Genomic DNA, 57,425 nt, shown 5'->3' with positions numbered 1-57,425 from the left:
CTGCTCGAAAACTGCCGCTGCAATCCGGGAGAAAAAAAGAACGATCCTACCCTGGCGCGGCAAATGGCGGCCCTGTGTGATGTCTATGTCAATGATGCCTTCGGTACCGCGCATCGCGCTGAAGCCACCACCGAGGGCATTGCCCGCTTCGCCCCGATAGCGTGTGCCGGCCCCTTGCTGGCTGCCGAGCTTGATGCGCTGGGGCGTGCCCTGCAGTCACCCCGCCGTCCGATGGTGGCGATTGTCGGCGGCTCAAAGGTGTCCACCAAGCTGTCCATCCTGCAGGCGCTGGCCGGCAAGGTTGACCAACTGATCGTGGGGGGCGGTATTGCCAACACATTTATGTTGGCTGCCGGCCTGCCGATCGGAAAATCGCTGGCCGAACCCGACCAGATCGATCAGGCCCGTGCGGTGATTCAGGCCATGCAGGCGCGTGGGGTCGAAGTGCCTATCCCTGTGGATGTGGTGGTGGCCGGCCATTTTGCAGCTGACGCCCCCGCTACCGTCAAGGCGGCAACTGATGTCGGGCCCGATGATCTGATTCTGGATATTGGCCCCCAAACCGCAAAGCAACTGGCACAGCAACTGCGCAGCGCCGGCACCATTGTCTGGAATGGCCCTGTGGGCGTGTTTGAGTTCGATGCCTTTTCACATGGCACCGAAACTATTGCTCAGGCAATCGCAGACTCCGACGGATTTTCCATTGCCGGGGGCGGTGACACACTGGCTGCCATTGCCAAATATGGTATTGCACAGCAAGTGGGGTATATCTCCACCGGAGGAGGCGCTTTTCTCGAATTTCTCGAGGGCAAAACTTTGCCAGCGGTTGCTGCCCTGCAAGGCCATAAGGCTTGAGGTCTGTTAGAATCACCAAGGCGGGCCCCTTCGCATGGTTCGGCGGTAAATCTGGTCAGGTCGGGAACGAAGCAGCCACAGCCGTGCAGAACCAGTGCCGAAGTCAGGCTCGCCTTTCCTTTTGTCTTTTCCGGTCAGCGGCCAACTCATGAGCTATCTCGTTCTGGCGCGCAAATGGCGCCCCCGATCTTTCGATACCCTGGTGGGGCAAGATCACGTGGTGCGGGCACTCACTCATGCCCTGTCTTCTGGTCGATTGCATCATGCCTGGCTGTTTACCGGCACGCGTGGCGTGGGCAAGACTACGCTTTCGCGGATCTTGGCCAAGTCACTGAATTGCGCCGATGGCGTCACGGCCACGCCTTGTGGTCATTGTCAGGCCTGCACCGAAATCGATGCCGGTCGTTTTGTTGACTACATCGAGCTCGATGCCGCTTCCAATCGCGGCGTTGATGAAATGACTCAGCTCCTCGAGCAAGCGGTGTATGCACCCTCGTCTGGCCGCTATAAGGTCTACATGATCGACGAAGTGCACATGCTCACCGGTCATGCCTTTAACGCCATGCTCAAGACGCTCGAAGAACCCCCCGAGCATGTCAAGTTCATTTTGGCCACCACTGATCCGCAAAAGATTCCGGTGACGGTGCTGTCGCGTTGCTTGCAGTTCAACCTCAAACAAATGACCGTACCGGCCATTGTTCAGCATTTGCAGCAGATTCTTGCGCAAGAAGACATCCCCGCTGATACGCAAAGTTTGCGTCTGATTGCCCAGGCAGCGGCGGGTTCCATGCGCGATGCGCTGTCTCTAGCCGACCAGGCCATCTCGTTTGCCGCTGGTAATCTCACGGCCCAGGCCGTGGGCGAGATGCTGGGCACCCTGGATCAGCATCATTTGGTGGCCCTGGCCCGCGCACTGGCCGTGGCAGATGCTGCAGCCGTGCTGGCAGTGGCGGATGATCTTGCCTTGCGCGGCCTATCTTTCCGGTCAGCACTGGCCGATCTGGCCATTTTGTTGTCGCGGGTGGCTATTGCACAGCGTTTGGGGCATGCCCCCGAAAACGACCCCCAAGCCGAGGGTATTCAATCGCTGGCGGGCTTGCTAAGCCCCGACGACGTGCAGCTGTTTTATTCTGTGGCCGTGCACAGTCGCCAAGAGCTTGCATTGGCGCCCGATGAATACGCCGGCTTTGTGATGGCTTGCTTACGGATGCTGGCTCTGTTGCCTGCAGATCGTGTGCCGCCGGTGCCGCCGTCTGCACCACCAGTGGCGGTAGAGCCCGCATCGCCTGCGGGCGATGCGGCGGCCTTGCCCGCGTCCGACTCTCACGACACCCCTGCTTGGGAAGCCTCGCCCTCAGAGTTGCAGGCGGCAGCTGTCCAGGCCCAGCCGGAAGCGCTTCAAAGCCCCAGCCAGCAACCGGCCTCCGAAAACCTCGCGGCTTCCGGAGACCCTGTGCTGGATGATCAGGCGGTGCCCGATGGTGCACAAGCGGCGGATGACTGGACGACAGACATTCCCGATGCATCAGACGATGGCTCAGAACCCGGCATGACGGCGTTTAGTGCGGATGACACCCTGGCAGAGCAGTTGGGTGGCCTGTCTGGCGTGCCCGGCGTGTCTGCAACAGCGGCAGCTACCCAGGCAGACCCGGCCAGCCTTACGTCTACTCAGTGGCCCGCACTGGCAGCCAGCCTGCCGGTTACGGGTGCTGCCCGTGCGCTGGCGCTTAACAGCGAGTGGCAATCGGGTGACGAGCACCAGATCCACCTGCGTGTGGCCATTCATACGCTCACAGAAGGTGGGGCGCACGATCGCCTGCGCACGGTGTTGTCCGAGCACTTTGGCCGTGTATTGCAGCTACGGGTGGATTACGGCGATACAGGCGATGACACCGCCTACGCGCTCGATCAGGCGGCCCGGGGTAGGCGTTTGCAGGCGGCAGAGCAGGCCGCCCAACAGGCTCCCCTGGTTCAGGCTCTGGTGCAGCAGTTTGGGGCCCGCATTGTGCCAGGATCCGTACAGCCGCCTGCGGTATAGTCGCTGTTTTGTTCTCCTCTCTTCACCCAATCAGGACATCACCATGATGAAAGGTCAGATTGCCGGCTTGATGCGTCAGGCCCAGCAGATGCAAGAAAACATGAAAAAGGCGCAGGATGCCCTGGCCGACATCGTCGTCGAAGGTGCCTCCGGTGGCGGCCTGGTCAAGGTCTCCATGAGCTGCAAGTTCGATGTGAAACGGGTCACGATCGATCCAACTCTCTATGACGATGATCGCGACATGATCGAAGATCTGGTGGCGGCTGCCTTCAATGATGCCCAGCGCAAGGCCGAGGCCACCGCCCAGGAAAAAATGTCTGCAGTGACCGCCGGGATGTCGTTGCCGCCGGGCATGAAACTGCCGTTCTGAGATGGCAACGGGCCTGCCCGAACCCGAGCCCCTGCGCGCTCTGATCGACGCCTTGCGCAGCCTGCCGGGTGTTGGTGTGCGGACAGCGCGGCGGATGGCGTATCACCTCTTGCAGCATGATCCCGAAGGTGCGCGGCACCTGGCCGATACGCTGCAGGCGGCCGTGGGAGAGCTGCGTCACTGCGAACGCTGCAACTCGTTTTCCCAGACGCCGCTGTGCACCACGTGCCAGGATCCTACCCGGGATCCGGCCGTATTGTGCGTTGTCGAAACCCCTGCTGATCAGAACATGATCGAGTCCAGCCATGGCTACAAGGGCCTGTATTACGTGCTGATGGGGCGTTTGGCACCCCTTGAAGGGGTTGGGCCCGATCAGGTGCGCTTTGCGCAGTTGCTTCAGCGTGCCTCGGATGGCCAGGTAAAAGAAGTGATTTTGGCCACCAACTTTACGGCCGAAGGCGAAACTACAGCATATTATCTGGCTGATATGCTGCGCAACCAGGGGTTGACGGTTACCCGGCTGGCCCGCGGCGTGCCCAGCGGCAGCGAGCTTGAATACGTGGATGCAGGCACGATTGCCTGGGCTTTGGCCGAGCGTCGCTAACACCGCCGGCACGGCTTGCCCGTCGATTAATCCGCGGTATTATGCTTGCGTAATATTTAAAACCAATACGGAGACACACCATGGCCATTTCTCGTCGTGACCTTCTAAAAACCGCTGCTGCGGCGGGTATGCTGGGTGGCTTGCCTGGTCTTGCCCGAGCCCAGGTCGATACACCCGAAAAACCTTCACTGACGATTGCCGTGGGTGGCCAGGCCCTGATTTATTACCTGCCGCTATCGGTTGCGCATCTCAAAGGCTACTTCAAGGAAGAAGGCCTGGATGCCACCATTGCTGATTTTGCCGGGGGTTCCAAGGCCCTGCAGGCAGTGGTAGGCGGTAGTGCCGATGTGGTCTCCGGAGCCTTCGAGCACACCATCAACCTGCAGGCCAAGGGGCAGTTCTATCGCTGCTTTGCCCTGCAAGGTCGTGCGCCGATGATTGTCCTCGGGGTCTCTAAAAAAACCATGCCCGATTACAAAACACCGGCTGATCTCAAAGGTAAAAAAATTGGGGTGACGGCACCAGGCTCGTCCACCAACATGATGGCCAGTTTCTTTTTGGCCCAACACGGTCTCAAACCCTCGGATGTTGCCTATATTGGAGTGGGTGCGGGCGCCGGTGCGGTTACTGCCCTAAGGTCAGGCCAAATTGACGCCATCGCCAACCTTGATCCCGTGATCAGTACCTTGGTCAAAGAAGACGCTATCCAGATCATTGCCGACACCCGCACCTTGCAGGATGCTCACAAGATCTTCGGCGGCAACATGCCTGCCGGCTGCCTGTACGCCTCACAGTCATTCATTGATGCTAATCCCAATACCACCCAGGCCCTGGCCAATGCCATGGTGCGGGCCGATAAATGGATTCAGGCGGCTACCCCGGACGACATCGTCAAGCTGGTGCCCAAGTCCTATCTGCTGGGCGACCCCGATCTCTACAAGTTGGCACTCAAGGGCAATCACGAAGCCCTGTCTCCCGATGGTCTGGTGCCCGAAGACGGTCCGCAAACCGCTCTCAATGCGCTGGCCGAGTTCGTGCCGCACTTTGATCGCACCAAGATAGACATCTCGCGCGTCTGGACTAATCAGTTTGCAATCAAGGCCGGCCAGAAGTATCCGCATGGTTGATTCTGCAATACGTTCTGTCGATGCCAATGCGGGCGAATCGCCCGCATTGTTGCTGGATTCCGTCACCTGCACCTTCACCGACGCCAAGGGGGGGGCTTACACGGCTATGCGCGATGCCACCGTCTCAGTGGCGGCGGGAGAGTTCGTTTCCGTGGTGGGCCCTACCGGCTGCGGCAAATCGACGCTGCTCAATATGGCAGCCGGTTTGCTGCAGCCCTCGGGTGGCCGGGTAACCGTGTTTGGGCAAACCCTTCAAGGCGTTAATCATCGTGCTGGGTATATGTTCCAGGGCGAGGCGTTGATGCCCTGGCGTAATGCCTTGGGCAATGTCACGGCAGGGCTCGAGTTCGCAGGTGTCTCCGTGGCCGAGGCCAAATCCCGTGGGCAAGATTGGCTGCGGCGCGTAGGGCTGGGGGGCTTCGAAGACCGCTACCCTCACCAGATGTCGGGCGGGATGCGCAAGCGTGCCATGCTGGCGCAAACCCTGATTCGCGATCCTGATCTCATCCTCATGGATGAGCCTTTCTCTGCGCTCGATATCCAGACGCGTCAGCTGATGGAAAACGAAGTCCTGGATCTCTGGATGGCGCGCCGCAAGGCGGTGCTGTTCATCACCCACGACCTCGACGAAGCCATCGCCATGAGCGACCGTGTCGTGGTGCTCTCGGCAGGGCCCGATACCCACCCGATCGGCGAATTCGTCATTGACATCCCGCGTCCGCGTGATGTGGCCGAGGTTCGGATGCATCCCCGCTTTATCGAGCTGCATCAAGGGATCTGGGCGGTCTTGCGTGATGAAGTCCTTAAGGGCTATCAGCGTCAGAAACAGGCCTGATGTTTATTTTCCAGCCTGGCCAATGTGTCTGTCGGGCCTGAAACCGAGGTGTCTCCACCATGAAATCCGAACTCTCCCGGCCTGTGCTGCGCACCTTTCAGGTGACCTTGCTGGTAACCATTTTGCTGATCTGGCACTTTGCCGCCCAAAACAAGGATATTGCCTTCTTTTTTGGCCGGCCCCTTGAAGTCGCACAGGTGATCTGGGCCTGGTTTGTGACGGATGCCAGCGTCTATCGGCATCTGTGGATTACGCTCTCAGAAACTGTGCTGGCCTTTTTTATCGGCACGGTGGGTGGCCTCGCCTTTGGCCTGTGGCTGGGTTTGTCGCGTAGCGCCAGTGCCTTGCTTGAGCCCTATGTCACGGCGGCCAATTCCATGCCGCGCGTGATTCTGGCCCCGATCTTTGGCATGTGGTTCGGCCTGGGCATTTGGTCCAAGGTGGCCCTGGCGGTTACCTTGGTGTTTTTCATTGTGTTTTTCAATGTGTATCGCGGCGTGCGCGAGGTATCACCCACATTGCTGGATAACGCCCGCATGCTGGGGGCAAACCAGCGCCAGCTCTTGCGCCATGTGTATATCCCTTCGGCAACCAGCTGGGTGTTTTCCAGCCTGCACACTTCGGTCGGCCTGGCGTTTGTCGGCGCGGTAGTGGGCGAGTACCTGGGCTCTGCCGCGGGGGTGGGCTACCTGATCTTGCAGGCTGAAGGCACGCTGGATGTCAACACGGTGTTTGCCGGTATTGTGGTGCTGACGATTTTTGCCTTGCTGCTGGATGGTGCCGTCTCGCTGGCTGAGCGCCGGTTGCTGGTGTGGCAACCCGAACCCGGGGCAACAACGGGCCAGGCCTGATCCCAAAAAGATGCACCAGAGATCCTCTGGCGCATCGGGTGGGTGCTGATCTTGTGCAATCAGCCCGCAGCGGTCTTGATCTTACGCAGCAGGACAGGCATCAGCAGCACCAGTACCGCGAGGATCAGAAAGGTTAGGGACAAGGGGTTGGTGACAAACACAGAGGGATCCCCATTGTTGATGGCCAGGGCGCGGCGCAGTTGGGTTTCTGCCATCGGCCCCAGGATCAGGCCGATCAGCAAGGGAGCAATCGGGAAATCGTAGACCCGCATGACATACCCTGTGACGCCGATCACGAACATAATGAGCAGATCCACCCAGGACGTCGACAGGCCCCAGACACCAACCATGGTAAAGACCAGGATGCCCGCGTACAGGTAGGGGCGTGGGATGAGCAGTAAACGTACCCAGATCCCAACCAGGGGCAGGTTGAGCACCAGCAGCATGACGTTGCCGATATACAGTGATGCGATGATGGTCCAGACCAGATCGTGGCTGTTGGTGAACAGAAAAGGCCCTGGCTGCAGCCCATAGCTTTGGAAAGCGGCCAGCAGTACGGCGGCTGTGGCCGAGGTGGGCAAGCCCAGCGTAAGCAATGGAACCAAAATGCCGGCTGCCGCCGCGTTGTTGGCGGCCTCGGGGCCTGCGACGCCTTCGATGGCGCCGTGGCCAAATTCATTTGGCTTTTTGCATAACTTGCGCTCTGTCATGTAGGACAGAAATGTTGGTACCTCGGTGCCACCGGTAGGCAGGGCCCCGATGGGGAAGCCAAACAAGGTGCCGCGCAGCCAGGGCTTCCAGGATCGTTGCCAGTCTTCTTTGGTCATCCAGGCCTTGCCGGACAAGGGATTGATCTGTGGTGGCATGCTGCGGTAGCGGCTGGCAACATACATGACCTCGCCAACCGCAAAGAGCGACACCAGAACGACGGTGAGCTCGATGCCGTCAAGGAGTGCAAAAACGCCAAATGTGAGGCGTGCCTGGCCTGTCTGGGCGTCGATGCCGACTACGCCCAGTGCCAACCCGAGCAGCAGGGCGATCAGGCCGCGCACACGGGATGCGCCAAGCACCACTGATACGGACATCAGTGACAGCACCATGAGCGCAAAGTAATCGGCCGCGGTAAAGACAAAGGCCAGTTCGGCCACGAGGGGGGCAAAGAAAGTAATGCCCAGTGTGGCCAAGGTACCGGCAACAAAGGACCCAATGGCTGCAGTGGCCAGAGCGGCCGCGCCCCGTCCGGATTTGGCCATTTTGTTGCCTTCGAGTGCGGTCATCATGGACCCGCTTTCTCCGGGAGTGTTCAGCAGGATGGAGGTGGTGGAGCCTCCGTACATGGCGCCGTACAGGACGCCCGCAAAGATGATGAAAGCGGCGGTGGGTGAGATCTGCACCGTCACCGGCAAGAGCAGGGCAATGGTGAGCGCCGGGCCGATACCGGGCAACACGCCCATGGCCGTACCCAGCATTGAACCCAGGAATGCCCAGAGTAGGTTGATAGGTTCCAGCGCGACGCTGAAACCTGACATCAAGGCAGAAAATGAATCCATGTGTCAGGTGCCCAGAAAGGGGAACGCATTGCCCAGGCTGACGCCCAGTGAGGAAAAGCCATACCAGCAAAGGAGGCCCAGCACCAGACCGATGGCTGCGTCCATCAGGGTGCGACGCGAGCCAAAGGCACGGGTTACCAGGGCAAAGCTGATCATGGCTGTGAGGGGGAAACCCAGCGGCTGCATGGTGAGCAAGGGAGTGGCTGCACCGCCAGTGGCCCAGAGCAAAGCGGGCCAAGAGGCTTTGGCATCGGCCTCGGCGTCTTCGGAGTCTTGCGGTTTAAATGTTTCTCCGCGGGCGATCTGGATCAGCAGGATGATGCCGAAGAACACCAGCAGGCCCCCGATCACGGTAACGAAAAAACCGGGGCCCAGCGCGGCGTAGCCGCCCAACTGCGGCAGACCGCGTCCCTGGAAGAACCACAACAGACCGATGGCGATGATAATCAGCCCCAGCCACCAGGGACGCGAAGTCTTGGGTGCCATGGGCTACTTGATCAGGCCGACGGATTCCAGGACTTTCTGCTGACGGACTTTTTCCTGGTCGAGGAAGGCGGAGAAGTCGTTGCCGGCCAGATAGGCGTCCGTCCAGTTGTGGTCGGCCAGTGCCTTTTGCCACTCGGGTGTGTCGTGCATCTTGGCAAAGCGATCCAGCCACATTTGCCGGCCGTTGTCGGACATGCCTGGTGCGCCCACAATACCGCGCCAGTTGCCGATGACTACGTCCAGGCCTTGTTCCTTGAGTGTGGGGACGTCAAGATTGGGCAGGCGGTTTTCTGAGGTGACAGCAATCAGGCGCAGGCGGCCTTGTTCGGCATAAGGGCCGAGTTCGGACAAGCCGGAAATAGCGACTTTAAGTTGGCCACCGGCCAGCGCGGTGATCATTTCAGCACCGCCATCGTAGGCCACGTAATTGAGCTTTTTTGGATCCAGGGGGATCGTCTGGGCCAGCAGCGCCGCCGTGACGTGGTCGACCCCGCCAATAGAGCCGCCGCCGATCGGGGTGGCGCCAGGATTGGCGGCCAGGGCCTTGGTAACGTCCTGGATTGTCTTGAAGGGTGAGTCGACCGGCACGGCGACCGCGCCGGCGTCGTCTGTCAGGCGAACCAGTGGCGTGACATCGTTGAGGGTGACCGGGGATTTGTTGAGGATGATGGCGCCGACGATGATCGAACCAAGGGACATGATGCCGTTGTCATTGCCCTTGGCGGTGCGTACGAACTCAGCCAGGCCAATGGTGCCACCCGCGCCGCCTTTGTTGGTTACCTGAGAGCCGTCCGTAAAAATGCCGGTTTCCTGCATGACTTGTAGCGGTACGCGCGCTGCTGCGTCGTAGCCGCCGCCTGCGCCGCCAGGTGCCATGACAACTGCCGGGGCGGCCATGGCCATGGACAGCGGCAAGGCCATTACTGCTGTGGCCGCGCAGAATTTTCGTATGAAAGTCATTGATGTCTCCTGGGGTGGTGCACGAGAGGAAATGGTCCGGACTGCGAAGGATCTGATGCTGCTCTAGGATATTGGGCCCCGGCCAAAAATGCATCGGGGATATACCTAGTCATCGGGGGTGATGGTGTGGTGGCCCCAAGCCGGGGGCCACCTGCCAACTGCTTAAAGTGTCGCGGCTGCTGAGACCAGCAGGTTGTCCAGTTTGATCGCGTCGGCGGTAAAGATCCGGATCCCTTCGGCCAATTTTTCAGTGGCCATGGCATCCTGATTAAGTTGCGTGCGAAACGTGACTTCGTTGCTGGCCAGCCACTCGGGGGCGTTTTGTTTGGCGTCGTCTACCGACAAGGCCGCGGGCAATGGCTGGGTATTACCGGCCAGCTCGCCCAGGAGGGTGGGGCTGATGGTAAGCAGATCGCAGCCTGCCAAAGCCTGAATTTGCCCGATATTGCGAAAGCTGGCTCCCATGATCTGGGTAGGGATGTCGTAGGCCTTGAAGTAGCGGTAGATGCGGGTGACAGACTGCACGCCGGGGTCTTGCGCACCAGATTGCGCTGCGTCGTCCCATTGGGCGCCGGCTGTTTTTTTGTGCCAATCGTAGATGCGCCCCACAAATGGCGAGATGAGTGTGACCTTGGCTTGCGCACACGCGATGGCTTGAGCCAGCGAAAACAGCAGGGTGAGGTTGCACTGGATACCGTCGGCCTGCAAGGCACGCGCCGCCTGGATGCCTTCCCAGGTAGAGGCCAGTTTGATCAGCACGCGTTCGCGGGGGATGCCGGCGGCTTCGTAGAGCCCAATGATCTGGCGGGCGCGCTCGATGCTGGCTTGTGTATCAAACGACAGGCGCGCATCTACTTCTGTGGATACCCGTCCGGGCACAATGGCCAGGATTTCGCGGCCAAACGCCACCAGCAGGCGGTCGGTTTGTTCGCTGGGAGAGGCGGAAGGATGGTCTTGCAGTACTTGCTCAAGCAAGGGCCGGTATGTGTCTTGCTGCACCGCCTTGAGAATCAACGAGGGGTTGGTGGTGGCATCCGTGGGCTGGTAGGCCCGCATGGTTTCAAAATCGCCAGTGTCCGCCACGACGGTAGTGAGCGCACGCAGGGCATCGAGTTGGTGAGTCATGAAAACAAACACCTCAGGTGAGACGGTCAAAAACACCTACTTTAGACCATTTGTTGCAAATAGCCATGGGGATGGATGTCAAATCACCTGGTTGTGCCCGCTTGCTAGGGGATGCCCTGATGAAGGAAATAAGCGTGCAATCCGGCAAGAGCCGCCTAGGACAAATGTATAATAGGAAGGTTTATATATCGACTTTACAACCGGGGTACCATTTTGCTGCCGTCAATCTTTTCAGAGGGGCCCGCAGGGCTTGTTCCAGCAATTCTTGCCTTGGCTGACGGTACCGTATTTCGAGGCGTCTCTATTGGCGCCGACGGTTACACCGTGGCCGAGATCGTGTTCAACACGGCCATGACAGGCTATCAGGAAATCCTCACCGACCCCAGCTACAGTGGTCAGATTGTCACGCTCACGTATCCTCATATTGGCAATACTGGCGTCAACGCCGAAGATGTCGAATCCAGCAAGATTCACGCTGCAGGTCTGGTGGTGCGCGATTGCCCGGCTCGGGTATCCAACTTCAGGGCTACCCAGTCTTTGCCGGATTACCTGAAAGCACAGGGCGTGGTGGCCATCTCGGGGATAGATACCCGCAAGCTTACCCGCATCCTGCGCGAGCGGGGCGCTCAGGGCGCCTGCATTATGGTGGGCGATGACGTTGCCCGGGCCGTTGAGCTTGCCCGCGGTTTTGGCGGCATGGAAGGCCAGGATCTGGCCTTGAAAGTAACCACCGAAAAATCTGGTGCCTGGATGCAGGGCACCTGGCAACTGGGCCGCGGGTTTCGCCGTCAGGAAAACACGCAATACCACGTGGTCGCCTACGACTACGGCATCAAAACCAATATTTTGCGTCTGCTTGCTGATCGTGGCTGCCGTATTACCCTGGTACCGGCCACCACGCCGGTGGCCGAGATACTGGCTCAAAACCCCGATGGCGTATTTTTGTCCAACGGCCCCGGAGACCCCGCTGCCTGTCAGTACGCAGTGGATACCTGCCAGGCTGTGCTCCAGCGTGGGATTCCCCTGTTTGGTATCTGCCTGGGCCAGCAAGTTCTGGGGATTACCCTTGGTGGCCGTACCGTCAAGATGAAAACCGGCCACCATGGTGCCAATCACCCGGTGCAAGACCTTGCCACCGGACGGGTGTTCATCACCAGCCAGAATCACGGCTTTACTGTGGATGGCGACAGCCTTCCAGACAATGCCCGCGTCACGCATGTGTCGCTGTTTGATGGCACCTTGCAGGGCTTCGAGCTTACCGACAAGCCGGTGTTCTGCTTTCAGGGCCACCCAGAGGCCAGCCCCGGCCCGCACGACATTCTCGTGTTGTTCGACAAATTCATCGACCTCATGGCGCAATACAAAGCGCAGTCGTCCAAATAACTGACTCCCAGCCTTCTCATGCCCAAGCGTTCAGACATTAAAAGCATTCTCATCATCGGGGCAGGCCCGATCATCATCGGCCAGGCCTGCGAATTCGATTATTCCGGGGCCCAGGCCTGCAAGGCACTCAAGGCAGATGGCTTTCGTACCATTTTGGTCAATAGCAATCCTGCCACCATCATGACCGACCCGGAAACGGCCGACGTCACCTACATCGAGCCCATTACCTGGCAGGCGCTCGAAAAAATCATCGAGATCGAAAAGCCCGACGCAGTATTGCCCACCATGGGCGGACAGACAGCGCTTAACTGCGCACTCGATCTCGACCGCCATGGCGTGCTGGTCAAGCATGGTGTCGAGCTTATCGGCGCCAATGCCGCAGCCATCGAGAAAGCCGAAGACCGCCTCAAGTTCAAGGATGCCATGACATCCATTGGGCTGGATTCTGCAAAATCAGGTATTGCCCACACCATGGACGAAGCCTGGGTCGTGCAAAAGCAGATCGCCGCCGAGGTGGGCACTTCTGGTTTCCCCACCGTGATTCGGCCCAGCTTTACCTTGGGTGGTACAGGCGGGGGCATTGCCTACAATGCCGAAGAATTTGAAATCATCTGCCGTCGGGGCCTCGAAGCCTCGCCGACCCACGAACTCCTCATCGAGGAATCTCTGCTGGGCTGGAAAGAGTTTGAGATGGAAGTCGTGCGCGATCGCGCCGATAATTGCATCATTGTGTGCGCCATCGAAAACCTGGATCCCATGGGTGTGCACACCGGTGATTCGATCACCGTGGCGCCAGCGCAAACACTGACCGACAAAGAATACCAGCTGATGCGCAACGCCTCGTTGGCCGTGCTGCGCGAAATTGGAGTCGAAACCGGTGGCTCCAACGTCCAATTTGCCATCAACCCGGCCAACGGACGCATGATCGTCATCGAGATGAATCCCCGGGTATCGCGATCCTCGGCACTGGCCTCCAAGGCTACCGGGTTTCCCATTGCCAAGGTGGCCGCCCGTCTGGCGGTGGGTTATACGCTTGACGAGCTCAGCAACGAAATCACCGGCGGCGCCACGCCGGCTTCCTTCGAGCCCACCCTTGACTACGTTGTCGTCAAGGTGCCGCGCTTTGCCTTCGAGAAATTCCCCCAGGCTGATTCCCGGTTGACCACCCAGATGAAGGCGGTGGGCGAAGTCATGGCTATTGGCCGTACCTTCCAGGAATCCTTCCAGAAAGCCTTGCGTGGGCTTGAGGTCGGTGTCGACGGCCTGAATCAAAAAACCACTGATCGCGAGCGTTTGCAGATCGAACTCGGCGAGCCGGGCCCCGAGCGCATCTGGTATGTGGGTGATGCCTTTGCCCAGGGTTTCTCGCTTGATGAAGTGCATCAGCTGACAAAGATCGATCCCTGGTTTCTCGCGCAGATCAAGGAAATCGTCGATATTGAGCTTGCCCTCGAACAGCGCACGGTTTCCGAGCTCGACGATGGCACGATGCGCGAACTCAAGCGCCGTGGCTTCTCTGATCGCCGTCTGGCCTTTTTGTTGGATACCACCGAGGCTGAAGTACGCAAGCTGCGCCATCAAATGAATGTGCGTCCGGTGTACAAGCGCGTCGATACCTGCGCCGCCGAGTTCGCCACCACTACGGCGTACATGTATTCCACCTACGAGGAAGAAGACGAATCCGCCCCCACTGACCGCAAGAAAATTGTGGTGCTGGGTGGCGGGCCCAACCGCATCGGTCAGGGGATCGAATTCGACTACTGCTGCGTGCATGCAGCACTGGCACTGCGCGAAGACGGCTTCGAGACCATCATGGTCAATTGCAATCCCGAAACCGTGTCCACCGATTACGACACCTCCGATCGTCTGTACTTCGAGCCCCTGACGCTCGAAGACGTGCTGGAGATTGTCCACAAAGAAAACCCGGTGGGCGTGATTGTGCAGTATGGCGGGCAAACACCGCTTAAGCTGGCGCGTGCCCTCGAGGCCAACGGTGTGCCCATCATCGGTACCAGCCCCGATTCCATCGACATCGCCGAAGACCGCGAGCGCTTTCAAAAATTGCTCACCAAACTAGGCTTGCGTCAGCCGGCCAACCGCACCGCCCGCACCGAAAGCGAGGCGCTTTCTCTGGCCGGCGAAATCGGCTATCCCCTGGTGGTGCGTCCCAGCTATGTGCTGGGTGGGCGCGCCATGGAAATCGTGCACGAACCCCAGGACCTCGAACGCTACATGCGCGAGGCGGTGAAGGTCAGCAATGATTCTCCCGTCTTGCTCGACCACTTCCTCAATAACGCCACCGAGGTGGATGTGGATTGCCTGGCCGATGGCGAGCAGGTGATTATCGGCGGCGTCATGGAGCACATCGAGCAGGCCGGCGTGCACTCGGGCGACTCTGCCTGCAGCTTGCCGCCGTATTCCTTGTCCGACGAGACCGTCGAGGAAATCAAGCGCCAAACGGCCTTGATGGCACGGGCACTCAATGTCAAAGGCTTGATGAACGTTCAGTTTGCCATCCAGGGTGGCGATGTGTACGTGCTTGAGGTCAATCCTCGTGCTTCGCGCACAGTGCCTTATGTCTCCAAGGCTACCGGGCGCCAACTGGCCAAGATTGCCGCCCGGATCATGGCGGGTCGCACCCTGGCCGCTCAGGGCATCAGCAGTGTGCCGGCACCGGTTCATTATTGCGTCAAAGAGGCTGTGTTCCCCTTCGTCAAGTTTCCGGGTGTCGACACCATTTTGGGCCCCGAGATGAAATCCACCGGCGAAGTCATGGGCGTAGGCGAAACCTTTGGCGAGGCTTTCGTCAAATCCCAGATTGCAGCCGGGGTCTGGCTGCCGGAGTCAGGCCGGGTCTTCATCAGTGTGCGCGACCAGGACAAATCCCGTGCCGTCGAAGTGGCCCGTGGCCTGGCCTCGATGGGCTACCAGCTGGTGGCTACACGCGGAACAGCCGCTGTCATCGAAGCCGCCGGCCTCACGGTAGAAATCGTCAATAAGGTTACCGAGGGGCGCCCCAACGTGGTCGACATGATCAAAAATGGCGAGCTCGCCATGGTGATCAACACGGTCGAAGAACGCCGTAACGCCATTGCTGATTCGCGCACTATCCGTACGCAGTCGCTGGCCAACCGGGTCACGTTCTTCACCACCATTGCAGGTGCCCGGGCGGCGGTTGAAGGCATGCAATACCTGCGCCAGGGAGAAGGTCTGAAAGTCTATAGCCTGCAGGCCATGCACGCGGCCTCGCACGCCTGATGGCTACCGGCCAGCGCGTCTTTATCACCGGTGCCAGCAGTGGCATCGGGGCTGCGCTGGCGCGGCAGTATGCGTCTCACGGTGCAGTGCTAGGGCTGGTGGGACGTCGTCAGGATGCCCTGCAGCAGGTGCTGGCCGGTTTGCCAGGGCAGGGACATCAGTTGTATGTGCTGGATGTCCGGGATCGCGATGCCCTGCATAGTGCAGCGCTTGATTTTCTCCAGGCCGGCCCGGTCGACCGCGTACTTGCCTGTGCCGGCATCAGTGTCGGCACACTCACAGATGAATCCGAAGACTTTGCGGTATTTCGAAATGTGATCGACATCAACCTGCTGGCCATGGTTGCCACCTTCGAGCCTTTTCTGGCCTCGATGCGGGCCCGGCGTCAGGGGGTGCTGGTGGGTATCGGCAGTGTGTCCGGCGTGCGCGGGTTGCCGGGAGCCGGTGCCTATAGTGCGTCCAAGGCAGCGGTGCGCGCCTATTGCGAGAGCCTGAGAATTGAGCTGCATGGCTCAGGTGTTCAGGCAGTGACGATTGCGCCTGGGTTCATTGCTACGCCCATGACGGCTCAGAATCCATACCGAATGCCGTTTTTGATGCCTGTGGATCGTTTTGCGCAGCAGGCCATGCGGGCGATTGAGGCGCGTGATCGATACCGGGTGCTTCCCTGGCAGATGGCCTGGGTAAGCCGTTTGCTGCCGCTGGTGCCTGACGCTGTCTACGATGCTGTGGCGGCACGCCGTAAACGCAAGCCCAGGATGTCTTCCGGCCCGCGTTGATGTGTGCGGTTGATATTGCCGGACAGATATATCCCGCCTTACACTTGCGACAAATTTTTCAATCTTTCCTTTCCCTTTCCTGGACGGCTCCGCGCCGCGCATCCATGACAACATCCTATTTTCCCTGCTGGCGGCGCGTATCGGGCACAGCAGACGGTGCCGTTGTGCAACCCGATGAAACCATGCCCTTGCCGCAAACGGTAGCCATGGGTGCCCAGCACGTGGTGGCCATGTTTGGTTCCACGATCCTGGCACCTCTGATCATGGGCTTTGATCCCAACCTGGCGATTCTGATGTCGGGTGTGGGCACTCTGATATTTTTTCTGTTCGTGGGTGGGCGGGTGCCCAGTTATCTGGGCTCAAGCTTCGCCTTTATTGGCGGGGTGGTGGCCATCACCGGATATTCGGGCAGTGGGCCAAACCTCAATATCGGAGTCGCCCTGGGGGCCATCATCACCTGTGGCCTGATCTATGCCTGCATTGGCTTGCTCACCATGTGGATCAATGCCCGTCAGGGCGGTGCCGCCGACTGGATCGACCGTTGGATGCCTCCTGTGGTGACAGGCGCAGTGGTGGCCGTCATTGGCTTGAACCTGGCGCCACTGGCGGCCAAGGGTGCTATGGGTGGTTCTTTGTTTGATGCCTCAATGGCAATGCTGACGATTTTATGCGTGGGCGGGGTCGCGGTGTACACCCGTGGGCTGGTGCAGCGCCTGTTGATCCTGGTGGGTCTGTTTTTAGCGTGTGTGTTGTATGGCGTGCTGACCAACGGGTTCGGACTGGGCACCCCCATCGATTTCTCCGCTATCGTGGCGGCACCGTGGCTGGGTTTGCCCAAATTTACCGCGCCGGTGTTTGAAGGGCATGCCATCAGCGTCATCGCCCCGGTTGCCATCATTCTGGTGGCGGAAAACCTGGGCCACATCAAGGCGGTTAGCGCCATGACGGGCCAGAATCTGGACCGCTACCTGGGCCGGGCGTTTCTAGGAGACGGCGTGGCCACTATGATTTCCGGTGCGGTGGGCGGCACAGGGGTCACAACCTATGCCGAGAATATCGGCGTGATGACCGTGACCAAAATTTATTCGACGCTGGTGTTTGTGGTGGCGGCCCTGGTGGCGCTGCTGCTGGGCTTCTCGCCCAAGTTTGGTGCCGTGATCCAGGCGATTCCCGCTCCTGTGCTGGGTGGGATGGCTGTGGTGGTGTTTGGCCTGATTGCCATTGCAGGGGCTCGTATCTGGGTGGTGAATCAAGTGGATTTCACTGATAACCGCAATTTGATCGTGGCGGCTGTTACTTTGGTGCTTGGGGCAGGTAACTTCTCCATCGAGCTGGGTGGCTTCAAGCTGGATGGCATTGGTACTGCAACCTTTGGTGCCATCATCCTGTATGCCTTGCTGCGAGGCTGTAAAAAAGCGTCCTGATATCGCCTATGAGTTTTTCGGGCCTGTGGCTTGGCCGCAAGGCTTGCTTTTTCCGGGCAGATTGGCCACAATAGCCCCAGCACCCCGGTTTCGGCCGGGGTTTTTCGCGGGCGCACCGCGTGATCCCCCGAGGCAGGGCACTCTTTGTATGGTGGCCACTCACTACCCTCATGGGTGTTGGATCACCGCGCCCACATGTTGTAACCCAACCTGATAACACGCTTCAGGCATCTGGGTTATGGTTTCGGGCATCGCCCGATTTTGGATTTTTTCTAGTGGTCAGGCGCTCCAGCGCACGGAGCGTCTTTTTACTTTTTTGAGTCAGGATAATTATGGCTGCGATTCCTTTGACAGCTCGCGGGGCCGAGCGCTTGCAAGCAGAGCTGCAACGATTGAAAACGGTTGAACGCCCCGAAGTCATCAATGCCATCGCCGAAGCGAGGGCCCAGGGAGATCTTTCTGAAAACGCCGAGTACGATGCCGCGCGCGAGCGCCAGGGCTTCGTGGAAGGCCGTATCCAAGAGCTCGAAGGCACCCTGTCCAACGCCCAGATCATCAACCCGGCCGATCTCGATGTCGAGGGGCAGGCGGTATTTGGTGCCACGGTCGAGATCGAAGATCTTGAATCCGGCCAACGTCTCACTTACCAGATCGTGGGCGATCTCGAAGCCGACATCAAGGCCAACCGGATTTCCGTCTCCAGCCCTGTGGCACGCGCCCTCATTGGTAAAAGCCAGGGCGATGTGGTTGAAGTCCGTGCGCCGGCGGGGGTGCGCGAATACGAAGTCTGCTCCGTCAGCTACCAATAAGCTCGTTGCCTGGTGGCCCCAGGCACAAAAAACCGGGCGGGTCTGCCAGACTCGCCCGGTTTTTTTGCAGCATACAAAGACGATTTAACGCGGATTGCGGCTGCGTCGGGCCCCTGCGCGTAGGGACAGTGCACTGCCGCTGCTGCGTCTGGGGATGCCATGTGGCGCTGCCGCCAACCCTTGGCGCCCGCCTGCCGGTTTGCGGCCCTTACGTGCAGGCTCTTGGGATATTGCCGCCCGCCGGGCCTTGGGCGAGGCGGACTCTGGGGCTGTGGCTGCTTTTTGGCCCGCATGTGCAGGCTTGCCGGCGTTGGGGCTGGCCGCCTGCTTTTTGGGGACGTAAGGAGCAGATTTTTTCCGTACGGCGCGGGTACGGTTTTGCGCGTCGAGGGCGGCCTGTTGCGCCAGAAGGTCTGGGCGGTAGATAATCAGCGTCTTGCCCAGATGATGCACGGCAGCACAGGACAGCGTTTCGCAGATGGTATCCAGCATGGTTTCGCGCTCGGGGCGCTCGGCGCCCGCGATGCGAACCTTGATGAGTTCGTGGGCGGTAAGGCTGTGGTCGATCTCGGCCAGCACCGCATCGGTAAGGCCCTTATCGCCAATCAGGACGATCGGGTGCAGGGGGTGAGCGGCGGCTCGCAAATCGCGGCGCTGCTGAGAGCTTAGTTCAAGTTTCGGCATACTGGAATTGTACGGGAATGGCCAAGAAAAAATTCTCCAAAGCCTGGGTACAGCGTCATATTAACGACCCATACGTCAAAATGGCGCAACAAAAAGGGTATCGGGCCCGGGCTGCCTTCAAATTGCTTGAGATTCTCGAGTCAGAAAAGCTGCTGCGTCGCGGTGATGTGGTGGTCGATCTCGGGGCCACGCCCGGCAGTTGGTCACAGGTGGTCAGAGAGCGCCTGTTATCGGGCGCAGGCGAAATCGATGGCCGCATCCTGGCGCTGGATCTCCTGCCCATGGAGCCCATTGCCGGGGTGGAGTTTCTGCTGGGAGATTTTCGTGAGGACGCCGTGTTGCAGGATCTGCACGAGCGCCTGGACGGGCAGGCGGTCGACCTTGTAATTTCCGATATGGCCCCCAACTTGTCTGGAGTGGCCTCTGCAGATTCTGCGCGGATTGCGCATGTATGCGAGCTTGCCCTCGAATTTTCCAGCCAGCACCTGAAGCCGGACGGCGCCCTGATCGTCAAGGCGTTTCACGGTAGTGGATTTTCCCAGATCGTGCAGGCATTCAAGCAGCACTTTGTCCGGGTTGTCGAGCGCAAGCCCAAGGCTTCTCGCGATGAGTCCTCGGAAACCTTCCTGGTTGGACGTGGGCTGAAGGCCAAACGTAACGATTTGGTCTGATATCCGCCCGTGCCGGTTATGGGGCGGCTTGCGGATTCAGGTAGAATGAACCATTGACGGATTTGTCAGCTTGTTGTAATCGGGCGCAAGGCCCTTCGGCAGGCTGGCAGCAGCAAAACCCAGGAGATCTGTTTTGAACAACTCGTTTTCCAAGATTGCGGTTTGGCTGGTGATTGCGCTGGTGCTCTTTACGGTGTTCAAACAGTTTGACGGACGCCCAACCACCAGCAGCGATGCAGTCACCTACACGCAATTCATGAACGACGCCCGTGCCGGTCGTATCAACAAGGTGGATATCCAGGGCGATACCCTGTATGTCACACCCGAGTCAGGCCGTGCCTATAGCCTGACGTCTCCTGGCGATCTCTGGATGGTGCCCGAGCTGGTCAAGGATGGCGTGCAAGTGTCGGGCAAGGCCCGCGAAGAGCCTTCCCTGCTTACCAGCCTGTTCATCTCCTGGTTCCCCATGCTGTTACTTATCGGCGTATGGATTTTCTTCATGCGTCAAATGCAGGGTGGCGGCAAGGGAGGTGCCTTCAGCTTTGGCAAGTCCCGTGCGCGCATGCTCGATGAAAACAACAACAACATCACGTTCGCTGATGTTGCCGGGTGCGATGAAGCCAAAGAAGACGTGCAAGAGCTCGTCGACTTCCTCCGTGATCCCACCAAGTTTCAGCGCCTGGGTGGTCGTATCCCGCGTGGCGTGTTGATGGTTGGCCCCCCGGGTACCGGTAAAACGCTGCTGGCCAAGGCCATTGCCGGCGAGGCCAAGGTGCCGTTTTTCAGTATCTCGGGTTCCGACTTCGTCGAAATGTTTGTCGGCGTGGGCGCTGCCCGCGTGCGCGACATGTTCGAAAACGCAAAAAAGCAATCTCCTTGCATTATCTTTATTGATGAAATTGATGCCGTGGGTCGTCAGCGGGGCGCAGGCCTGGGCGGCGGCAACGACGAGCGCGAGCAAACCCTCAACCAGTTGCTGGTCGAGATGGACGGTTTTGAAACCGGCCAGGGTGTTCTGGTGGTTGCAGCCACCAACCGGCCTGACGTCCTGGATCCAGCTTTGCTGCGTCCTGGTCGCTTCGACCGCCAGGTGGTGGTCTCGCTGCCGGATATCCGTGGGCGTGAGCAAATTCTCAAGGTGCACATGCGCAAGGTGCCCATTGCCCAGGACGTCGATGCCAACGTGCTGGCACGTGGTACGCCTGGGTTCTCGGGGGCCGATCTGGCAAACCTGATCAACGAGGCGGCCTTGTTTGCTGCGCGGCGCAATGGCCGTACCGTAGGCATGCAGGATCTTGAGAAAGCCAAAGACAAGATCATCATGGGGGCAGAACGCCGCTCGATGATCATGCCCGAAGAAGAACGTCGTAACACGGCTTACCACGAGTCTGGTCACGCCTTGGTGGCGCGCATGCTGCCCAAAACAGACCCAGTACATAAAGTCACCATTATTCCGCGCGGGCGTGCCCTGGGCGTGACCATGCAGTTGCCCGAAGGCGACCGCTACAGCATGGATAAAGAACGCCTTCTCAATACCATTGCGGTGTTGTTTGGCGGGCGTATTGCCGAAGAAGTCTTCATGGACCAAATGACCACCGGCGCGTCCAACGACTTCGAACGCGCCACGGCTATTGCGCGGGATATCGTTACCCGTTACGGCATGACCGACTCCCTCGGGCCAGTGGTTTATGCCGAAAACGAAGGCGAAGTCTTCCTGGGTCGCAGTGTCACCAAAACCACGCATGTCTCAGAATCCACCATGCAAAAGGTGGATGCCGAGATTCGCAGCATTATCGACGAACAATACCAGGTGGCCCGCAATCTGATCGAGTCCAATCAGGACAAAATGCACGCTATGGCCAAGGCCTTGCTCGAGTGGGAAACCATCGACGCCGAGCAGATCAACGACATCATGGAGGGCAGGCCTCCGCGGGCACCTCATCCTCCGTCATCCGATAACGATGCGTCGCATACGCCGCCTTCGGCCGGCCAACCGGCGGCCAATCCGGATAAGGGCCCGGCAGCCACGCCAGTCTAATATCGAGCGGTTCTCGTATGCATGCAACACTGCAATGCGGGCGTTTTCAGCTGGTGCTGAAACGCCCGCTGGTCATGGGGATTGTCAATGTCACCCCGGATTCCTTCTCGGATGGCAACGCCCACTTCAAAACGGATCAGGCCATCGCCCACGGGCTCAAGCTGGTGCAAGAGGGGGCGGATATCCTGGATATTGGCGGGGAGTCCACGCGCCCTGGTGCACAAGCGGTGTCTGTACCTGATGAATTGCAGCGCGTGCTGCCGGTACTTGAGGGCCTGCGCGACTGCGGTGTGCCGCTGTCGGTGGATACCTGCAAGCCCGAGGTGATGCATGCGGCCATTGCGTCAGGTGCTGCTGACATGATCAACGATATTGCGGGTTTTGCCAGCGATGCGGCGGTGCAGGCGGTGCGGGATACCCAATGTGCGCTGTGTCTGATGCATATGCAGGGCCAGCCCCGCACCATGCAGCAAGATCCCGTGTATACAGATGTTGTTCGCGAGGTCCACGATTATCTTCAGGCCGGTGCCCGGCGTCTGCTGGCGGCAGGGGTAGGCGCCAACCGGATCGTGCTCGATCCTGGGTTTGGCTTTGGCAAGACAGTGGCGCACAATTACGCCTTACTGAATCAGTTGCCGCAGGTGATGGGGCAGCAATATCCCAGTCTCATCGGCGTATCGCGTAAATCCATGATTGGCGCGATTACTGGCCGACCGGCGCCAGATCGTCTGGGGGGCAGTGTGGCGGCAGCATTGGCAGCAGCGGCTCGGGGTGCGCATATTCTGCGTGTTCATGATGTGGCCGATACAGTGGGTGCCTTACAGGTTTGGGCAGCTATAGAACAAGGAGCTCGTGCATGAGTGCACGCAAATATTTCGGTACGGACGGCGTCCGGGGCGTTGTTGGAGGCGAGCGCATCAATGCCGAGTTTGCCCTGCGTTTGGGATACGCTGCGGGCCGCGTGTTGGCGCGTGATGCGCAGACCGCAGGCCGACCCACCGTGGTAATTGGCAAGGACACCCGGATTTCCGGCTATATGCTTGAGTCTGCCCTCGAAGCCGGCTTGTCGGCTGCGGGCGTGGATGTTCTGCTGGCCGGGCCAATCCCCACGCCGGCAGTGGCTTACCTCACGCGTGCCTGGCGGCTGGCGGCGGGCATTGTCATCAGTGCGTCACACAACCCGCATTATGATAACGGCATCAAGTTTTTTTCATCTTCGGGTGCCAAGTTGCCTGATGAAACTGAAGCAGAAATCGAAGCCATGCTCGAGCAGCCCGTAGGTTGTGCAGATTCTGCCGGTCTGGGGCGTGCCCGGCGCATCAACGACGCCGCCGGGCGTTATATCGAATTTTGCAAAAGCACCTATCCTAACGAGCTGGATCTTCAAGGGTTGAAAATTGTGGTAGATGCTGCTAACGGTGCGGCTTATCACATTGCGCCCCATGTGTTTCGCGAGCTTGGGGCTGATGTCAGCGTCATCGGTTGCGAGCCCGATGGCTTCAATATCAACGAAAACGTGGGCGCCACACATCCGGAAACCCTGGCCGCGGCTGTCGCCGCCCAGGGGGCCGATCTCGGTATCGCGCTGGATGGTGATGCCGACCGGCTGCAGATGGTTGACAATACCGGGCGTTTGTTTAATGGCGACGAGCTGCTCTATGCCATTGTGTGCGATCGGGCTAAAATTCATCCCATCGACGGTGTCGTGGGTACACTCATGACCAACTTTGGTCTTGAGCGCCGCCTTAAAGAACTTGGCATCCCCTTCGAGCGCGCACAGGTGGGCGACCGTTACGTCCTTGAGCGCCTGCGCGAGCACGGATGGCTGTATGGTGGCGAGAGCTCCGGGCATTTATTGTGTCTGGATCTGCACACCACGGGTGATGGCATTGTGGCTGCGCTGCAGGTATTGGCGGCCATGCAACGAGCGGCAAGCACCTTGTCTGCGCTGGTCGCTGATCTCACGCTGTATACGCAAAAAATGGTCAATGTTCCCCTTGCACCGGGCGTCAACTGGAAAACCCATGCGGGGTTGCAGGCGGCATCCACTGCAGTGCAGCAGTCTTTGGGAGAACACGGCCGCGTTTTAATTCGAGCCTCGGGCACCGAGCCCAAATTACGTTTGATGGTAGAAGCCGACGACCCTGCGCTGGCTGAAGAAGGCGTGCGTCAGTTGGTGGCTGTCAAACTCAGCTGATTGTTATGGCCCATAACGCACTTTTGGTTTTACGGCAGTCGGTCCCGCCCGATTGCGCGCCCTTGCCCGGCCACGTAGCCGGGCCTTACGGCTTGCCGCCTCCAGTGCCCATGCAGCATATCAACTGGCCAGGCGTTGAGGCCGCGGGGCTGTCGCTCAGCATTGCGCGCACCCCCGAACAATTACACGATTTGCAACGTTTGCGATTTCGAGTGTTTACCGAAGATTTGGGTGTGCATTTTCCTCAGGCGGTAGGCGACCGCGATGTCGACGAGTTTGATCCCTGGTGCATTCACTTTATGGTGCGCGATACTCGCAGTAATCGGGTGGTGGGAACATATCGTCTGCTAACCCCTGAAGCGGCTAGGCAGGCAGGCCGTTATTACTCTGAGTCAGAATTCAACCTGGCACCCTTGCAGGCCGAGCGCTCGCTGCTGGTCGAAGTCGGACGTTCGTGCATTGATGCCGAGTATCGCCACGGGACAGCCATCATGCTGTTATGGACGGCGCTGGCGCAGGTGATGGTGCAGGGGGGCTACCGCTATATGCTGGGCTGTGCCAGTGTCAGTGTGCGCGACGATGGTGTGGTTGCCTCTGAGGTCTGGCGCCAGGCACAGGCTTTGATGGCACGCCGGCCAGATGTGCCACAGATCAAGCCTTTGCATCCTTATCCCCTGACAGCTTTGTGCCAAACCCAACCGGCCCGCGTTCCGCCCCTTATCAAGGGATATCTAAAGGTAGGCGCCACCATTTGCGGCGCACCAGCCTGGGATCCCGATTTCAGTACCGCGGATTTTCCGATCCTGCTGGATCTGCAATGGCTGGATGCCCGCTATCGGCGTCATTTTGGTTTGTGTTAGCCGGTGTGTCAGGGCTTTGAACGCCCCTTGAACGCGGGATCTCCGGCGATTGTCTTTGCCTGATGATTACACAACGTCAAGCGTAAACCCTGCTTTGCGCCAGACTTCGATTTCGCCCTTGAGCAGGAAGCCGCTCAGTGGGTGCTTGTCCAGCCAGCCTTCATCAACCCTCAGATGCAAGGCCTGCTCCAGCGCCTGCATCTTGAAGGGCAGGGTTTCGAGAGGTTCACGGCGACGCAATACCAGGACAGCCAGACGCAGGCAGAACAGGGTTAGCCACTGAATACGCGTGGGCTCGAAGTGGCGCACCTTGGCCAACCGGCCATGCTGGCCCAGGGCCAAAAAGGCCAATTGTTGTTGGTCATCATGCGAAAAGCCCGGCATGTCGGCGTGCTGCAAAATATACGCGCCGTGCTTGTGGTAATCGTTACGGGCAATAGCCAGGCCGATCTCATGCAGTTGTGCAGTCCAGCCTAGCGCCTTGCGCTGCTCGATGATCTGCGGCTGTGTGTCATCCAGCTGCAGCTGGTCAAATAGCGCCAGAGCCATTTGTCGAACTGCCTCTGCCTGACTGCCATCCACCTGATAGCGGTGGCTCATTTGCCTGACTGTGGCGTCACGCTGATCCTGATGGAGATCGCGGCCCAGCAGATCGTGCAGTACCCCCACACGCAGGGCACCATCGCCGGCATCCATCTGCGTGATACCGAGTTCCTGGAAGCTGGCGATCATGATCGCCAGCCCTCCGGCCAGCACGGGTGCGCGTTCGGCTTTAAGGCCTGCCCAATCCTGGAGCCGGACTTCGCCGGCCTGGATCAGTGCCTGACTGAGTTTCTCCATGCCCTCCAGCGTGATGCCCTGCTGGCTGAAGCCGTTTTCAAGCAGAACCGCCAGTAAACCTTTGGCTGTGCCAGACGAGCCATACGCTTCATCCCAGCCCATCAGGCGGTAAGGCCGCGCAATGCCTTCGAGGACACTGCGGGCGGCCACGATGGCGCGCTGCATGCGTGTGCGAGTGATGTGTCCGGTGCCAAAAAAACGTCGTGTCCAGGTGGTGCAGCCCAACTGCAGGGAGGCCAGTTGCAGGGGAGTATGCCCTTTGCCAATGATGAATTCAGTGGAGCCCCCGCCGATATCGATGACCAGCCGGCGGTGCTCTGTTGGAGGTAGATCCTGGATGACGCCGAGGTAGATCAGGCGGGCTTCTTCTTGGCCGGAAATCACCTCGATCGGAAAGCCGAGTGCCTGTTCGGCTGCGGGCAGGATCTCGGCGGCATTGCGTGCCACGCGAAACGTGTTGGTGGCGACTGCGCGGACGTTGGCGGGAGAAAACCCCTGCAGCCGCTCGCCGAATCGCTTGAGTGCGGCGATGGCCTGTGCCACGGTCTCTGGCGTGATGCGCTGGTGCTCATCCATGCCGTTGGCCAGGGCGACGAGTTCGCGCAGTCGGTCTTCGGTATATAACTGAACCGAATCCCCGTGGCGCACGATGCGCCCGATGGAGAGCCGAAACGTATTGGAACCGAGGTCGATGGAAGCCAGAAGGTTGTCCATGCCCTTACCTGAGAATGTCACACTGTGCGATTATAGTGGTCTGCACATGACAGGCTTTGGAGTCCCCCTCATGCACGGCGTACAGACCCCGCCACCTTTGCTCAATCGTGAGCTTTCCGTTCTCAAATTCAACGAACGCGTGCTGTCCATGGCAGAGCGCCCGGACGTACCGCCACTGGAGCGGCTGCGGTATCTGTGTATCGTGGGGTCAAATCTGGATGAATTTTTCGAAATCCGGATGGCCAGCCTCAAAGAGCAGCAGCGGCAAACCCCCGAACTGACCGGCGTCGATGGGCTCACGCCCGCCGGAGCCTTCGAACGCGTGCAACGGGCAGCCCATACCCTGGTCGACCGCCAAAATCGCTTGCTGACCGGTGAGGTGATGCCCAAGTTGATGGAGTGCGGGGTGGGGTTGGTGTATTCCACCGGCTGGACGGATCTGCAGCGCGAATGGGCCTATGGCGTTTTCCTGCGCGATGTGCAGCCATTGCTGACACCTATTGGCCTGGATCCAGCCCATCCGTTTCCACGCGTCTATAACAAAAGCCTGAACTTCATTGTGTCCCTGAGCGGCGAGGACGCGTTTGGGCGCGAAGGGCATATCGCCATTGTTCAGGCGCCGCGGGCGTTGCCGCGCATGATCAAGGTACCCTCCGAGATCTCCGGGATTTCTGATGGTTTCATGCTGCTCACCACCTTGATCAATGCATTTGTGGGTGATCTTTTCCCGGGCATGGACGTTCAGGGTTGTTATCAGTGGCGCGTCACGCGCAACAGCGACCTCTTCGTCGACGAAGAAGAAATTACCAATCTGCGTCTGGCGCTGCAAGGCGAGCTCTCGCAGCGCAATTTTGGTGCCTCTGTGCGTCTTGAAATTGCCCATGCGATGCCGCCGGATCTCGAACTGTTTCTGCAAAGAGAGTTCAACCTGGGCATCGCCGATACGTATCGCGTCAATGGGCCTGTCAACCTCTCGCGCCTGATGCAGTTGTGCACGCGGGCCAATCGTCCGGATCTCGAATACCCGGTGTTCAGGCCCCGCATCCCGGCTCCCTTTGATGGCGATCTCGAACGCCCGGAGGCCATGTTTGCGGCATTGGCCGAGCGCGATCACCTCCTTCATCACCCCTATCAATCGTTTCAGCCGGTGCTGATGTTTCTGCGTGCTGCGGCGGTGGACCCCCAAGTGGTGGCAATCAAGCAAACCATTTATCGCACTGGCGAAGACTCCGAGCTCATGAGCTTGCTGCTGTCCGCCGCGCGGGCAGGCAAGGAAGTCACCGTGGTGGTCGAGCTCATGGCCCGTTTTGATGAACAAACCAATATCAACTGGGCTGCACGCCTCGAAGAAGTCGGCGCCCATGTCAGCTACGGGGTGGTGGGGCACAAGACGCACGCCAAGATGGCGTTGGTTCTGCGTCGAGAAGAAGGCCGGATCCGGCGCTATGGGCATCTGGGCACAGGCAACTATCATCCCCGAACCGCCAAGCTATACACTGATTTTGGGCTGCTGACTGCCAACCAGGCGATTTGCGAGGACATGGATCAGGTGTTTTCCTTGCTGACGGGGCTGGGGGCGCGACGCGAACTCAAGCTTCTGTTGCAGTCACCTTTTACGCTGCACGATACTGTGCTCGAGCTGATCCACTCCGAAACGGCGTTTGCCCAGGCAGGCAAGCGTGCCCGGATTCGCGCGAAGATGAATTCGCTGCTGGAGCCCACCGTCATCCAGGCCCTTTACGAGGCCAGCCAGGCAGGGGTGCGCATAGATCTGATTGTGCGTGGCGCCTGTGCCTTGCAGGCTGGGGTGCCCGGTTTGTCAGAACACATCCGGGTGCGCTCCATCATCGGACGCTTCCTCGAACACTCGCGAGTCTTTTATTTTTATCAGGATGGCGCTGAACCCCTGTATTTATCGTCAGCCGACTGGATGGATCGCAATTTTTTGCGGCGCGTCGAGCTGGCGGTGCCGGTGCTGGACAAAACCTTACGGCGGCGTGTCATTGACGAAGCCTTTACCTTTGCCTGGCGTGATAACCAGTTGGCCTGGGCGGCACAGCCGGATGGCCGCTACCAGCGTGTGCGCAACCGCCGGGTGCCGGTCAATTTGCACCAGCACTTGATGGCCCGGCTGGGGTAGTGCTTCGCAGGTGACGTCCTGGCTTTTGTTGTCATCAAACTGTCATGCAAGGTCTTTAAGATGCTGTTCTGACGCACAAGCAGACGCGTCACCTTCAATTAACGATACAAGGTCTTCTACATGCTAAAACGTTTGTTGGTTCAATGTGCAACAGGCTGCCTGCTGGCTGCTGCCGCGGGCTCACCTGCCATGGCCGCTGACATTACAGGCGCAGGGGCATCCTTCCCTTATCCCATTTATGCCAAGTGGGCTGCAAAATATCACGAAGTCACTGGTAATCGAGTCAACTACCAGTCGATCGGCTCGGGTGGTGGGCAACAGCAAATTATCGCCAAAACGGTTGATTTTGGTGCTTCAGACGATCCCATGAAACCCGATGCCCTGAAAAAACACGAGCTGGTCCAGTTTCCGGCAGTGGTCGGGGGTACCGTGCCGGTGGTCAATATCAAAGGGATCGAACCGGGTAAGCTCAAGCTGACAGGCCCTATCGTGGCAGACATCTTCCTGGGTAAGATCAAGAAGTGGGATGATCCCGCCATTGCCTCGATCAATCCGGATGTGAAATTACCTTCCAACAGCATTGTGGTGGTGCACCGTGCGGATGGTTCGGGCACAACCTTCGGCTGGACGCACTATCTGGCCCAGGTCTCTGGCGATTGGAAAAACACCGTGGGTGTTGGCAAGTCTGTGAAATGGCCCACTGGCCAGGGTGGCAAGGGTAACGAAGGTGTTGCAGCCTATGTGCGCCAGATCGGCAACTCCATCGGGTATGTCGAGTACGCCTATGCGCATCAAAATGGTTTGGCCTGGACACAGCTGCAAAACCGTGACGGTCAGTTTGTACAGCCTTCGCAAAAAGCGTTTGCCGCTGCGGCAGAGCATGCCGATTGGGCTTCTGCGCCGGGTATGGGTGTGATCCTCAATAACGAGCCGGGTGCTGATTCCTGGCCTGTCACGGCAGCCACGTTCATTTTGATGGCCCGCACACAGGAAAACCCAAAGCAGGCACACGAAGTGCTGGCCTTCTTCGACTGGGCCTGGCGTGAAGGTGCCGACATGGCCCGCGAACTCGATTACGTCCCCCTGCCGGATGTGGTTACAAAGTCGATTCGCGCCATGTGGGTGCAAGACATTCATGGCAAGGACGGCGCAGCTGTCTGGAAATAAGCGGTAAGTAGTGTTGGTTGGCAAAAGGCCCGTGTTTGGGCCTTTTGCCGCACCAGGATCCCTGATTTGGCCACTGGCGCATCTGCGGCCGGTGGTTTATGGGAAAATACGACTTTTCAACCTCTTTCGGCGGTCTGTGTGTTTTTTCAACAGTCCGTCAATCTTGAAGCTCCTTCATGATCAATCAACACCGAAGCCTGCTGGTGGATACCGGTTTCCGGCACCTCACACGCTTCTTTGCGTTTCTGGTTTTCGTCCTGCTGGCAGGTATTCTTGCGTCGCTGGTGTATGGCAGCCGCGAGACGCTGATTCGTGATGGCTTGGCGTTTCTCTGGACCAACAACTGGGATCCAGTCGCGCAACAGTTTGGCGCCCTGGTACCCGTGATGGGTACTGTGGTGAGTGCCTTGCTGGCTCTGTTGATTGCGGTGCCTGTCTCGTTTGGTATTGCGATGTTTCTTACCGAACTTGCCCCGGCCTGGGTGCGTCGTCCACTGGGCGTCGCCATCGAGATGCTGGCAGCCATTCCGTCCATCATTTATGGCATGTGGGGGCTGTTCGTGTTTGTGCCCTTGTTTCAGGCCTATGTGCAACCGCTGATTGTCGACACCTTTGAAGGTGTGCCTGTATTGGGTGCCTTGTTTGCGGGCCCGCCAATGGGCATTGGCCTGTTTACGGCGGGGCTTATTCTGTCCATCATGGTGATACCGTTTATTGCGGCAGTGATGCGCGATGTGTTCGAGCAGGTGCCGCCCATGCTGAAAGAATCCGCCTATGCGCTGGGCAGCACCACCTGGGAGGTAGTCTGGAAGGTCGTCTTGCCATACACCAAGCATGGCGTCATTGGCGGCATCATGCTGGGCCTTGGGCGCGCCCTCGGAGAAACCATGGCCGTCACCTTCGTGATCGGCAATGCCTTCAACCTGCCTGATTCCCTCTTTTCCCCGTCCAATTCCATTGCCTCGGCACTGGCCAACGAGTTCAACGAGGCAGGTGGCATACAAAAATCGGCATTGCTCGAGCTCGGCCTGATCCTGTTTTTGATCACGACAGTGGTTCTGGCACTGTCCAAATTCATGCTTCTGCAACTATCGCGCAAAGAAGGCGCACACCACTGACGCCCATGCCTGCTTCCGAATCTACCATCGCTCTCAGTAACCCGATTTACCGGCGCCGCCGCGTATTCAATCGCCTGATGCTGACGCTGTCGGGGCTGGCGCTGGCGTCGGGTCTGTTTTGGCTGGCCTGGATCATTGCCACGTTACTGATCAAGGGTGGCAGCGCCTTGTCGCTGACATTGCTGCTCGAAAGCACACCGCCACCGGGTGCCGCGGGTGGCCTGCTCAATGCCATTGTCGGCAGTGTGTTGATGTCGGGTGTGGGTACCCTGATTGGTACGCCCATTGGGGTGTTGGCAGGCACTTATCTGGCAGAATACGGCCGCCGGGGCTGGCTGGCGCCGGCTACCCGCTTTCTCAATGATGTGCTGTTGTCGGCTCCCTCCATCGTCATCGGCCTGTTTATTTACGCCGTGTATGTGGCTCAAGTGGGGCATTACTCGGGCTGGGCCGGTGCTTTTGCCTTGGCAATCCTGGTGATTCCGGTGGTGGTGCGCGCCACCGACAACATGCTGTCTCTGGTGCCCAACAGTCTTCGAGAGGCCGCCGCCGCCTTGGGCTGCCCGCAGTGGCGGGTGGTGGTGTTCATCTGCTATCGCGCAGCGCGCTCAGGGATTATTACCGGCATTTTGCTGGCAGTCGCCCGGATCGCCGGCGAGACCGCACCGTTGCTTTTTACCGCACTGAATAATCAGTTCATGTCCTGGAACATGAACGCCCCCATTGCCAATCTGCCGGTGGTGATTTTTCAGTATGCCGCCAGCCCCTTCGAAGACTGGAACCGCCTGGCCTGGGCCGGGGCTGCTCTGATCACCTTGCTGGTGCTGGCCATCAACATTATTGCCCGTAGCCTGTTTCGCAAATAATCTGCCCTGGTTCGCTCATGACATCGTTTAATACTGCTATCACCGAACGCACCAAGCTGGCGGTGCGTGATCTTGATTTTTATTACGGCACTTTCAAGGCCTTGCACGGTATCAATATGGATATCGCCGAAAACAAGGTAACCGCATTTATCGGGCCTTCGGGTTGTGGCAAATCTACCTTGTTGCGCACCTTTAACCGGATGTTCGAGCTGTATCCGGGGCAACGTGCCGAAGGCACAATCGAGCTCGACGGAGAAAACCTTCTCACTTCCCGGCTGGATATTGCCCTGATTCGTGCCAAGGTGGGGATGGTGTTTCAGAAGCCCACGCCGTTTCCCATGAGTATCTACGACAACATCGCATTTGGTGTGCGCCTGTTCGAACGCCTCAGCAAAGGCGAAATGGACGAGCGCGTCGAATGGGCACTCACCAAGGCAGCCTTGTGGGATGAGGTAAAAGACAAGCTGGGGCAAAGCGGCAACGGGCTCTCTGGTGGCCAGCAGCAGCGCCTGTGCATTGCACGGGGCGTGGCCATCAAACCCGAAGTCCTGTTGCTTGATGAGCCTTGTTCGGCACTGGATCCCATCTCTACGGCCAAAATCGAAGAGTTGATCGCTGAACTCAAGGACGATTACACGGTAGTGATTGTTACCCACAATATGCAGCAGGCCGCACGCTGCTCGGATTACACCGCCTATATGTATCTGGGCGAGCTCATGGAGTTTGGCCCCACCGACCAGATCTTTGTGAAACCGGCGCGCAAGGAAACCGAAGACTACATCACCGGTCGCTTTGGGTAGGCATAGCCGAAGCCCAGGCACTGGCGGGTGCTGCTGATCAGAACCCGCTGTGCTGGTATTCACCTGGGGTTCATGATTGCCCCGCTATGCTGCAGGCATGTGAATTATCAAGGGGCTTCGCGTGTTACGCAAATTTCTTCTCGGCTTTTCGCTGCTGGTCATGCTCGTGGGCGGGGGCTTTGCCCTGAATGCCGCCCAGGCGCACGATCATGATCGTACCCGTGCCGAGCAACTGCAGGCCATGGGTAAGGTATTGCCACTTCAAAAGATTCTGGATATGGTGGCAGCTGAATATCCCGGCCAGGTGCTCAAGGTTGAGTTTGAAGAAGAAGACGGCAAGGATCTGGGGCTAGCCTGCCAAAATGATGAGGCATGCCCAAGCCAATGGATCTACGAACTCAAGATCCTGCAGGATAATAGCCGGGTGACCAAACTGAAAATCGACGCCCACACCGGCAAGATTCTTTGGGTGGGGCAGCGCAACCCGCATCACAAGAGGGGTCGTTCATGAGGCTTCTGGTGGCTGAGGATGAACCCGTGCTCGCTGCCCAGCTGACCTCCGCGCTACAGTCTGCCGGATATGTGGTGGATGCGGCTGCGGACGGGCTGGATGTCGAGCATCAGGGCCTGTCAGAGCCCTACGATCTGGTGGTTCTGGATCTGGGCTTGCCTGGGCGCGATGGGTTATCCGTGTTGCGACGCTGGCGTGAAGCAGGCCGCGTGTTTCCGGTGCTGATTCTCACTGCCCGGGATCATTGGCACGACAAAGTAGGCGGCATTGATGCCGGGGCGGACGACTATCTCACCAAGCCCTTTCATCTCGAAGAATTGCAGGCACGGGTGCGGGCTTTGTTGCGCCGGGCGGGCGGCCATGCGTCGGCTGATATCCGCTGTGGCCCCTTGCTCCTGGACACCCGACAAGCCGGCATCAGTCTTGATGGCCAGCCGCTGGAGCTTACCAGCCATGAGTATCGGGTGCTGGCCTATCTGATGATGCATCACGGAGAGCTGGTATCACGCAGCCAGTTGGTGGAACATATTTATGCCCAGGATTTCGACCGTGATTCCAATACCATTGAGGTATTCATCGCCCGCTTGCGGCGCAAAATCCCACCCGAGCTGATTCAGACCGTACGCGGCCTGGGCTATCGTCTGGTGGCCGGGCCAACATGAAACCGCGCCTGCACGCACGATATCAGTCTTTGCGGATAAGGCTGCTGGCTGCCTTGCTGGCATGGGTGTTGCTCAGTGTGCTGGCTGCCGGATGGGGGATTCAGCAGCTCTTCCGGCAGCACATCATGGCGCAGTTGCAGTCCGAACTTAATATTTATCTGGATCAGCTCACAGCGGTTTTACAGGTAAATGCCGGCGGCCAGATTGCGCTCAGCCCCTTGCCGGGCGACCCTCGTTTCAACCAGCCGTATTCAGGCTTGTATTGGCAGGTTTCCGTGCCGCATGCTGATGGCAAAATCACGCCGGCTCTGCGCTCGCGCTCGTTGTGGGATGCCGACTTACCTCAGCAATACAGCGGCTTGCAGATGGGGCAGGATCTTGCCGCCGAAGCAGCAGGCCCGTCGGGCCAGCTGCTGCGTGTGCGCGCCCGGTTACTACAGCCTGCCGATGGGCCCTACGATGAGCTTCTGCTGATAGCAGGGGCTGACCAGCACCTGTGGGCTGAGCCTATTGGCCGTTTTAACCGGATGCTGGCGCTGGCGCTGGGCATTCTGATGCTGGGTATGGCCATTGCCGCGTGGGCCCAGGTGTCTTACGGGCTTAGCCCGTTGGTACGTCTGAGGCGCCGCTTGCTGGATGTGCGAGAGGGCCGGGCCAGCCACATCGAAGGTGTGTTTCCCACAGAGGTTCAACCACTGGTGCAGGATTTCAATGAGGTCCTTGACCGTAATCAGCAGGCGCTGGACCGAGCCCGTCAGCAGGCCGGCAATCTGGCGCACGCGCTGAAAACCCCGCTGGCCGTGTTGGCCAATGCAGCCAGGGTAAAAGACCCTGCTTTATCAGAACTGGTTTCCGAGCAGATCCAGGTGGCACACCGTCAGGTGGATTACCACCTGGCACAGGCGCGTGCGGCCGCTGCGATTCGGGTACGAGGCTTAGGCAGTCCGGTGGCACCCTTGTTGCAGGGCCTGGTGCGGGTGATGCAACGGGTTCATGCCGATCGGGCCTTGCAATATGATCTGTCTGGTGTGGATGAATTGCTGGTGTTTCGGGGAGAATCCCAGGATTTTGAAGAGATGCTGGGCAACGTGCTGGACAATGCGGGTAAATGGGCCCGGCACAGGGTACAAGTCAGTGCTCGCAAGCACGAGAACATGCTTGAAATCAAGGTAGAAGACGATGGCCCTGGCTTACGCGCCGATCGCATTGAAGCCGTGTTTGAGCGTGGTCGGCGGGCCGATGAGCGCAGGCCGGGCTCTGGTCTGGGCTTGGCGATTGTGAGGGATCTTGCCCAGTTGTATGGAGGCCGGGCTTACATGGAAACAGGCACCCTGGGGGGTGCCTGTGTCGTGATCTGCCTGCCGGCTGCCGGGTAACCGCTTGCCGGCAGATTTTCCTGGCAGGGCTTAGTTGTAGCGGCCGTTGCGGCCACCCAGGCTGTAAGCGCCTGCGCCCAACAAGGCCACTGCAATACCGCTGAAGAAATACATGCCCTGAAGCTCGAGTGCCCAGCCACCGCTGTTACCCAGCGCAAGTGCATCGGCCGAGTGCACCAGACCAAAGGCAAACAGCATATTGACGGCAACGATCAGGCCTGCGACACGCGTCCAGAGGCCGAGAACCAGAAGAACCGGGGCGAGGACTTCGCCGATATAGACGCCATAGGCGACAAAGCCGGGAATACCATGAGTTTGCAGCATGCCGGTGATCCAGCCTACGCCACCGCCCAGTTTTCCCAGGCCGTGCAACAGAATCAGGATGCCCAGAGCCAGACGTAAAATCAGTTTGCCGAGATCTTCAGTTGCTGTTGACGACATATGATGTCCTTTTAGTGATGGTCGGGGCGACATGATTCGAACATGCGACCCTCTGCTCCCAAAGCAGATGCGCTACCAGGCTGCGCTACGCCCCGACGTGTCAGGAACGCAAGATTCTACCACGAGCTACCGGGTTATTCGGTGACACGACGTTTGAGCCCGGGCAGCGTATGAGCCTGATGCTGATAGGCCCATGATGGCCACAGCGCGTGCGCCAGTGCAATTTCCGCCAGGGCAGGGTCTTGCGGCAGGGGGGCATAGTGATCAGGCGCGGTATAGCGGAAAAGTAGCGCTTCCTGGTGTGGTTCCAGTACCACAAGCGTGTCTTCCTGCAGGTAGCCATAGTGATCTTCATACTGCATCATGGCGCGCCCGCCAGTGCCGTCCTGGGTCAGGTCGTGGCCAATCATTGGGTGGGCATCATCGATGCCAATCAGGGATAACAGCGTGGGTGGCAGGTCAATCTGGCTGATGATTCGGGGGTCTTGCATGGCCGGTACGCCTGCACCAAGGATCAGTGCCGGGATATGAAAATGGCGCAAGGGGATGCGTTGTGCGCCACCCACCCGGGAATCATGGTCAGCCACAATCAAAAAGACAGTGTCTTCCCAGTAGGCACTTTTCTGGGCCTGCTCAAAAAACTGGCCGATGGCCCAATCGGCATAGCGAACCGTATTTTGTACCGTGGCAGGGTCGCCTTCTACAGCGATGCGGCCGGCCGGGTATTCCCAGGGCGTGTGGTTGCTGACGGAAAACGCCAGATGCAGTGTGGGTTGGTCTGTATCGGTTGACAGTAGATCATGCAGTTTATTGAACATGTCTTCGTCGCTGGCACCCCAGGTACCGACAAATGCAGGTGACTCGAAGCTGGGCAGATCGTGTAGCTCGTCAAATCCATTGCCCAGAAAAAAGCTTTTCATATTGTCAAAATGGGCTTCGCCCCCGTATATGAAGCGCGAGCGATAACCGTGCTTGCGCAGCAGCTGGGCCAAGGTAAAGAAGTTGCTTTGTGCATTGGCCAGGCGCAATGCTGCATCAGACAAGGTGGGCGGAAACCCGGCTGTGACAGCTTCCAGGCCACGCACCGAACGCGTACCTGTGGCGTACGCTTGGGTGAAGTTCCAGCCCTGAGCGGCAAGTTTGTCCAGGTTGGGGGTCAGGTTGGCACCGCCCAGATTGCCGACGTATTGGGCCCCCAGGCTTTCCTGCACGATCAGCACCAGGTTTTTGGGCCGTGATGGGTGCTGGCTGGCAGGTTGGTGGTGCAAGGTGGGCAAATCAGGTGGGCCGGGCGGGATGTTGGCAAACTGGCATACCAGGGCCTGCAGACGATCGTCGGGCAGATTGCCATACACATCGGCCGCCGAGCGCTCATTCTTGATGGCGTACAGCGCAAACAAAACGTTGTAAAAGGAGTTGAGCGGCAGGGTATTAAGCAGGCTGTCGCCACACCAGGCCACCGAGGCAGGGTTGATGGGGCGGTGCCCGAGGGTGCCCCGAATGGCTAGCACGATCAGTGCGCCAGCCAGGAGAGTCAGGGCGATACGCCAGGGCCAGGCCGGCAAAATGTTGGGGGCGGCCGATGCAAACAGCATATGACCCAGCCAGGCAGCCAGCGCCATGGCCAATACGGCGGCCGCCAATACCGTCTTGTAGCCTTTCCAGAGCATCCCGAACACTTCTTTTGGGTACTTCAGGTAATCAAGGTACAGTCGGTTGGGGCGGCTGTCGTACTCGAGGATGAATTGCGGTGTGGAGATCTCCAACAGTACAAAGACCAGCCACACAAGCTGCAGCCAGAGGCCAGTGACAAAAATCGCCATGGGCTGGTCGGCCAGCCATGGGGCGAGCAAAGCCGGTACGCCTGCCCACATGGCGATCTGGTTAAGATCGATGCGCAGCCCCCAGCGAAACACAATCCAGGGGGATGGCCCGGCTTCTTGCAGACGCGGCCACAGCCACAGGGCCAGCAGTGTGCGGCTGGCGGTTAAAAACACCAGCATTGCCAGGATGAAAATACCGATCTGCGTAAACATACTGTGTCCTGGAACAGGGGTCAGGGAACCAGCGCGATGCCGATACGAACTTGTGGGTCGCTTTTTTGCATGTAGCCCAGCAGCGTTTCGCCGTATCCCTGGAAGTACTGAAGATACAGATACCCGTTCATGTGCAGAAACGTACGTTGAAGTGGCCAGGCCGCCTCGATCTGAGTGGCGTGCCCCTCGCTGCCTTGCCGGTACAGGCCCGAGAGCGCGAGGCCATTGTCTTGCTCGTAGCGCATTTTCCAGTCGACATAGCCGAGGTAATCCTGATAGCCCATGTCGCGATCTGTGGCAATGTATTGTTTGATGCGCGGCATGAATCTGATACGGCTGCCGCTGCCGAGCCGGTAGCTGACTTCGGGTTGCACGTACAAATCGTTGAGCGACCGTGAATCCTCGCCCTCCTTGCCGTTGGATTTATGTTCCACACCGGTGTTCAGGCCAAATGTCCAGCGCTTGTCCGGAGAATCCCAAAGTGATTCGCGTGCCCAGAACAGACTGGGGTTATAGGTGGTGTCCACGAAGGGGATGGAATCCGAGTGCAGATCCCACAGGGAGGTCTGGGTGTAGCCAAAGTACCAGTTATCCATGAAACCGGGGTGAGCCGGATCCGTGGGGCTGAAGGGTCGGTACTTGAAACTGAGCTGGAAGCGTGCATTGGCCCCGCCCTTGTGGCCCAGAGCGAAATACATGGGCTCGTAGGGAGAGAGCGCATTGCGGAAAGTCTCAAAGGGCGAAAGTGCTGCGGTTTGTTGCGTGGGTGCGGCGGTCAGTGGGCTTTCGGCAAGGCTTTCCCCGGCAGGTATGGTTTCGGGAGAGAGGCCCGTACCGCGTGCAATCGTGGTGCCGCCGTCCCCCACCTGAAGCGCCAACAAGGTGTTGTTTGCGCCATTTACCGTTAGTGTGATCAGGCCTTGTGCATCAGCCGGCACGGTGCTTGTCCACACCATCTTGGTAAATGTATTGGCGGGCAGGTCGGTTGTGTTGGCCGAGGTGCGCAACTGAAACTGGGCGGGGGTGACATGACCCTGGCTGTCCGTCCACTGACCGGCCAGTGTCGTGGGCACGGGGCTGGCCAGTGGGTTGCCGGTGTCATTAACCAGCAGGCCCTGAAGTTCGATGGCCGTGCCAGGCGCTGCCTGGGTGTTGCCCAGCCGTAGTACAAGCTCGGCGTGGACGACAGTGGACAGGCCAAACAACAGGGCGGGTAAAAGCAAAAAGCCTAAAAAACGTGGAATGATCATGAGTCTAATTTGGGCAAACAATGCTCAAAACTGTAGCACTGCTGCGGGGCGGCTAACGTGTCGCGACCAGAAAGAGGCGGGGGATCGGTAACAAAACAGATCCATCGGCCTGAGCGGGATATGCCGGTACCAATGCCTGTTGGTACGCATCCAGAAAAGCGGTTTGTTCGTCTGGCGACAACTGCGCCAGAAACGGCCGCAGGGCACTGCCCTTGAACCATTGCACAATATCAGCCACACCACTCGGCAGCATGTGCCAATAGACGGTGCGCCAGATATCCACGCGTTGGCAGTGTGCGATCAGCAGGTTGTAATACCAGGGCACTGGATGCTGGGGAAACTGGGTGCTGCGTTCGTTGCCGATGCGGGCCGACCAGCGGGGGTCGGTGGCTACTTGTCGCATCAGGGTTTTGACGGGTTCTTGCTGGTTGTCCGGCATCTGGATGGCCAGGCTGCCACCCGGGGCCAGCTGCGCAGCCAGCCGGGGAAACAATGCGGCATGGTTGGGGATCCATTGCAAGGAGGCATTGGCCAGGATCAGGTCGTAGGGCTGCCCGGGATCCCAGGTGGCGATGTCGGCCTGCTTGAAGCGGACATCAGGCAAGCGTTCGCGGGCGGCTGCCAGCATGTTTGCAGAAGAATCAATGCCGCAGATGGCCGCGTCCGGGTGGAGATGCTGCAGAATTTCGGTGGAGTTTCCAGGCCCGCAGCCCAGATCGGCTACCCAGGCAACTTCACGGGGGGGCACCGCGGCCAGCAGATCCCTGACAGGGCGGGTGCGTTCGGATTCAAACAGGGCGTATTGCGCTGCCGACCAAGTCATGGGAGGTGTCCTTGATAGTGTCGAAAACCCATCTACTGTCTATCGTCGGGGTGCTTCGACCGGAGTGAAGCAGCCCAGGCGCTGGCCCGCCCTGCAGGAGTCGAACCTGCGACCTACGGCTTAGAAGGCCGTTGCTCTATCCAGCTGAGCTAAGGGCGGTTAGAGATGCAGCTGACAGCCCGACAGGGCAGATGCATGTCCGTAAACCCTGAATTCTAACGTGCAATCGGCCGGCCGGCATTTGTATGCCTATGGATTGGTACGCCGCGGGCGGTATCATGATTCTTTTCCAGGCACTGGAGCCTTTTTCCCATGAATCCGCATTTGCCCGATGTTGCTGATCCTGCTTCCTGGCAGGAGCAAACCCTTGTATTGCATGGTGACGCTGCCTGTCACCATGATTCGGCCGTGGTGCCGCCGATCCATTACAGTGCTACTTTCCGGGCGGCATCGGCAGAAGCGTTTTCGGAGATGGCCACTTCGGTGCGGCCGGCCACCTTTTATACGCGTCACGGCAATCCCGTCAACAAGCACGTCGAGGCCATCCTGGCCCAGCTTGAGGGGACAGAAACCGCCTTGCTGACGGGCTCGGGGATGGGGGCGATCTGCACCACCGTTCTCGCGCTGTTAAAGGCTGGAGACCACGTGGTGGCTCAGCAGCGTCACTATATGAGTACTTCCAAGCTGTTTTCAGAGGTGCTGACGCGCTATGGGGTTGAAGTCAGTTTCTTTGATCAGACCAATCCAGACAGCCTGAAGGCCGCCCTGCGGCCCAATACCCGGCTCGTCATGGTAGAGACGCCCGTCAACCCCAGCCTGTCGATTACTGATCTGGCAGTGGTGGCCTCGATCGCCCAGGCACATGGGGCGCTGACTGTCGCCGACAACACGTTTGCCTCACCGCTTAATCAGCGCCCGCACGATTTCGGTATCGACATCGTGGTGCACAGTGCCACCAAGTATCTCGGGGGGCATAGCGACATCATGGCTGGCGCCATCTGCTGCAGCGAAGCCCTGGCTGAAACCATCTGGAAAATGCATGTCACGCTGGGTGCAGTGCTGTCGCCCATGGATGCCTGGCTGTTGCTGCGTGGTTTGCGCACCTTGTCACTGCGCGTCGAGCGCATCAATGCCAATGCTCTGGCAGTGGCCCGTTGGCTGGAAGCCCGGCCCGAGGTCGAGGAAGTGCTCTATCCGGGGCTGGAGAGTCATCCGCAGCATGCGCTGGCCAGTCGGCAAATGAAAGGCTTCGGCGCGATTGTGGCGTACTCATTAAAAGGCGGCTATGCAGCCACTCAGCGCTTTGTGTCCGGGCTTAAGCTGGCTACGCAGGCAGTCAGTCTGGGCGGGGTCGAAACCCTGGCCGTGCATACGGCCTCGATGTGGGCCAGCTCGATGACCGAAGCCGATATGCAGGCAGCAGGCATCCAGCCCAATTTTGTGCGGATGTCGGTGGGGGTAGAACACATCGACGACCTGACGGCGGATCTTGCCCAGGCGTTGGCGCAGGCTCAGAATCCATCACGCAAATAAAGCCAGGGGCCTGGCACTGCCCAGACGCTGGGCTTGAATCCAGTGTGTGGGCAACTGTCAGGGCAGGGTTCAGGACAAACCGGCTTTGTCCAGACCAAACTGTTTGTCGGCTGAGCCCGGCTCTGCCTGGAAGCCTACCCCCAGGCGGTTCCAGCCGTTGATGGCGACGATCAGGAAGGACAGATCTGCGAGCTCTTTTTCGGAGAGTTGCGCGCGTACCCGTTGGTAAAGCTCTTCGGGGACGCCATGCGCAGGCAGTTGCGTCAGGGCTTCTGTCCACTCGAAGATGGCTTTTTCCTTGGCATCAAACAAGGGCGACTCGCGCCAGACGGCGACGTGGTGCAGGCGCAGTTCGCGCTCGCCCGCCAGCTTGCCTTCTTTGACGTGCATGTCGACGCAAAATGCGCAACCATTGATTTGCGAGGCGCGTAGCGTGACCAGGTGGCCGATCTTGGCCAGAAACGGGTTCTGGTGCAGGGTTTGGCTGAATTCTGCGAACTTTTTTGCCGCCTCGGGTGAGGCCTGATAGTAGTTAAGACGTCGAGACATGGTGCGGATCCGATAAGCTCAATAAACAACCCGTTTATTCTGCACTATTTTGGTACTGTTTGCAGCTTACAGATAGGGGCTGGCCAACCAGATCAGGCGGTTGCGCAACTGCTTTGCAAAGGGGATGGCCTTGAGCGAATCCAGTGTGACGGCTTCTGAGTCGGCGATGGTTGCATCGATCTTGCCCGCAATTTGCTGTGCCAGAACCTGATCGTAGATTTCCATGTCCAGCTCGAAGTTCAGCCGCAGGCTGCGGGGATCAAGATTGGACGAGCCCACATACGACCACCCGTCGTCGATAGTGAGCAATTTGGAGTGGTCGAATGTGCCTCTGGACCGCCATACACGGCAGCCTGCCGCAATCACCTGATTCAGCTGCGAGGTCATGGCGTAGTTGACCAGGCGCAAGTTGTTGCGCCCCGGGATGACGATATCCACATGAACGCCACGGCGCGCTGCGGTATTGAGCGCACCCATCAGGGTTTGATCAGGCAGAAAGTACGGTGACTGAATGCGCACATTGTGTTGTGCCACTGCCAATGCACCCAGCAGCACATTATGTGTGGCGGCAATAAAGCGGTCGGGGCTGGAGCGCACGCAGCGTGCGGGCACTTGCGGCAGGGGGGTGCTGGTTGAACTTTGACACCAGTCTTCGATCAGCAGCCGTTCGCGGGTGGTGAATTCCCAATCGTTGGCAAACACGGCAAACAGCTGGGTGGCCACGGGGCCTTCTACCCGAAAATGAGTGTCGCGCGCGGCATGGCGGCCGGTTAAGGATTGCATGAATCCCTCGCGGATATTCATGCCGCCCACAAATCCGATGTGGCCATCGACAAACAGTACCTTGCGGTGGCTGCGCAGATTGGCGTATGGCATGCGCAGGCCCAATACGTGAGACATGAAAAGCTCGGTACGGATGCCATCGCGGCGCAGCAAGTGCACGATGGGGGGGTGAGAGTATTTGGACCCTACTGCGTCGATCAGGACGCGAATGGTGACACCACGCTCGTGGGCCCGGCGCAGGGCCTGGGCAAATTGCAGGCCGATACGATCGTGGTCGAAGATATAGCTTTGCAGGGCGATGCAATGGCTGGCCGAATCGATGGCCTGCAACATGGCCGGGTAGGCTTCGTCACCGCTGTCCAGCAAGGTGATGTGGTTGCCATCGTGCAGGGGAAACCGGCTGATGCGGTCGCATAACACTTTCAGCGATGAAAACTGTGGCCCTGCCAGGGTGTGGATATCGCGCACCGGCTCTCTGGCGTGGTTGACGTAGTCTTTGATCAGGCGGCTGCGTTGCGTGGATAGCTGATCGTGGCGGATCCGGTTGATGCCTGCCACCAGGTAGAGAAACGGCCCCAGCAATGGCGACATCAGGATCACGCCCACCCAGGCAATGGCAGCGCGGACATCGCTTTTGTTCATGGCGGCGTGGATGGCTGCAAAGGCCCCCACGAATAACGATAAGGTGGCCACCAGGTGGGGCCAGTAGGCGGAGAGGAATTCGGTGATTGCCAGCATGGCCTGCTATCTGTGTGCCAGGGCGGGGTGGGCCGCTGTCAGGGTTCGGTGCCCGGGCGCTGGCTGAGCGTATCCAGCCAGTCGGGGTTGGGGGGGCCTTCTGCCGCGGGCTGCTGGTTTCGGGAGTTGGCGCGCCAGACCCCGCCGCCAATACCCGGCAAAGGCTGTGTGCGATACCAGAACCAGCGGCCATCGGCATCCTGGGCGGCCCAGTTCCAGCCATCGGGCGCGGCAGACCAATCGGGCAAGACAGGAGAGTGGGGGGTGTTCATGAGTATGGCTTATGACGTGGTCACCAGATTCTCACGAATCTTGTCATATCCCAGATTGAAAAGAAAGCCGTACGGTAAATAGAACAGGACAAAGCCGATATCGAGGATCAGTGCCTGCAAATAAGAAATATCCAGCCACCAGGCAACAAACGGGATGGCAATGATGATCAGGCCAGCTTCGAAACCGCAGGCATGGCCCACGCGCACCCAGTAGCTGCGCTCGAACCCCCAGCGAGCCTGCAGGTGATCGAAGAACCAGTTATAGAGCATGTTCCAGGCCACCGCGATGGTGGCGATCACTGCTGTGAGGATGCCCATGCTAAGGACGGGCCGTTGGGTAATCCATGCCGCCAGTGGCGCGGATATGCCAATGGCAAGGATCTCGAACGTCAGGGCATGAAAGATGCGTTCGGAGAGTGACCGATGATGGATCTGCATGAGGGAAAGGTGCTTTGGGCGGTGTCGTCATCGCGTTAAAGCATCGCAGGCAGGGTCGTCCCCGACTGGCCCCGGAAAACGGGGATTTTATGGGGTGACCGATGGGGCTCGAACCCACGACAACCGGAATCACAATCCGGGACTCTACCAACTGAGCTACGGTCACCGCCGAGAGAACGAAGATTCTAGCATGCTTGAAAAGCTTTTGCAGCGCCAAGCAGGCCTCTTGATCCGCACAGGATTTTGGGTCATGTTATGGGCTGTGGACCTGGTGGTTCAAATGTGTACCCGCCGGGACTCTTCCCTTAAAAGGAAACGCTTATGGCTATCGCCCAGATTTTTGTGGTTCACCCAGACAATCCTCAGTCCAGATTGCTGCAGCAGGCAGCCGATCTTCTCTCTCAGGGCGGGCTGGTGGCAGTGCCGACGGATTCCAGCTATGCGGTGGTGGCGCGCCTGGATGACAAGGCCGCCGCCGAAAGCCTGCGCCGCCTGCGTGGCCTGGATGATCGACATCACCTTACTGTTTTATGCCGCGATCTCGCCGAGATCAGCCACTTCGCAAAAATCGAAAACTTCCACTATCGTCTTCTCAAAATGGCCACTCCGGGCCCCTGGACATTTATCCTCGAGGCCACCAAAGAGGTCCCCCGCCGCGTGTCGCATCCCTCGCGCAAAACCATTGGCATTCGCGTGCCTGATCATCGTGTGGCGCGTGCGCTTATCGATGCAGTGGGTTCGCCCTTGCTGTCCACCACCCTGATCCCCCAGGGCGAAGCCTTGCCGCTGAACGACGCCCAGGATATTTTGGCGCGCTACCAGCACGATCTCGCGGCAGTCGTCGATGGTGGCGCGTGCCCTTTCGACCCCACCACCGTGATTGACCTTACCCAGGAGGTGCCGCAAGTGGTACGGGTAGGGCGCGGAGACCCCGCCACCCTGGGGCTGCTATAAGACTGCGTTATCTGCATTAGCGGTTATGCTTGCAAAGATTGCTGGCGTGGGCCGGCTTCTTTGCATGCTACTTGATGGAAAATCTGATCCAGACCATTGCTGTGTACGCGCTGCCAGTGTTGTTTGCCATTACGCTGCACGAGGCAGCTCATGGCTACGTGGCGCGCCACTTTGGTGACCCCACCGCTTACCAGGCAGGTCGCATTACCCTCAATCCCCTGAAACACATCGATCTTATCGGCACCATTGTGGTGCCATTGGTATTGCTGTTTGTGTCTCGCCTGATGGGGGGTGGCCTCTTGTTTGGCTGGGCCAAGCCGGTGCCGGTCAACTGGAGTCGCCTGCGCAGGCCCAAGCGAGACATGCTCTGGGTGGCGCTGGCTGGCCCGGCATCCAATCTTTTTCAGGCCATCTTTTGGGTATTGTTCTGGCAGTTCATGTTGTGGGCCGGGTTTACCCAGGGGCAGGGCGATTTCTGGACATTGATGGCGCATGCCGGTGTGCAGATCAACCTGGTACTGATGGCGCTTAATCTTTTGCCGCTCCCCCCGCTGGATGGCGGGCGCATCGTCTTTAGCCTGCTGCCTGCCCGGTTGGCCTGGCAGTATGGCCGGATCGAGCCCTATGGCCTGATCATCCTGATCGTGCTGATGATGCTGGGCTGGCTTTGGCCGCTGATGATGCCTTTGCTGCGGTTTGGTGAGTGGGTTGTAAACGGATTTTTATAATTCCCTGACCTGAATCCGGTAAACTTGTTTTTTTGTATCGCCCAGGGCTTTTCCCGGGCGTCTTTCGGAGGCTTTCTTCATCATGGCCGGTACGGATTCATCCTTTCCAGTCTTGCGGGGCAGCATGGTTGCCCTGGTCACGCCCATGCACCCAGATGGGCAACTCGACCTGGAAGCTTTTCGAAAACTGATCGATTGGCATGTGGCGCAGGGCACCGACGCCCTGTGCGTTGTGGGTACGTCGGGCGAATCCCCCACAGTCACGGTGCAAGAGCAAGCCGAGCTCATCGAGCTTGCCGTGCGCCACGCAGATGGCCGAATCCCCGTGATTGCCGGCACCGGGGGCAACTCCACCTCCGAGGCCATCGAACTTCAGCGCCATGCCTATGCCGCGGGGGCCACTGCCGGCCTTACTGTGGTGCCTTATTACAACAAGCCCACCCAAGAGGGCCTGTACCAGCATTTTCGCGCCATCGCCGAGTCCGTCGAGCTCCCCAGCATTTTGTATAACGTGCCGGGCCGCACGGTGGCTGATTTGTCCAACGAAACCATCCTGCGTCTGGCTCAGGTGCCTGGCATCATTGGTGTCAAGGATGCCACCGGCAATATTGCCCGGGGTGCACAGCTTATCGCGCAAGCCCCCGAAGGCTTTCACGTCATCAGTGGCGACGACCCCACAGCTGCCGCACTGATGCTTTTGGGCGGCCACGGTAATATCTCTGTAACGGCCAACGTGGCGCCGGCCCTGATGCACCAAATGTGCGCAGCTGCCTTGCGCGGTGATGTCCCTGAAACCCGCCGGCTTAACAATGCGCTGGCTGCGTTGGGGCGTGTGCTGTTTCTCGAAGCCAACCCGATTCCCGTCAAGTGGGCGGTGGCCGAGATGGGTCTTATCCAGCTGGGGTATCGCTTGCCGCTTACGCCTTTGTCTGATTCATTCCGCACCGTGGTGCGCCAAGCCTTGATTGATGCAGGTTGCCTCTGACATGATGACTCCCCGTACCTCGTTTTCCCTGGCCAGCATGGTGCTGGTCAGTCTGTTGGCTGGCTGCTCCACCATGGGCCAGCTTACCGGGCAAACCGAATCTGTCGAATACAAAAGCACGGTAACCGGCGATCCCTTGTCCATCCCGCCCGATCTCACTCAGGCAGCCGACAACACGCATTACCGCGCCCCCGAGGGCGTGGCCAGCCTTAGCGCGTATTCGGCCAGCCAGCGTACTCAAAGTGCCAATCCGGCCGATCGCGTCCTGCCTCAGACGCCGGGTATTCAGGTGATGCGTGACGGCACCCTGCGCTGGTTGCAGGTCGACGAGCCCGCCGAAACGCTTTACCCGAAACTTATCGAGTTCTGGGGTCAGCAAGGCTTCACCATCAACAACCAAAACCCCAAGGCTGGCCTGATCGAAACCGATTGGGCAGAAAACCGCGCCAAGATCCCCGAGGGCTGGCTGCGCAGTGCATTGGGTAGTGTCCTCGACCAAGTCTTTGATAGTGGCGAGCGCGATCGCTTCTCCACGCGTATCGAGCGTCTCAATGGCAAAACCGAGGTCTACATCAGCCATCAGCACATGGAAGAAACGCCCACCGGTGACGGTACGGCCTTCAAGTGGGTGTTTGGCAAAGAAGATCCAGGTCTCAATGCCGCGATGCTGGCACGCTTGATGGTCTATCTGGGCGCCGATCAAAAGCAGGCGGCGCAAGAGATTCAAAATGCATCCAAGGACACCGGCCCGGCAACCACCGCACAGCTTGACGAAGGGCAGGCTTCCTTAACCGTCAACGAGTCCTTCGACCGCGCCTGGCGACGGGTTGGGGTGGCCATCGACTCCGCCCGCTTCACTGTCGAAGATCGCAACCGCGACCAAGGTGACTACTACATCCGCTATCTCGACACCGACACCGGCGAGAAAATCGAGCAGCAAACCGTGTTTGGCCGGCTGTTTGGCACCCGTAATTCAGCCGAGCCCCTTAAGTTGCGTGTGCACCTGGCAGGCCAGGGCAGCGCCACGCAAGTAACTGTGCTGGATGAGCAAGGTCAGCTGCTGACAGACGCCACTGCGCGCCGTATCTTGTCGGTGCTGGATAAAAACCTGAAAGACGCGCAGTAAATGATGGATACCTGCCCTTAGGGGCAGGTTATCGCTCCCAGTGGGCCCAGCCTTCCTGTAGCCATTCGTCCAGGGCACTCAGGTTATCGGCTGGCAACAGCGCAATGTCCTGCGCCAGCAGGCTGCGCTTGTCGGCCAGCGCATGCAGGGCCGCAGATGGCGTCACATCAGCCACTTCGCCATTGATAAACACTTGTTGCCCGCTGTACATCAGCCGGGTACAGCGATCTAGCACCAGCTGCCCGGTGGCGGGAATCGCCTCGGCGAGTAGCGGTACATCGTCAGCCGGATCGAACAAAGCGTTTTCGGGCAGTGACGTCAGCCACTGGCCCAGAAACCTGACTGCAACCGCCTGATCCAGGCGGATCTTTTGCAGGGTTGCCAATGCGGAGTCGATCAGGTGTTCGGGCAGTGCCGCCGGGTGCTGGGTGGGGGCCTGGTCTGCATCCGTGTACAGGGCCGATAGATCCGGGCCGGGCAGATACGGTTGCCCGTATAGGCCTGCGGCGCCCAGGTGTTGGGCACAGATTTGATCAGCGGCGGATTCCAGCAGACCGCGCGCCAAAGTGGCCTGGCTGGGTACCCGAAACCCTATGGACAGGGTCATGCAGTCGGCACCAACCGCAATGCCATCGTGGCACACATGCGGGGGCAAATACAGCATGTCGCCGGGTTCAAGGATGTCGTCTGCATCGGGCTGAAAATCCGCCAAAATTTTTAGGGGCAGGCCAGGCACCAGAGAGAGGTCTGTCTGGCTGCTGGTGCGCCAGCGGCGTTGGCCGTGGCCCTGCAGCAAAAAAACATCATAGCTGTCGTAGTGTGGGCCCACACCACCACCATCGCTGGCGATACTGATCATCAGATCGTCCAGACGCGCATCCGGAATAAAGCGAAACAGGCGCATCAGCGCTGCCGTATCGTCATCGTGGAGATCGGCACTTTGCACGAGGAGTGTCCAGTGCGCCTGGGTCATCGGGGGCAGGCGCCGAAAGGGCCCCTGTTTCAGCGACCAGCCTTTGGTGCCGTGCGACACCAGGCGTGACTCGACTTCTTCTCGACGGGCAAGGGTCTGAACGTCTCTGATCGTGACGGGGGGCTGAAAGCCCGGCAGCGCCTGACGGATCAGAAGGGGCTTTTTTTGCCAGTAATCGCGCATGAACTCACGCGGGCTGAGCCCTCCTAATAGCTGGGTGGGCAGATCGATATCAAGGGGCGGGTAAAGGCTGGTCATGGTGGTGTTCCGAGGCAGTAGCTGCCAGCGTGCCGGCAGCGCCGCCGGTTACAGGAAATCCCGGCGCAATTGATAAACGAGTTCGAGCGCCTCGCGTGGGCTGAGTGTATCCGGGTCGAGGGCCTTCAGGGCTGTTTTCAGCGGAGAGTCCGCGTCATTGTCTTCTTCTTCCACCTGCTGGATGAACAGGGAAAGCTGTGAATCGGGGCGGCTTCTGGCCTCGAGTTCGGCCAGCTCTTTGCGGGCATGCCGGATCACCACCGGAGGAATGCCAGCGCGCTGGGCAACGTGCAGCCCGTAACTTTGGCTGGCCGGCCCGGGGCGCACCTCGTGCAGGAAGACGATGCCGTCAGGTGCATCGGCGGCAGCCAGGTGAATGTTGTTTACACCATGTGCTTTTTCTGGGAGGCGGGTGATTTCGAAGTAATGCGTGGCAAAAAGCGTAAGGGCCCGATTGTGGGTGAGCAGGCGGTGGGCGATGGCCCATGCCAGAGCCAGGCCGTCGTAAGTAGACGTGCCGCGGCCGATTTCGTCCATCAGCACCAGGCTGTGAGGAGTGGCGGCAGACAAAATCACGGCCGCTTCCATCATTTCCATCATGAAGGTCGAGCGGCCTCCGGCAAGGTCGTCAGCGGCGCCGATGCGGGTGAAGATGCGATCGAGCGGGCCAATGCGGGCCTGGCGGGCCGGCACATAACTGCCAATGCGTGCCAGTAGCGCAATCAGGGCGACTTGGCGCATATAGGTGGATTTGCCCCCCATGTTGGGGCCGGTGATCAGCAGCATGCGCCGCTCTTCGTGCATCGTGCAGTCGTTGGGGGTAAAGACTTCGAGGCTGTGCTCGACCACAGGATGGCGTCCGGCCTGGATCTCGAGACAGCTGTCTGCGCAGAGCTCGGGCGCGATCCATTGGTGGGCCTGCGCATGGTAGGCCAGTGCCGCCAGCGCATCGATGCGTGCCAGGGCGGCGGCGCAACGGGCCAGTGCGGGTGCGTGTGCGGCGCATTGCACCAGCACTTGTTCAAACAGTATTTTTTCGCGGGCCAGGCCGCGCTCACGTGCCGACAGCACTTTATCTTCCCAGGATTTGAGCTCTGGAGTGATGTAGCGCTCGACATTTTTGAGTGTCTGGCGACGGCGGTAGTCGGCAGGCACTTTATCGGCTTGCCCCCGGCTGACTTCAATAAAAAAGCCGTGTACCCGGTTGTATTCGACCTTGAGGTTGCTGATGCCGGTGCGCTCGCGTTCGCGCGTTTCGATCTCCAGTAAAAAGGCACCGTTGTCGCCCGCCAGTTGCCGCAGGGTATCCAGCTCTGTGTCGTAGGATGGGGCAATCACGCCGCCATCGCGCACCATCAAGGCGGGTTCTGGGGCAATCGCCGCCTGCAGGATCTCGGCCAGTGTCGGGTCGACAGGTATATCTGACAGATCATCTGCCAGCAGGCCGTGTGCCTGGAAGGCGCCGTGTGTCTGTTGGGCCAGCGGCGGCAGAAGAACCAGTGCATCGCGCAGGCTGGCAAGTTCGCGCGGGCGGATGGTGCCCATTGCCAGGCGCGTGGCCATGCGCTCGAGGTCAGGCAAGGTGCGTAGTTGGCCGCGCAGGGTGTCCAGTGCCAGGCTGTCTTGCGGTGACAGCAGCAGGGTGATCGCGTCCTGGCGGGCCTGCACCCGGGTGTTGTCACGCAAGGGAGATTGCAGCCAGCGCCGCAGTTGCCGGCTGCCCATGGGTGTGCAGGCATGATCAATGGTGCTGAATACCGTCGGGCCGTCTGATTGGTTCAGGGTCTCGGTAATCTCGAGATTGCGCCGTGTGGCCGGGTCAAGAATCACGTAGTCGCTGTGGCTGTCAGCGGCCAGGCCTTGCAGGTGCTTAAGGGACTGGGCTTGCGTGGCGCTGACATAGCGCAGCAGTGCGCCGGCGGCGCACAAGGCGGCAGGCTGATCGTCCAGGCCAAACGCACCGGTGTCGCTCAGGCCAAAGTGCTGCAGCAGTGTGTCGCGTGCGCCATCAGCCTGGAAATGCCAATCGGGGACCCGGCTGATGGCTGCATCCAGATGGCTGCCTTCCAGCAATTGGGTGTCTTCTGTATCGGCGCACACAATCTCTGCCGGGGCAATGCGGGCTAGTTCAGTGTCCAGCAGCGCGGGCGTGCTTTGACAGGCCTTGAATTCGCCGTTGGCCAGGTTCATCCAGGCCAGGCCAATTTGGGTGTGGCCACGGCTTTGTATGGACACCCAGGCCGCGATGATGCGGTCTTCTCGTGCGGGCAACAGCGCATCGTCGGTCAGCGTGCCTGGTGTCACCACGCGGACGATCTTGCGTTCGACCGGCCCTTTGCTGGCGGCAGGGTCGCCCACTTGTTCGCAGATGGCGATGGATTCTCCCAGTGCCACCAGCCGGGCCAGATAGCTTTCCATGGCGTGGTGCGGTACCCCGGCCATAGGAATAGGTGCGCCATTGGACGTGCCTCGCTTGGTCAGCGTCAGATTCAGCAGGCGCGCGCCGCGCTCGGCATCCTCGTAGAACATCTCGTAGAAGTCACCCATGCGGTAGAACAGCAGGTGTGAGCCCGCCTGCGCCTTGAGTTCGAGGTATTGGCGCATCATGGGGGTGTGGTTGGAGAGATCAGGGGTGGTCATGCGCGAGGGATACTGTGGCGGTTGGGGGTTGAAACCGTATTATCGTTGATGATGTGGGTGGGTGATGTAAGCGAGGCTGTCGGATGCCTCAGTCCCCCAGGTTTTAAGACAAAGAACCACGCAAAACGTGCAAAATCTTCTCAATCTCGTGCCTGCTGACGTCGCGGGTGATAAAAACCAGGCGCGAGCGCCGATCCGTATCGGGCCAGGCAGGGAGCATGGTGGGCGGATAAAGGATGTGCTGCACACCGTGGATGACCACAGGTTGGTCTTTCCCCTGGATATTCAGGATGCCTTTGATGCGCAGAATATTGGTGCCAACAAGATTCAGCAATAATTCAAGCCAGGCATCGAGTGAGCCCTCGGAAACCGGCTCGTCCACGGTAAAACAAAAAGCCTGGATATGATCATCATGGTGGGTAGTTCCGTGGTGGTGGGCAGCGGCATCTTGTTGGGCATCCTCCCGGTACGCTGCTTCGTGCAGCCACTGCTTCACATCAGGTGTCTTCCCGTCAGTTGAAAACAAACCGAGATCCAGCACTTTGCTTGCCGTAATCTCGCCACGCTTAATGATATGGCGCGGTGCCGCCGGGTTGATGGCATCCAGCCGCTGCAGCAGGGTTTGGCGTTGGTCGTTGTCCACCATATCCGCTTTGGTCAGCAATAGGCAATCTGCGATGGCGGCCTGACGCACGGCCTCCGGATGACGATCCAGCGTGGCGTTGCCGGTAGCCAGATCCACCGTGGCCACGATGCCGTCCAGGCGATAGTGCTTGGCTACCTGAGGGTGCGTCATCAGCGTGTGGATGATGGGGGCGGGGTCGGCCAGGCCCGTGGTTTCGATCAGAACACGGCGAAACTGCCGCCGGCCGTTGCGCGAGAAGCGCCATGTAATGTCGCGCAGGGTCTGGGCCAGATCGCTGCGGATGGTGCAGCATAGGCAACCGCTGCTCATCTCCATGACGGGATTCTCGGTGCTATGGGCCACCAGCATGTGGTCCAGCGGCATCTCGCCAAACTCGTTGATGATCACCAAGGCGTCTGCCAGTTCGGGCTGGCGCACCAGGTGGTTCAGCACCGTAGTCTTGCCGCTGCCCAAAAAGCCGGTCAGCAGCGTGACGGGTATCAGGCTGGAGGGCGTGTTCATCGTTTTTTTTAATGTGGGATGCGTCCAGGCGCCCAGCGGGCCTGGGGCCTGAGGGTGTACCTGTCGCATCAGGTGGGGTCAGCTTATCTGCATCGCAGGCGCGGTGGTGTGGATTATCGCGTGCCGGATAGTTACCGCTTCAGCACAGCATCCCGGATGCTGTTGACATTATGCCGCATCATATCGATGTAGGTTGAGGCGGGGCCGTCTGCTGCTGAAAGCGCATCGGAATACAGCTTGCCGCCAATATTTACGCCAGTTTCACTGGCAATTTGCTGGATTAGCCGAGGATTACTGACGTTTTCAACAAAGATGGCCGACGCCTTGCGCGCCTTGATCTGCTGAATCAACGAGGCCACGCCAGCTGCGGAGGCCTCGGATCCAGTGTTGATGCCCTGTGGTGCCAGGAACTGCAGGCCGTACTCGTGAGCCAGATAGCCAAAGGCGTCGTGAGAGGTGATGATTGTGCGCTGATCGGCGGGGATCTGCGCCACTGCGGCCTTGAGTTCAGTGTCCAGCGCCTGCAGTTTCTGGTCATATGCTTTGGCGTTGGCCTGGTACGTTGGGCAGCCGGAAGCATCGGCGGCGCAAAAAGCCGTGGCAATGTTGCTCACGTATATCTGCGCATTACGCACGGACTGCCAGGCGTGGGGGTCGTACGTACCGTGGTGATGATCGGCATGTTCTTCGGCATGGTCGTGTTCATGCGAGTCGACCTGCTGTCTGGCTTGGTTGTGGTGGTCGTCGTGGTCATCGTGCGCATCCTCTGGATGGTTGTCGTGTTCATCCTCGGTATTGCGCAGCAACTCGACACCTTGGGTCAGTACGATCACTGGTGCCTTGGCACTTGTTGCCTGGATCAGCCGATCCAGAAAGCCTTCGAAGTGCAGGCCATTGGCCAGTACCAGATCGGCTTTTCCCACGGCAATCGCATCGGTTGGTTTGGGCTCGTACGAGTGCGCGTCGCCGTTGGCAGGCACCAGCGTGGTCAGCATGATCCGGTTGCCACCCACGTGGCTCGCAAAATCGCTGATGATGGAAAATGTGGAGACGACCTGTAACCCCTGGGCATTGGCCGGTGCCCATGCCAGTAATGCCAGCGTGGCTGCGCCGGTCATGGAGATTGATTTGGCGAATTCGAACATCATGTGCCTTCCGATTATCAAAAGTAAAAACTAGATTTGGAATGTTATAACATATCATTTATGACGGGATGGAACCGTCCTTCCATCCCGTCAGGGTGCAGCAGAACAGACAAATCAGATGAGGTGATGCGCGAAAACAGCCTGCAAGGCAAGGGGACGGCACGGTATCATCGTCCAGATCTTTTATGTCCCGGGGTGTCGGTGGATCATCTGATCCCTCCGGGCGCGTCGCCAAGGAGACCGTTTTGCCATCCCTGCAACAGATCACCTGTGTTGATGATTTCCAGCGTCTGGCGCGCCGCCGGGTGCCGCGCATGTTTTACGACTATGTGGATTCGGGCTCCTGGACAGAAAGCACCTATCGTGCCAACCACGCCGATCTTCAGGCGCTTAAATTTCGCCAGCGGGTGGCCCGCAATATCGAGCACCGCCATTTGCGCAGCACATTGCTGGGCGAGGATTGCGCCATGCCGCTTGCGCTGGCGCCCACAGGGCTGACCGGCATGCAGTGCGCAGATGGCGAGATCCTGGCAGCGCGGGCAGCCGAGCGCTTTGGGGTGCCCTTTACTTTATCCACCATGAGTATCTGCTCGATCGAGGAGGTGGCCGCGCACACCAGCCGGCCGTTCTGGTTTCAGCTGTACGTGATGCGGGATCGTGAGTTCATCGGTCGCCTGATCGACCGCGCCCGCAAGGCGGGGTGCTCGGCCCTGATGGTGACCATGGATCTGCAGGTGCTGGGCCAGCGCCACAAAGACATCAAGAACGGGCTGTCTACGCCGCCCAGGCCCACCATCGCCAATCTGCTCAATCTGGCGACCAAGCCAGCTTGGTGCTGGCAGATGTTGCATACCCGGCGTCGGGTGATGGGCAATATCGTGGGGCATGCCAAAGGGGTCAGTGATATGCGCTCTCTGGCGGTCTGGACAGCCGAGCAATTTGATCCGGCGCTTGGCTGGGCTGATCTGGCCTGGATCAAAGAGCGCTGGGGCGGCAAGATCATCGTCAAGGGTGTCATGGATGCCGAAGATGCGCGCCTGGCTGTACAGGCGGGTGCCGATGCCATCGTGGTGTCCAACCATGGCGGACGTCAGCTGGATGGTGCGCCATCCACGATTTCGGCACTGTCACCTATTGTGCGTGCGGTGGGTAGCCAGGCCGAAGTCTGGATGGATGGCGGGATCCGCAGCGGCCAGGATGTGCTGCGCGCGCTGGCGATGGGCGCGCGCGGGGTGCTGGTGGGCCGCGCATTTCTGTATGCCCTGGGTGCCCTCGGAGAGGCCGGTGTCATCCGTTGCCTCGAGCTCATCGCCAATGAGCTCAGCGTCTCGATGGCGTTTTGCGGGCGCACGGAGGTTGGGCAAATCGATGCAGATGTCTTGTTGAATGCTGCGTTGTATTCCTGATTCCCTCATTGGCGCTGTGGTTGGTGCTTTTTTGTCCGCGCAATGCAAGTGCTTGATCAATAAGAGAAACTCGGGTTAACCCTTGGCTTGTCCAGCGCTTTATCCACAGGAGGCGTGGATAAAGTGGCATAGGCGGTGCCGGGCATCCACTGGTCAATTTATGATCTGGGTTTTCAAGCCCCTGATGTTGCAGGGTAATTTAGGGTGATCCCGTACTTGTCCAAGACCTTGTCCACATCCTGCGTGGACAATTCGGGCACAGTAGAATCGCTGTGTGCCCATATGCCTGGAGTCGAATTTATGGAACAACTTCAATCTTTTTGGGCCTCGATGCCCGACATGCACGAGGCCGTCGTACATCTTGTGGTGACGCTGTTGATTCTGGTAGTTGGCTGGATGATATCCAACCTGCTGGGACGCTGGATGAAGCATGTGGCAGATCGCTCCAGCCGGATCGATCCCACCATCGTCCCCATGGTGCGCACGGTGACTGTGTGGGCGGTACGCATTGTTGTGCTGCTGGCGGTGCTGGCGCGGCTGGGCGTGCAAACCGCCAGTCTGGTGGCCATGCTGGGTGCTTCCGCTCTGGCTATTGGCTTGGCTTTGCAGGGCACACTGCAAAATTTTGCCGCGGGCATCATGTTGCTGATTTTGCGGCCCATACGGGCAGGTGAATACGTTTCGGTAGAAGGCAAGGGTGACGGCGTAGTGGACGAAATCGGCCTGTTTATGACACGCCTGGTATGCATCGACGGGCTGCACCTGCTCTTGCCCAACTCGCTGGTGTGGGGCAATCCTATCGTCAATTACAGTCGCAATAAAACGCGCCGTATGGATATCCTGGTCGGGGTGCGCCATGACGATGATCTGGATGCTGCCTTGGCCATCTTGCAGCAGCTGGTCGACCAACATTCCGATGTGCTGAAGGATCCCCCGCCGCAGGTGATGGTGATGGAGTATCGCGAGAGCACCATCATGATCAATCTGCGCCTATGGACGCTGTCTGATCTTTTTTGGGATGTGCGCTTTGATTTGCAACGCAAGGCGCCGCAGGTGCTGCGCGAAGCAGGCCTGCGCAGCCCCATCCCCTTGAGAGAAGTTCGCACCATAGACGCAGCCTAGGCAGTACAGGACACAGCCTTGCTGTTTGCGGTATCCGGGCGTGGCGGGACGCGCCAGGCTTACTCCACCATGCGGTTCAGGCGCTCGGCGTCCAGCGGGCGCTGGCCGTTTTCTATCCGCTGGCCAAGGTCTTCCATCGCCTGGCACAAACGGTGGATGCGCGCATCCTGTTGTGCGGTGTGGTTGATCAGCTCGTGCAGCACTTTCACCAGTGGGTCGTCATCGGATCGACCCACCCCATAGGGTGCAAACTCGTCGTTGCCGCCGGCATCACCGGAGGCGTTGTCAGCGGCCTGACCCCGCTGCAGCAAAGCCTGCAGCGGTTGGGCAGACCACTCTGTCACACAAGGGATTTCGGTGTGTTGTGCCGCTACCGTGGCGGAATCGTGGGCGTCTACCGGTGCAGCGCTGCCTGCCTGGGCTGGCTGCTGGGTTTCTTTGGCAGAGTGATCCTGGGGCAGAATGATGCGGGCAGGGTTGCCCACCGCAGTGGCCCCGGCCGGAACAGGTTTGATGACCACTGCATTGGATCCTATCCGTGCGTGGGCGCCGACAGTAAAGCCGCCAAGGATCTGGGCGCCTGCCCCCACCACCACGCCTTCTTCCAGCGTGGGGTGGCGTTTCTCGCCTTTGTAAAGACGCGTGCCGCCCAGGGTGACGCCCTGATAAATAGTGCAGTCGTCGCCGATCTCGGCGGTTTCGCCGATCACGACACCAAATCCGTGGTCGATGAATACGCGCCGGCCAATCTGTGCCCCTGGATGTATCTCGATGCCGGTGAGCAGGCGTCCGATGTGCGACAAAAACCGCCCGGCCCAATACCAGCCTCTGGTCCAGAGGCCATGTGCGGCGCGGTGGATCAGGATGGCGTGCAGTCCTGGGTAGCACGTGATAATCTCGATGCGGCTACGGGCGGCGGGGTCACGCTTGTGGATGCAGGCGATTTCTTCGCGGAGTTGGTCAAACATAATGGTCTAGGA

Annotated in this window: 52 protein-coding genes, 3 tRNA genes and 1 other RNA gene (2 of these 56 only partly in view); 33 read left to right on the top strand and 23 right to left on the bottom strand. The window is 59.2% G+C overall.

Going from position 1 to position 57,425, the window contains the following annotated elements:
• The 8 genes from WA928_RS01955 to WA928_RS01920 form a co-directional block, all read left to right on the top strand.
• Nucleotides 1-855, top strand: partial view of a phosphoglycerate kinase gene (locus WA928_RS01955; RefSeq protein WP_424298863.1) — the 3' portion only. 333 nt of this gene lie to the left of the window's left edge; 855 of the gene's 1,188 nt are visible here — the last part of the coding sequence; the start codon falls outside the window, past its left edge; it ends in the stop codon at nt 853-855.
• A gap of 19 nt (nt 856-874) precedes the next feature.
• Nucleotides 875-972, top strand: an RNA gene (gene ffs / locus WA928_RS01950) — signal recognition particle sRNA small type.
• A 31-nt stretch (nt 973-1,003) separates the two neighbouring features.
• The gene (gene dnaX / locus WA928_RS01945) at nt 1,004-2,893 is read left to right on the top strand and encodes a DNA polymerase III subunit gamma/tau (protein ID WP_424298860.1); all 1,890 of its coding nucleotides are present in this window, start codon (nt 1,004-1,006) and stop codon (nt 2,891-2,893) included.
• A gap of 43 nt (nt 2,894-2,936) precedes the next feature.
• Nucleotides 2,937-3,263, top strand: a complete 327-nt coding sequence (locus WA928_RS01940; protein WP_350382241.1) for a YbaB/EbfC family nucleoid-associated protein — start codon at nt 2,937-2,939, stop codon at nt 3,261-3,263.
• 1 nt (nt 3,264) lies between these two features.
• Nucleotides 3,265-3,867: a recombination mediator RecR gene (recR, locus tag WA928_RS01935; protein ID WP_424298857.1), complete on the top strand. Its 603-nt coding sequence runs from the start codon at nt 3,265-3,267 to the stop codon at nt 3,865-3,867.
• 80 nt (nt 3,868-3,947) lie between these two features.
• On the top strand, nt 3,948-4,994 hold the full coding sequence (locus tag WA928_RS01930) for a substrate-binding domain-containing protein (protein WP_424298854.1): 1,047 nt from the start codon (nt 3,948-3,950) through the stop codon (nt 4,992-4,994).
• Entirely contained in the window at nt 4,987-5,829 is an 843-nt protein-coding gene (locus WA928_RS01925) for an ABC transporter ATP-binding protein (RefSeq protein WP_424298851.1), read from the top strand. Before WA928_RS01930 ends, WA928_RS01925 begins: the two co-directional genes overlap by 8 nt.
• A 59-nt stretch (nt 5,830-5,888) precedes the next feature.
• Complete coding sequence (locus tag WA928_RS01920; protein ID WP_424298848.1) at nt 5,889-6,680, top strand: ABC transporter permease; 792 nt, start codon at nt 5,889-5,891, stop codon at nt 6,678-6,680.
• 59 nt (nt 6,681-6,739) lie between these two features.
• Here WA928_RS01920 and WA928_RS01915 read toward each other — a convergent pair whose 3' ends face one another.
• The 4 genes from WA928_RS01915 to tal all read right to left on the bottom strand — a co-directional run bounded on the left by WA928_RS01915 (nt 6,740) and on the right by tal (nt 10,801).
• Nucleotides 6,740-8,230, bottom strand: coding sequence for a tripartite tricarboxylate transporter permease (locus WA928_RS01915; RefSeq protein WP_424298845.1), 1,491 nt, complete (start codon nt 8,228-8,230; stop codon nt 6,740-6,742).
• Between the two features lie 3 nt (nt 8,231-8,233).
• The gene (locus tag WA928_RS01910; protein ID WP_424298842.1) at nt 8,234-8,716 is read right to left on the bottom strand and encodes a tripartite tricarboxylate transporter TctB family protein; all 483 of its coding nucleotides are present in this window, start codon (nt 8,714-8,716) and stop codon (nt 8,234-8,236) included.
• A 3-nt stretch (nt 8,717-8,719) separates the two neighbouring features.
• On the bottom strand, nt 8,720-9,676 hold the full coding sequence (locus WA928_RS01905; protein ID WP_424298839.1) for a tripartite tricarboxylate transporter substrate binding protein: 957 nt from the start codon (nt 9,674-9,676) through the stop codon (nt 8,720-8,722).
• A 162-nt stretch (nt 9,677-9,838) separates the two neighbouring features.
• On the bottom strand, nt 9,839-10,801 hold the full coding sequence (tal, locus tag WA928_RS01900) for a transaldolase (RefSeq protein WP_424298836.1): 963 nt from the start codon (nt 10,799-10,801) through the stop codon (nt 9,839-9,841).
• Nucleotides 10,802-11,014: 213 nt separating this feature from the next.
• Here tal and carA point away from each other — a divergent pair, with 213 nt between their 5' ends.
• The 5 genes from carA to greA all read left to right on the top strand — a co-directional run bounded on the left by carA (nt 11,015) and on the right by greA (nt 18,454).
• A complete protein-coding gene (carA, locus tag WA928_RS01895; RefSeq protein ID WP_424298833.1) occupies nt 11,015-12,184 on the top strand; it encodes a glutamine-hydrolyzing carbamoyl-phosphate synthase small subunit in 1,170 nt (389 codons plus the stop codon).
• 18 nt (nt 12,185-12,202) lie between these two features.
• On the top strand, nt 12,203-15,442 hold the full coding sequence (gene carB / locus WA928_RS01890) for a carbamoyl-phosphate synthase large subunit (protein WP_424298830.1): 3,240 nt from the start codon (nt 12,203-12,205) through the stop codon (nt 15,440-15,442).
• A complete protein-coding gene (locus WA928_RS01885; protein WP_424298827.1) occupies nt 15,442-16,221 on the top strand; it encodes an SDR family oxidoreductase in 780 nt (259 codons plus the stop codon). The genes carB and WA928_RS01885 overlap by 1 nt, the downstream gene beginning before the upstream one ends.
• Before the next feature lie 104 nt (nt 16,222-16,325).
• Complete coding sequence (locus WA928_RS01880; RefSeq protein WP_424298824.1) at nt 16,326-17,645, top strand: solute carrier family 23 protein; 1,320 nt, start codon at nt 16,326-16,328, stop codon at nt 17,643-17,645.
• Nucleotides 17,646-17,977: 332 nt separating this feature from the next.
• Nucleotides 17,978-18,454, top strand: a complete 477-nt coding sequence (greA, locus tag WA928_RS01875; protein ID WP_424298821.1) for a transcription elongation factor GreA — start codon at nt 17,978-17,980, stop codon at nt 18,452-18,454.
• Nucleotides 18,455-18,538: 84 nt separating this feature from the next.
• On the opposite strand, the gene WA928_RS01870 is transcribed toward greA, so the two are convergent.
• Nucleotides 18,539-19,138 carry a YhbY family RNA-binding protein gene (locus WA928_RS01870; RefSeq protein ID WP_424298818.1) on the bottom strand — a complete coding sequence of 200 codons (600 nt, stop codon included), beginning with the start codon at nt 19,136-19,138 and terminating at the stop codon, nt 18,539-18,541.
• Nucleotides 19,139-19,155: 17 nt separating this feature from the next.
• On the opposite strand from WA928_RS01870, the gene WA928_RS01865 reads away from it, so the two are divergent.
• The 5 genes from WA928_RS01865 to WA928_RS01845 all read left to right on the top strand — a co-directional run bounded on the left by WA928_RS01865 (nt 19,156) and on the right by WA928_RS01845 (nt 24,904).
• Entirely contained in the window at nt 19,156-19,809 is a 654-nt protein-coding gene (locus WA928_RS01865; protein ID WP_424298815.1) for an RlmE family RNA methyltransferase, read from the top strand.
• 133 nt (nt 19,810-19,942) lie between these two features.
• Complete coding sequence (ftsH, locus tag WA928_RS01860) at nt 19,943-21,847, top strand: ATP-dependent zinc metalloprotease FtsH (RefSeq protein ID WP_424298812.1); 1,905 nt, start codon at nt 19,943-19,945, stop codon at nt 21,845-21,847.
• A 17-nt stretch (nt 21,848-21,864) separates the two neighbouring features.
• Complete coding sequence (gene folP, locus WA928_RS01855; RefSeq protein WP_424298809.1) at nt 21,865-22,707, top strand: dihydropteroate synthase; 843 nt, start codon at nt 21,865-21,867, stop codon at nt 22,705-22,707.
• Nucleotides 22,704-24,044, top strand: coding sequence for a phosphoglucosamine mutase (gene glmM / locus WA928_RS01850; protein ID WP_424298806.1), 1,341 nt, complete (start codon nt 22,704-22,706; stop codon nt 24,042-24,044). Before folP ends, glmM begins: the two co-directional genes overlap by 4 nt.
• A gap of 110 nt (nt 24,045-24,154) precedes the next feature.
• On the top strand, nt 24,155-24,904 hold the full coding sequence (locus WA928_RS01845) for a GNAT family N-acetyltransferase (RefSeq protein ID WP_424299574.1): 750 nt from the start codon (nt 24,155-24,157) through the stop codon (nt 24,902-24,904).
• Nucleotides 24,905-24,970: 66 nt separating this feature from the next.
• Here WA928_RS01845 and WA928_RS01840 read toward each other — a convergent pair whose 3' ends face one another.
• Entirely contained in the window at nt 24,971-26,458 is a 1,488-nt protein-coding gene (locus tag WA928_RS01840) for an exopolyphosphatase (protein WP_424298803.1), read from the bottom strand.
• 70 nt (nt 26,459-26,528) lie between these two features.
• Here WA928_RS01840 and ppk1 point away from each other — a divergent pair, with 70 nt between their 5' ends.
• The 8 genes from ppk1 to WA928_RS01800 all read left to right on the top strand — a co-directional run bounded on the left by ppk1 (nt 26,529) and on the right by WA928_RS01800 (nt 35,098).
• Complete coding sequence (ppk1, locus tag WA928_RS01835) at nt 26,529-28,598, top strand: polyphosphate kinase 1 (RefSeq protein WP_424298800.1); 2,070 nt, start codon at nt 26,529-26,531, stop codon at nt 28,596-28,598.
• A 120-nt stretch (nt 28,599-28,718) separates the two neighbouring features.
• Complete coding sequence (gene pstS, locus WA928_RS01830) at nt 28,719-29,765, top strand: phosphate ABC transporter substrate-binding protein PstS (RefSeq protein ID WP_424298797.1); 1,047 nt, start codon at nt 28,719-28,721, stop codon at nt 29,763-29,765.
• Between the two features lie 176 nt (nt 29,766-29,941).
• A complete protein-coding gene (gene pstC / locus WA928_RS01825) occupies nt 29,942-30,883 on the top strand; it encodes a phosphate ABC transporter permease subunit PstC (RefSeq protein ID WP_424298794.1) in 942 nt (313 codons plus the stop codon).
• Nucleotides 30,884-30,888: 5 nt separating this feature from the next.
• Entirely contained in the window at nt 30,889-31,749 is an 861-nt protein-coding gene (pstA, locus tag WA928_RS01820; RefSeq protein ID WP_424298791.1) for a phosphate ABC transporter permease PstA, read from the top strand.
• Between the two features lie 17 nt (nt 31,750-31,766).
• Nucleotides 31,767-32,549: a phosphate ABC transporter ATP-binding protein PstB gene (gene pstB, locus WA928_RS01815; RefSeq protein WP_417251586.1), complete on the top strand. Its 783-nt coding sequence runs from the start codon at nt 31,767-31,769 to the stop codon at nt 32,547-32,549.
• Nucleotides 32,550-32,670: 121 nt separating this feature from the next.
• Nucleotides 32,671-33,060, top strand: a complete 390-nt coding sequence (locus WA928_RS01810; protein WP_424298788.1) for a PepSY domain-containing protein — start codon at nt 32,671-32,673, stop codon at nt 33,058-33,060.
• Nucleotides 33,057-33,722, top strand: a complete 666-nt coding sequence (locus WA928_RS01805; protein ID WP_424298785.1) for a response regulator — start codon at nt 33,057-33,059, stop codon at nt 33,720-33,722. Before WA928_RS01810 ends, WA928_RS01805 begins: the two co-directional genes overlap by 4 nt.
• Nucleotides 33,719-35,098: a sensor histidine kinase gene (locus tag WA928_RS01800; protein WP_424298782.1), complete on the top strand. Its 1,380-nt coding sequence runs from the start codon at nt 33,719-33,721 to the stop codon at nt 35,096-35,098. The genes WA928_RS01805 and WA928_RS01800 overlap by 4 nt, the downstream gene beginning before the upstream one ends.
• A gap of 30 nt (nt 35,099-35,128) precedes the next feature.
• Here the strand turns inward: WA928_RS01800 and WA928_RS01795 are convergent, their stop codons facing one another.
• The 6 genes from WA928_RS01795 to WA928_RS01770 form a co-directional block, all read right to left on the bottom strand.
• The gene (locus tag WA928_RS01795; RefSeq protein ID WP_424298780.1) at nt 35,129-35,539 is read right to left on the bottom strand and encodes a DoxX family protein; all 411 of its coding nucleotides are present in this window, start codon (nt 35,537-35,539) and stop codon (nt 35,129-35,131) included.
• Between the two features lie 18 nt (nt 35,540-35,557).
• Nucleotides 35,558-35,634 (bottom strand) — tRNA-Pro (locus WA928_RS01790).
• Nucleotides 35,635-35,673: 39 nt separating this feature from the next.
• Nucleotides 35,674-37,575: an LTA synthase family protein gene (locus tag WA928_RS01785; RefSeq protein ID WP_424298777.1), complete on the bottom strand. Its 1,902-nt coding sequence runs from the start codon at nt 37,573-37,575 to the stop codon at nt 35,674-35,676.
• Nucleotides 37,576-37,595: 20 nt separating this feature from the next.
• The gene (locus WA928_RS01780; protein ID WP_424298774.1) at nt 37,596-38,825 is read right to left on the bottom strand and encodes a phospholipase A; all 1,230 of its coding nucleotides are present in this window, start codon (nt 38,823-38,825) and stop codon (nt 37,596-37,598) included.
• Between the two features lie 52 nt (nt 38,826-38,877).
• A complete protein-coding gene (gene tam, locus WA928_RS01775) occupies nt 38,878-39,648 on the bottom strand; it encodes a trans-aconitate 2-methyltransferase (RefSeq protein ID WP_424298771.1) in 771 nt (256 codons plus the stop codon).
• Nucleotides 39,649-39,730: 82 nt separating this feature from the next.
• A tRNA-Arg gene (locus WA928_RS01770) sits at nt 39,731-39,807 on the bottom strand.
• Between the two features lie 153 nt (nt 39,808-39,960).
• On the opposite strand from WA928_RS01770, the gene WA928_RS01765 reads away from it, so the two are divergent.
• Nucleotides 39,961-41,181 (top strand): trans-sulfuration enzyme family protein, encoded by a 1,221-nt coding sequence (locus WA928_RS01765; protein WP_424298768.1) that lies wholly within the window; start codon nt 39,961-39,963, stop codon nt 41,179-41,181.
• A gap of 69 nt (nt 41,182-41,250) precedes the next feature.
• On the opposite strand, the gene WA928_RS01760 is transcribed toward WA928_RS01765, so the two are convergent.
• From WA928_RS01760 to WA928_RS01740, 5 genes are all read right to left on the bottom strand, one after another.
• A complete protein-coding gene (locus WA928_RS01760; protein ID WP_424298765.1) occupies nt 41,251-41,730 on the bottom strand; it encodes a carboxymuconolactone decarboxylase family protein in 480 nt (159 codons plus the stop codon).
• A 66-nt stretch (nt 41,731-41,796) separates the two neighbouring features.
• Nucleotides 41,797-43,251: a cardiolipin synthase gene (cls, locus tag WA928_RS01755; protein WP_424298762.1), complete on the bottom strand. Its 1,455-nt coding sequence runs from the start codon at nt 43,249-43,251 to the stop codon at nt 41,797-41,799.
• Nucleotides 43,252-43,289: 38 nt separating this feature from the next.
• The gene (locus WA928_RS01750) at nt 43,290-43,523 is read right to left on the bottom strand and encodes a hypothetical protein (RefSeq protein WP_350382186.1); all 234 of its coding nucleotides are present in this window, start codon (nt 43,521-43,523) and stop codon (nt 43,290-43,292) included.
• A gap of 9 nt (nt 43,524-43,532) precedes the next feature.
• Entirely contained in the window at nt 43,533-43,961 is a 429-nt protein-coding gene (locus WA928_RS01745) for a multidrug/biocide efflux PACE transporter (RefSeq protein ID WP_424298758.1), read from the bottom strand.
• Nucleotides 43,962-44,051: 90 nt separating this feature from the next.
• Nucleotides 44,052-44,127, bottom strand: a tRNA-His gene (locus WA928_RS01740).
• Between the two features lie 155 nt (nt 44,128-44,282).
• Between WA928_RS01740 and WA928_RS01735 the strand changes: the two genes are divergently transcribed.
• The 4 genes from WA928_RS01735 (at nt 44,283) to bamC (ending at nt 47,754) form a co-directional block, all read left to right on the top strand.
• Nucleotides 44,283-44,915, top strand: a complete 633-nt coding sequence (locus tag WA928_RS01735; RefSeq protein WP_424298755.1) for an L-threonylcarbamoyladenylate synthase — start codon at nt 44,283-44,285, stop codon at nt 44,913-44,915.
• A gap of 74 nt (nt 44,916-44,989) precedes the next feature.
• Nucleotides 44,990-45,643 carry a site-2 protease family protein gene (locus WA928_RS01730; RefSeq protein WP_424298752.1) on the top strand — a complete coding sequence of 218 codons (654 nt, stop codon included), beginning with the start codon at nt 44,990-44,992 and terminating at the stop codon, nt 45,641-45,643.
• An 82-nt stretch (nt 45,644-45,725) separates the two neighbouring features.
• A complete protein-coding gene (gene dapA / locus WA928_RS01725; RefSeq protein ID WP_424298749.1) occupies nt 45,726-46,628 on the top strand; it encodes a 4-hydroxy-tetrahydrodipicolinate synthase in 903 nt (300 codons plus the stop codon).
• 1 nt (nt 46,629) lies between these two features.
• Nucleotides 46,630-47,754: an outer membrane protein assembly factor BamC gene (gene bamC / locus WA928_RS01720; RefSeq protein WP_424298746.1), complete on the top strand. Its 1,125-nt coding sequence runs from the start codon at nt 46,630-46,632 to the stop codon at nt 47,752-47,754.
• Between the two features lie 28 nt (nt 47,755-47,782).
• On the opposite strand, the gene WA928_RS01715 is transcribed toward bamC, so the two are convergent.
• From WA928_RS01715 to WA928_RS01700, 4 genes are all read right to left on the bottom strand, one after another.
• On the bottom strand, nt 47,783-48,985 hold the full coding sequence (locus tag WA928_RS01715) for a JmjC domain-containing protein (protein WP_424298743.1): 1,203 nt from the start codon (nt 48,983-48,985) through the stop codon (nt 47,783-47,785).
• 48 nt (nt 48,986-49,033) lie between these two features.
• Nucleotides 49,034-51,625, bottom strand: a complete 2,592-nt coding sequence (mutS, locus tag WA928_RS01710) for a DNA mismatch repair protein MutS (RefSeq protein WP_424298740.1) — start codon at nt 51,623-51,625, stop codon at nt 49,034-49,036.
• A gap of 103 nt (nt 51,626-51,728) precedes the next feature.
• On the bottom strand, nt 51,729-52,772 hold the full coding sequence (locus WA928_RS01705; RefSeq protein ID WP_424298737.1) for a CobW family GTP-binding protein: 1,044 nt from the start codon (nt 52,770-52,772) through the stop codon (nt 51,729-51,731).
• A gap of 131 nt (nt 52,773-52,903) precedes the next feature.
• Nucleotides 52,904-53,920: a metal ABC transporter substrate-binding protein gene (locus WA928_RS01700; RefSeq protein ID WP_424298734.1), complete on the bottom strand. Its 1,017-nt coding sequence runs from the start codon at nt 53,918-53,920 to the stop codon at nt 52,904-52,906.
• Between the two features lie 242 nt (nt 53,921-54,162).
• Between WA928_RS01700 and WA928_RS01695 the strand changes: the two genes are divergently transcribed.
• Together WA928_RS01695 and WA928_RS01690 are read left to right on the top strand one after the other, a co-directional pair.
• Nucleotides 54,163-55,323, top strand: coding sequence for an alpha-hydroxy acid oxidase (locus WA928_RS01695; protein ID WP_424298731.1), 1,161 nt, complete (start codon nt 54,163-54,165; stop codon nt 55,321-55,323).
• A gap of 300 nt (nt 55,324-55,623) precedes the next feature.
• Nucleotides 55,624-56,445, top strand: coding sequence for a mechanosensitive ion channel family protein (locus WA928_RS01690; protein ID WP_424298728.1), 822 nt, complete (start codon nt 55,624-55,626; stop codon nt 56,443-56,445).
• 59 nt (nt 56,446-56,504) lie between these two features.
• Here WA928_RS01690 and cysE read toward each other — a convergent pair whose 3' ends face one another.
• Nucleotides 56,505-57,413 (bottom strand): serine O-acetyltransferase, encoded by a 909-nt coding sequence (gene cysE / locus WA928_RS01685; RefSeq protein WP_424298725.1) that lies wholly within the window; start codon nt 57,411-57,413, stop codon nt 56,505-56,507.
• Nucleotides 57,414-57,419: 6 nt separating this feature from the next.
• Nucleotides 57,420-57,425: the end of an RNA methyltransferase gene (locus WA928_RS01680; protein ID WP_424298722.1), read on the bottom strand. Its footprint extends 819 nt past the window's final position; only the last 6 of its 825 coding nucleotides appear in the window; its start codon lies beyond the right edge, outside the window; the stop codon is at nt 57,420-57,422.

Origin of the sequence: Castellaniella sp. (genome assembly GCF_049651205.1) — a bacterium.
GTDB lineage: Bacteria > Pseudomonadota > Gammaproteobacteria > Burkholderiales > Burkholderiaceae_B > Castellaniella.
The sequence above is the reverse complement of the archived record's forward strand: the minus strand, read 5'-3'. Positions and strand labels throughout refer to the sequence as shown.

Coding starts and splice junctions, on each gene's coding strand:
- cls (WP_424298762.1), bottom strand. CDS start 43,251: ATGCTGGCAATCACCGAATTCCTCTCCGCCTACTGGCCCCACCTGGTG.
- WA928_RS01705 (WP_424298737.1), bottom strand. CDS start 52,772: ATGAACACGCCCTCCAGCCTGATACCCGTCACGCTGCTGACCGGCTTT.
- WA928_RS01745 (WP_424298758.1), bottom strand. CDS start 43,961: ATGCAGATCCATCATCGGTCACTCTCCGAACGCATCTTTCATGCCCTG.
- WA928_RS01760 (WP_424298765.1), bottom strand. CDS start 41,730: ATGTCTCGACGTCTTAACTACTATCAGGCCTCACCCGAGGCGGCAAAA.
- WA928_RS01735 (WP_424298755.1), top strand. CDS start 44,283: ATGGCTATCGCCCAGATTTTTGTGGTTCACCCAGACAATCCTCAGTCC.
- WA928_RS01840 (WP_424298803.1), bottom strand. CDS start 26,458: ATGGACAACCTTCTGGCTTCCATCGACCTCGGTTCCAATACGTTTCGG.
- tal (WP_424298836.1), bottom strand. CDS start 10,801: ATGACTCACCAACTCGATGCCCTGCGTGCGCTCACTACCGTCGTGGCG.
- WA928_RS01800 (WP_424298782.1), top strand. CDS start 33,719: ATGAAACCGCGCCTGCACGCACGATATCAGTCTTTGCGGATAAGGCTG.
- WA928_RS01690 (WP_424298728.1), top strand. CDS start 55,624: ATGGAACAACTTCAATCTTTTTGGGCCTCGATGCCCGACATGCACGAG.
- cysE (WP_424298725.1), bottom strand. CDS start 57,413: ATGTTTGACCAACTCCGCGAAGAAATCGCCTGCATCCACAAGCGTGAC.
- dnaX (WP_424298860.1), top strand. CDS start 1,004: ATGAGCTATCTCGTTCTGGCGCGCAAATGGCGCCCCCGATCTTTCGAT.
- WA928_RS01905 (WP_424298839.1), bottom strand. CDS start 9,676: ATGACTTTCATACGAAAATTCTGCGCGGCCACAGCAGTAATGGCCTTG.
- pstS (WP_424298797.1), top strand. CDS start 28,719: ATGCTAAAACGTTTGTTGGTTCAATGTGCAACAGGCTGCCTGCTGGCT.
- dapA (WP_424298749.1), top strand. CDS start 45,726: ATGGCCGGTACGGATTCATCCTTTCCAGTCTTGCGGGGCAGCATGGTT.
- recR (WP_424298857.1), top strand. CDS start 3,265: ATGGCAACGGGCCTGCCCGAACCCGAGCCCCTGCGCGCTCTGATCGAC.
- WA928_RS01885 (WP_424298827.1), top strand. CDS start 15,442: ATGGCTACCGGCCAGCGCGTCTTTATCACCGGTGCCAGCAGTGGCATC.
- WA928_RS01865 (WP_424298815.1), top strand. CDS start 19,156: ATGGCCAAGAAAAAATTCTCCAAAGCCTGGGTACAGCGTCATATTAAC.
- glmM (WP_424298806.1), top strand. CDS start 22,704: ATGAGTGCACGCAAATATTTCGGTACGGACGGCGTCCGGGGCGTTGTT.
- WA928_RS01715 (WP_424298743.1), bottom strand. CDS start 48,985: ATGACCAGCCTTTACCCGCCCCTTGATATCGATCTGCCCACCCAGCTA.
- bamC (WP_424298746.1), top strand. CDS start 46,630: ATGATGACTCCCCGTACCTCGTTTTCCCTGGCCAGCATGGTGCTGGTC.
- folP (WP_424298809.1), top strand. CDS start 21,865: ATGCATGCAACACTGCAATGCGGGCGTTTTCAGCTGGTGCTGAAACGC.
- WA928_RS01915 (WP_424298845.1), bottom strand. CDS start 8,230: ATGGATTCATTTTCTGCCTTGATGTCAGGTTTCAGCGTCGCGCTGGAA.
- pstC (WP_424298794.1), top strand. CDS start 29,942: ATGATCAATCAACACCGAAGCCTGCTGGTGGATACCGGTTTCCGGCAC.
- WA928_RS01930 (WP_424298854.1), top strand. CDS start 3,948: ATGGCCATTTCTCGTCGTGACCTTCTAAAAACCGCTGCTGCGGCGGGT.
- tam (WP_424298771.1), bottom strand. CDS start 39,648: ATGACTTGGTCGGCAGCGCAATACGCCCTGTTTGAATCCGAACGCACC.
- WA928_RS01940 (WP_350382241.1), top strand. CDS start 2,937: ATGATGAAAGGTCAGATTGCCGGCTTGATGCGTCAGGCCCAGCAGATG.
- WA928_RS01785 (WP_424298777.1), bottom strand. CDS start 37,575: ATGTTTACGCAGATCGGTATTTTCATCCTGGCAATGCTGGTGTTTTTA.
- WA928_RS01700 (WP_424298734.1), bottom strand. CDS start 53,920: ATGATGTTCGAATTCGCCAAATCAATCTCCATGACCGGCGCAGCCACG.
- WA928_RS01920 (WP_424298848.1), top strand. CDS start 5,889: ATGAAATCCGAACTCTCCCGGCCTGTGCTGCGCACCTTTCAGGTGACC.
- WA928_RS01765 (WP_424298768.1), top strand. CDS start 39,961: ATGAATCCGCATTTGCCCGATGTTGCTGATCCTGCTTCCTGGCAGGAG.
- pstA (WP_424298791.1), top strand. CDS start 30,889: ATGCCTGCTTCCGAATCTACCATCGCTCTCAGTAACCCGATTTACCGG.
- WA928_RS01795 (WP_424298780.1), bottom strand. CDS start 35,539: ATGTCGTCAACAGCAACTGAAGATCTCGGCAAACTGATTTTACGTCTG.
- pstB (WP_417251586.1), top strand. CDS start 31,767: ATGACATCGTTTAATACTGCTATCACCGAACGCACCAAGCTGGCGGTG.
- WA928_RS01780 (WP_424298774.1), bottom strand. CDS start 38,825: ATGATCATTCCACGTTTTTTAGGCTTTTTGCTTTTACCCGCCCTGTTG.
- carB (WP_424298830.1), top strand. CDS start 12,203: ATGCCCAAGCGTTCAGACATTAAAAGCATTCTCATCATCGGGGCAGGC.
- mutS (WP_424298740.1), bottom strand. CDS start 51,625: ATGACCACCCCTGATCTCTCCAACCACACCCCCATGATGCGCCAATAC.
- WA928_RS01910 (WP_424298842.1), bottom strand. CDS start 8,716: ATGGCACCCAAGACTTCGCGTCCCTGGTGGCTGGGGCTGATTATCATC.
- WA928_RS01750 (WP_350382186.1), bottom strand. CDS start 43,523: ATGAACACCCCCCACTCTCCTGTCTTGCCCGATTGGTCTGCCGCGCCC.
- greA (WP_424298821.1), top strand. CDS start 17,978: ATGGCTGCGATTCCTTTGACAGCTCGCGGGGCCGAGCGCTTGCAAGCA.
- WA928_RS01730 (WP_424298752.1), top strand. CDS start 44,990: ATGGAAAATCTGATCCAGACCATTGCTGTGTACGCGCTGCCAGTGTTG.
- WA928_RS01845 (WP_424299574.1), top strand. CDS start 24,155: ATGCAGCATATCAACTGGCCAGGCGTTGAGGCCGCGGGGCTGTCGCTC.
- WA928_RS01880 (WP_424298824.1), top strand. CDS start 16,326: ATGACAACATCCTATTTTCCCTGCTGGCGGCGCGTATCGGGCACAGCA.
- WA928_RS01925 (WP_424298851.1), top strand. CDS start 4,987: ATGGTTGATTCTGCAATACGTTCTGTCGATGCCAATGCGGGCGAATCG.
- WA928_RS01805 (WP_424298785.1), top strand. CDS start 33,057: ATGAGGCTTCTGGTGGCTGAGGATGAACCCGTGCTCGCTGCCCAGCTG.
- WA928_RS01870 (WP_424298818.1), bottom strand. CDS start 19,138: ATGCCGAAACTTGAACTAAGCTCTCAGCAGCGCCGCGATTTGCGAGCC.
- ppk1 (WP_424298800.1), top strand. CDS start 26,529: ATGCACGGCGTACAGACCCCGCCACCTTTGCTCAATCGTGAGCTTTCC.